Genomic DNA, 57,202 nt, shown 5'->3' with positions numbered 1-57,202 from the left:
ACACAGAGCGGGGCCCGTCGGCGCAGCGCGTGCGCGGCCGGGAGTTCGAGGCAGAGGATGACGCCGCCGTTGATGGCGATGAGCCAGCCGTACACCCGGGCATCGAGGCCGTGGTCGCCGAGGAAGACGGGCAGGGTGGAGTACTGCTGACGGTAGACGAGGTCGACACAGACGATCGCGGCGAGCAGCACGAGCACGGCCGGCCGGGCCCGCAGTTCGCGGCGGAGGCTGGGCGCGTCGGCGGCGCGCGGCCGGGGCGACTGGACGGCGCCGTGGGCGGGCAGCACCCGCGAGGCGTACGCCGCGAAGAGCAGAGTGCCGATGCCGTCGGCGACGAAGAGCCAGCCGTACGAGAACCGGGCCGCGACCAACGCGCCCAGCGGCGGCCCGACGGTGAATCCCGCGTTGCTCGCGAAGCGCATGACGGCGAAGCCCTGGCGGCGGCTGCCTTCGGGGACGCTGACCGCGACGAGCGCGGAGTTCGCGGACCTGACCACTCCGGAGGCGTACTGCGCGAGCGGCAGCGCCGCGTACAGCGCGGCGACCGGGAGCAGCGCGATGACGCACAGCACGCTGCCGCTGACGGCGGCGCCGGCGAGCAGAGCCCGGCGGTGGCCGTGGCGGTCACCGAACCAGCCACCCGTGAAGTTCCCGGCCACCAGGCCGACGCCGCCGATGCCGCTGATCACCCCGGCCTGGGCGACGGTGAGCCCACGCGGTCCGGTCAGCCATACGAAGAGATAGATGAAGGTGAAGCTGACGACCGCGTTGAAGAAGATGCCGCAGCACAGCAGTCGAACCGTCCTCGGCACCTCGCGCAGTGTCTTCACTCGGCCCCCCGAAATCAAGTGAGTTCCTTATGGGAACGGACTATGGCAGCATGGTCCCGGCAGGTCAACCGGACGGGGGTCGGTTGACCTGCCTGCATCGCGAGAGGATGGGCCCATGCCCCAACGCACCCGACTGGACGACGAACACTGCGCCATCGCCCAGGCCCTGGACGTGGTGGGCGACTGGTGGACCCTCCTGATCGTGCGCGACGCGGCCCGCGGCGTGCACCGGTTCGACGCGCTCCAGCGGGAGCTCGGCATGTCCCGCAAGGTCCTCGCCGAACGCCTGAAGCTGCTCGTGGAGTGCGGGGTCCTGGTGCGCGAGCCGTACCAGGAGCGCCCGGTGCGCCACGAGTACCGGCTCACCCCGCGCGGCCGCGCCCTGCTGCCCGTACTGATCGCACTCCAGGACTGGGGAGACACCTGGGTGCTGGGGGAAGGAGAGACCATGGCCACCTCGACTGAGACGTCAGGCGAGACCGAGCGGGTCCGCGAGCTGATCGGGACCCGCGTCCCGGATCTTCAACTGACCGATTTCGACGGCGAGTTGAGGGACCCGGTCGCCGCGTCCACGCCGTACACGGTCCTGTACTGCTTCCCCGGCGCCTACGCCCGCGCCGAGTCGTACCCGCCCGGCTGGGCCGGGATTCCCGGCGCGCGCGGCTGCACCCTGGAGTCCTGCACCTTCCGCGACCAGCTGGCCGACTTCACGGACGCGGGAGCCACCGTGCACGGCGTCTCCACCCAACGCCCGGACGAGCAGCGGGCGTTCGCCGACAAGGAGGCGCTGCGCTTCTCGCTGCTCTCGGACGCCGGGCTCGACCTGACGGCGGCGCTGCGCCTGCCGACCTTCCGCACGGCGGGGGTGAGCCGGCTCAAGCGGCTGACCCTGGTGGTCGACCGGGACCGTACGGTGATCGAGGCGCTCTATCCGATCACCGACATCGAGGCGAGCGTGCGAGCCGCGCTCGCGGCGGTGCTCCGGGCGGGCGCCTGAACCCGCGCTCACGAGCCGGTGCCTGAACCCGCGTTCAGTGCGCCGTGCCGCCGAGGTTGAGCAGCACCACTCCGCCGATGACGAGGGCGATCCCGGCGATCTTGGCGGCGGTCATCGCCTCCCCCATGAACAGCATGCCGACGGCGGCGATGACGGCCGTGCCCACGCCGGACCAGATCGCGTACGCGGTGCCCACCGACATGGACCTCAGCGTCAGCGACAGCAGGAAGAAGGCGAGCAGGTAGCCGACGCCGGTGATCAGCGAGGGCCAGAGCCTGGTGAAGCCCTCGCTGTACTTCAGCGCGGAAGTGGCGGCGATCTCCGAGCCGATGGCACAGGCGAGCAGGACGTAGGGCATGCGGACCAGGATATCCGGGGATGCGTACGCCCGTACATAACGCGGTGGCCGCGATCTGCCCCAGCCCTTACCGCAGCAGCCTGCCCAGCAGGTCCCGCGCGTACCGCTCGTCGTACGCGCCGCCGGTGAGCAGGGCCTGGAGGCAGATGCCGTCCATCGCGGCGACGAGTCCGCGCGCGGTGACCGGGTCGGTGTGCCGGGCGAGCAGTTCGGCGACCGAGTCGGTCCACTCGGCGGCGACCGGGCGAAGGGCCGGGCGGCGCAGGGCCGCGAGGTAGAGCTCGTACTCCAGCTCGGCGCGGGCCCGGTCCCCGGTCAGCCACTCGCCCATCAGCCGAGCCAGTTCGACGGCCAGATCCGCGTCGGGGTCCTCCAGCCGCACACAGTCGCGCACCGCCGTGGCGAAGCCCTCGTTGGCCTGGCGCAGGGCCGCGACGAGCAGCTCGTCGAGTGTCTTGAAGTGGTAGGTGGTCGAGCCCAGCGGCACATCGGCCTCGGCGGCGACCGTGCGGTGGCTGAGCCCCGCGATGCCGCGCTCGGCGACGACCCGGATCGCCGCGTCGATGATGCGCCGGCGCCGGTCGGGGTCGTAACGGCGGGCCATCAGCGGCTTCCGGTTGTTCCGGCCTGGTCACAGAGCATGCCCCCGACCGTACCCGTGGGCCGTGCGGGCTACGGTAAAGCTGATCGATCAGGGGACGGGACGTGCGGAAACGTACGGGAAGTGCGAGGTTGCCGTGACGCAGGACATGGGGTGGGGCCCGGGTGCCCAGGGCGGGCCTCCCGGACCGCCGCCGGGGTGGGGGCCCGGCTGGGGCGGTGGCTGGATGCCGCCGCCGCCCAAGCCGGGCGTGATTCCGCTCGGGCCGCTGACGCTCGGCGACATACTCGGCGGGGCCTTCTCGGCCCTGGGCCGCCACTGGAAGCAGCTCTTCGGCGTGGCCCTCGTCGCGTACGGGATCGCCGCGCTGGCCGTCGGCGGCACCGTCGCGATCGCGTTGGCCGCCGTGCACGACCACCTCGACCCCGTCTTCGACCAGCCCCACGGAGTGGACCCGGTCCGCGCCGACGTGCAGCCGGTGGTGATCGCCGGCTTCGTCGTGTTCGTCGTCGCGATCACCATGTGGCTCGTCGCGATGGCGATGGTGTACGCGGCCGTCCCGGCCGTGCTCCAGGACGCGGTCCTCGGCCGGCGCACCACGTTCGGCCCGGTGTGGCGCAAGGCCTGGTCCCGGTTCCCTGCCGTGCTCGGCGCGCTGGCGATCCAGTGGGCGGCCATGATCGGCGCGCTGCTCCTGTTCGTGACGCTGATGCTGGTGACGATCCTGTCGAGCTCGCACCACGAGCCGCCGCCCGCGCTGATCGCGGTCTTCGTGGTCGTCTTCCTCGCCCTTGTCCCGGTCAGCATCTGGCTGTGGATCCGCTTCGGCTTCGCGCCGGCGGCCGCGGTCCTGGAGAACCAGCGGCCCGTCGAGGCGCTGCGCCGCTCGGCCCGCCTGGTGAAGGACGCCTGGTGGCGGACCTTCGGCAGCCTGCTCCTCGTCGGCATGATCAGCGGGGTGATCGGCTACTTCGTCCAGATACCGTTCACCTACGGCGGGCTCTTCGCGGCCATGCCGCTGGCCCTGTCCAGCGACGACGCGGTCGCCCCCAAGATCACGGCCATCGTCATCATGGCGGTGCTCTACCTGATCGGCACGGTGATCAGCCAGTTCCTGTCGACCACCCTGCCCCAGCTCGCCACCGGCCTGCTCTACGTCGACCAGCGCATCCGCCGCGAGAACCTCGCCCCGGCGCTGGCCGACGCGGCCGGTGTCCCACCGGTGGGTGCCCCGCCGGTGGGCACCTGGTAGCGCCGGATCAGTTGGTGACGGTGAACCACGTGGCCCGGGACTTCTTCCACTCGGGGTGGGTGAGGTCCTTGGCCTCGGTGCCGTCGCCGTAGAGGTCGGCGGACCCGTCGTCGGTGATGAACTGGGCCCGGGCGCCCGCCTGGTTCAGGTCGGGCACATCGACGACTGCCTCCCAGCCGCCCGGGTCGCTGGTCGGCAGGTCGGCCCGCTTGACGGGGGCGTGCCCGGCGACGCCGTCCCACGAGTAGACCGCGTACGGGTCGGAGTTGTCGTCCGCGGCCCAGGATCCGGCGACGATCAGGTACTGGTCGGCCGCGTTCTTGCGGATGTCGCGGATGCTGAGCCCGCCGAGGTCGAGCTCGATGGGCGTGCCCATGACGGCCTTCGCCCCGCTGCCCACCACCTTGTCGAAGTTGGTGACGGGCACGATCAGCGCCTTGCCGCCGGTCTTCGGCGGCACGAGCGGCGCCCGGAACCCGACGTAGGCGGTGCTGGTGGAGCCGGGCGCGAACTCCAGGCCCTCCACGTTGAACCCGTCGATCTGCTTGGGCACCTGGCCCGAGGCGGTGGCGGCGGTGAACCCGTACCGGTCGCCGTTGGCGTGGTCCCAGGCGACGAGGTCGTCCCGCAGCTTCTTGTACGAGCCGCCGAGCGCGAGCTGAGTACTCGCTCCCGACCCGCTCACGGTGGTCGTGAAGACGGTGTTCCGGTCGGCCTTGTACTCGCCGTCCTTGTTGTTGCCGAGCGAGCCGGTCCAGTAGATCGTGTTGCCGACGCGGGCCGCGCCCTCGATGTCGATCTCCTTGGACACCCCGAGCTGGGAGCTGAAGTCCCAGGTCTTCACGGGCGCGCCGGAGGCCGAACGGTCGTACATCCGCAGCGTGTTGGACTCGTCGTCGGCGACGACCACGTACCCGCCGCCCACGTCCACGGCCGCCGAGGCGTCGCTGGAGCCGGTGAAGTAGCGGGTGTCGGCGGCGTTGTGCACGGCGGCCGAGGCGGCGTAGTGCAGCGTCTTGGTGGCGGTCTTCCCACCGAGCCCGGTGACCTTGATGGTGAGGTCGGTGTAGCCACGAGCGTGCGCGGCGACGCTCAGCTGCCGACTGGCCCCGCTCCCGCTCACGACAACGTCCCCGGTCCCGGCGACGGACGACTTCGTGCTGGCGGAGGCGGCCACGGTGAGCGCCGAGGCGCCGGCCCCGCTCTGCCCGACGGTGACCGTGACCACCGGATCCCCCGTGGCGCCGACGGCCCCCGACAGGTAGGAGGCCGAGAGCCCGATGGTCGGCGTCCCGTAACTCGCCGCCTGCGCCGGGCAGTTGAGTCCCATGACGGCCAGCGTGAGCACTCCGGACGCGGCGGCAAGGGTCCTGGCACGGCGGAGCGATGGGTGATGCGGCACGGGGCTGGCCTCTCGTCGGCGGGTGTCGTCGAGTAGGTTCCGGTCACCCCGCCAATGGGAGGCGTACGAAATCCGTACGACAGGCGAACGTCAGCCGATCAGAGGCACATCCCCGGATACGCCGTCCCGCCCGCTCCGATGACGCCCCCCCCGGGTCCTCGAACAAGACCTTCCAGTCGAGGAGTCGGCACCAGAAGCGGGCAAAGGCGGGGAGGTCGTGGGCGTCCACCACGAGGTGATCCATGAAAATGGGCATGCGCCCAGTGCGCCCTGACCCACGAGTGACAAGCGGTTCAGGCTGATTGTCAGTGCTGTCAGGCACCATCGCAGCATGGAGCACACTGCATTCGACGCCGACACTCGGGCGGAATTCGCCCGTGCCGTGGCGAGCGTCCTCGCCGAATCGGCGCGTGAGGGCAAGGCGAAGCCCACGCTGGCGAGCATCGCCAGGGCCTCCAAAGGGGGAAAACTTCCGACGTTGAGCACCTCGACGATCAGTGCTTGGAAGAAGGGCGGCAGGATTCCAGCCGAATGGTCCGTCCTGGAATCGTTCCTCACTGCCCTGGAAGAGGCCGCCGCCCTTCCGCGTGGGAAGTTCGATCGTCAACACTGGAAGCGCCTCTACAAAGAAGCGAAGGACACGCCACCCCCAACGCAGTCGGCACGAATCGCAACACTGTTCGTGCGCGACGCGGACCCGCTCGAACTCAAGGTGCACCGGGCGCGTACAACAGGGACCGGGAATGCCGTACCGGACTACGTCCCCCGTGACATCGACGCGCCGGTTCGGACAGCGCTCTCCCGAATCAGTGACGGCGGAGGCGTGCTACTGCTGGTGGGAGCCTCAACGGCGGGCAAGACCCGCTGCGCCTACGAGGCTATGACCTCGGTGCTTCCCGACCACTTGCTGATCGTTCCACGTCACGTGACGGAGATCCCGGACGCTGTCACAGAAGCCGTCCGTGCCGACAGGGCCGGCACCCGATGTGTTCTCTGGCTCAACGACATGGAGCAGTTCCTCGGGCTCGGCGGCCTGAGCCTCCACGACATACGGGTCTTGCGCTCGGCAGGAACCGTGATCCTCGGCACGATGCGCTCCCGGATCCGCCAGGACCTCCCGTCCAACGAACTCATCCGACTCGCTGAGGAGTTCGAGGTCCCTCGGCTGTGGTCCCCGCAGGAGCTGCAACGCGCCCGGGAACAGCTACGGTCCAACCGTGACCAACGACTCCGCCTGGCCCTCGACCAGGCCGAAGATTTCGGGGTCGCGGAAACACTGGCCACGGGCCCACAGCTGTGGCGGGAGTTGTGCGGCGCCTCGGTCGTGAACGGCAACCCGCGGGGAGCCGCCCTGGTGTGGGCCGCCATCGACCTGTCCTTGGCCGGACTGATCGAGCCCCTTCCCCTAGACCTGCTCAAGGAGTTGCACGAGGAGTACCTCCCGGGCCGCAACAAGCAGCTGATCGGCCCCGAGCCCTTTGACGAAGCACTGTCCTGGGCCAGCCGCCCCCGTGACGCCATGACGAGGCTGCTGATCCCCGAAGGCGACGGGCTTCGAGCATTCGACTATCTTCTCGACGCTCATCTTCGGGATCGAGGACCGTCGCCCGAGCTGATCCCCGAACGTATCTGGGAGAGAGCGCTGTCACTCGGCTCCCGGAGGCACCAACGCTTCAGCGTAGCCCTGGCCGCTCATGCCAACGACCGCATGGACGTGGGGCGACGAGCCCTGCTGCCACTTACGGAGGTCAGAGACGTCGACGCACTGCGCACCTTGGGCCTTCTCTGCGAACGCAGTGACAGGCAAGAGGCTGCCAGGTGGCTTCAGCTGGCGATCGATGCCGGCGATGTCCTGGCTCTGCGGCTCATGGGCAACCTCCACTTCCGCGGTCAAGACAGGGAGGCGGCGAGCGACTGGTACTGGAAGGCAGCCGAGGCCGGGGACGAAGTCTCGCAGTCCTACTACAACGAGCCAAGAGTGCACAGCAGCCCGATACCGGAGGAACTCCAACCGCCGGCAGCCCCCGTCAGCGATTTCGAGGACGAGGAAGAGGATTGGGACGGAGACCGCTACTACGGCCCGTCCGGCCGCACTCTCCATGTTCTTCAGGCCGCACTCGAAATCGCGGCAGACATGGCTTATGACCAGCTGGAGGAGATCGGGGACCGGCGGATCAACCTGAGGGAGAAGTACGCCTTCATCTTCAGCGATCTGCCGGTACTGACCTGGCGCATGGATGCCCGTTGGCGTCGTCAATTCGTACGCTGCTTCGACGATCTGGCCTCCGACATCGGGGCGGGGAAGTGGCCCACCCCCACGTGCACGGGCGAGGAGATGGCTCTGCACATCGCTGTCCAACATGCCTCGAGCATGGTGACCGACGAGCCCGAACTCGTTGCCCCATGGGTGGAGGACATCCCCGCGCACCACGACGACTGGGACTGGGACCTCTGCCTGGACGTACTCCTGGAGGACACCGACGTGCTGTTCCTGTACGAGCCGTGGTCACAGGGAATCGAAGACTCCGACAACTTCGTGAACCAGCACCTCGGCATCGCCAACCTGGAAGCGGAGGACTGGTTTGAACCCTTCCGCTCGAACAAAGCGCGCGACCCGGAACGAGGCTTTCGCCGATAGGGCTCGCGTCCCGCCGGGAAATCCCGCCCACCGATCCTGACCTGCCTGTCAGCCGACCCTCGCCGACCGGACTGTCGCAAGTGTGCCCGACAGGCGGTTGCGTAGGGCCCAAGCGATCAGCTCCCTACGGGAAGGTTCGGTTCCATGCCCCTCGCTCATGAGCTCTTGTTGCTGGCCGGCGTGCCACTGATGGTGATCATCACCTTGCTCATCGGCCACCTCGCAACGCTGCGAGGCCTGCGTGGCAGCCAGCGTGTTGCCGCCTTCCGCGTCTTCGCGGATGCCGTCAAACGGCGCCGCTAGGAACGACGAAAAGCCCCCGGCACCATCGGTGCCGGGGGCCTCAACTGGCAAGCGGGGCTCAGACGTTGAAGCCCAGCGCGCGCAGCTGTTCGCGGCCGTCGTCCGTGATCTTGTCCGGGCCCCACGGCGGCATCCAGACCCAGTTGATCTTCAGCTCGTTGGCGATGCCGTCGGTCGCGGACTTCGCCTGGTCCTCGATCACATCGGTCAGCGGGCAGGCCGCCGACGTCAGGGTCATGTCCAGCGTGACGACGTTGGAGTCGTCGATGTGGATGCCGTAAATGAGGCCGAGGTTGACGACGTCGATGCCCAGCTCGGGGTCGACGACGTCGTACAGGGCCTCGCGGATCTCTTCTTCGGTCGCCGGCTTGATCGCCGCCTGTGCGTTCTCGGTCATGCCGTCTTCCTTTCGGCGAGCTCGCCCAGAGCCTGGGCCGTCGCGTCCTTCCAGGCCATCCAGCTCAGCAGAGCACACTTCACGCGGGCGGGGTACTTGGAGACGCCGGCGAAGGCCACCGCGTCCTCCAGGACCTCCTCCATCGCGTCGTCGGGCTCCAGCTGGCCCTTGGACTGCATCAGGGTCAGGAACGTCTCCTGGATCTGACGAGCCTCTTCCAGCTCCTTGCCGACCAGCAGGTCGTTCAGGACCGAGGCGCTGGCCTGGCTGATGGAGCAGCCCTGGCCCTCGTACGAGACGTCCTCGATCCGCGAACCGTCGTACTTCACCCGGAGAGTGATCTCGTCGCCGCACGTCGGGTTCACGTGGTGCACCTCGGCGTCACCGTCCCGCAAGCCCCGGCCGTGCGGGTGCTTGTAGTGGTCCAGGATGACGTCCTGGTACATCGAATCAAGCTTCACGTCGCTTAACCCCTAGCCGAAGAAGTTTCGTACGTGCTCCAGGCCGTCCACCAGGGCGTCGACCTCGGCGGGCGTGGAGTACAGATAGAAAGACGCTCGCGTGGTCGCAGGAATTCCGTAGCGGAGGCAGACCGGGCGCGCGCAGTGGTGGCCGACGCGGACGGCGATGCCCTCCTCGTCGAGGACCTGGCCCACGTCGTGCGGGTGGATGTCGCCGAGCACGAAGGAGATCGCAGCCCCGCGGTCCTCGGCCGTGGTGGGGCCGATGATCCGCAGGTCGGGCACCTCAAGGAGGCGCTTGACCGCGTACTCGGTGATCGCGTGCTCGTGCGCGGCGATCTTGTCCATGCCGATCGCCGACAGGTAGTCCACGGCCGCGCCGAGGCCCACGGCCTGCGCGATCGGGGGCGTGCCCGCCTCGAACTTGTGCGGCGCCGGAGCGTAGGTGGAGGAGTGCATCGAGACCGTCTCGATCATCTCGCCGCCACCCAGGAAGGGCGGCAGGTCCTCCAGGAGCTCCTGGCGGCCCCACAGGACGCCGATGCCGGTCGGGCCGCACATCTTGTGGCCGGTGAAGGCCACGAAGTCGGCCTGCAGCGCCTGCACGTCCAGCGGCATGTGCGGGGCGGCCTGCGAGGCGTCGATGCAGACCAGCGCGCCGACCTGCTGCGCGCGGCGGACGATCGCCTCGACCGGGTTGTGGGTGCCGAGCAGGTTGGAGACCAGCGTGAAGGAGACGATCTTCGTCTTCTCGTTGATGATCTCGTCTATGTTCGACAGGTCGAGCCGGCCGTCGTCGGTCAGGCCGAACCACTTCAGCTTCGCGCCCGTGCGCTGCGCCAGCAGCTGCCACGGCACGATGTTGGAGTGGTGCTCCATCTCCGTGATGACGATCTCGGTGTCACTGTCCACGCGGTAGGGCTCATCGGCCCAGCCCAGCATGTTGGCGACGAGGTTGAGCGATTCCGAGGCGTTCTTGGTGAAGATGACCTCGTCGCGGCTCGGCGCGTTGATGAACGTGGCGACCTTGTCACGGGCGCCCTCGTACAGCGCCGTGGCCTCCTCGGCCACCAGGTACACGCCACGGTGGACGTTGGCGTTGTGCTGCTCGTAGTACTCGTTGAGCGCGTCGAGCACCTGGCGCGGCTTCTGCGACGTCGCCGCGGAGTCGAGGTAGACGATCTTCTTCCCGTCGTGGACCACACGGTCCAGCAAGGGGAAGTCCTTGCGGATCGCCTCGGTGTCGAGGAGGCCCGGCAGAAACGTCACTCGGAAGCGCCGCCCTTCGTGTACGACTCGTAGCCCTCGGCCTCAAGCTTGTCGGCGAGCTCGGCGCCGCCGGACTCGACGATGCGGCCGCCCGCGAAGACGTGGACGTAGTCGGGCTTGATGTAGCGCAGGATGCGCGTGTAGTGGGTCACCAGGAGGGTGCCGACCTCGCCGTTCTCACGGACGCGGTTGATGCCCTCGGAGACCTGGCGCAGCGCGTCGACGTCGAGGCCCGAGTCGGTCTCGTCGAGGATCGCGATCTTCGGCTTGAGGAGCTCCAGCTGGAGGATCTCGTGGCGCTTCTTCTCACCGCCGGAGAAGCCCTCGTTGACGTTGCGCTCGGCGAAGGCCGGGTCCATCTGGAGCTGCTCCATCGCGGACTTGACCTCCTTCACCCAGGTGCGCAGCTTGGGGGCCTCGCCGCGGATCGCCGTCGCCGACGTACGCAGGAAGTTGGAGACCGAGACGCCGGGGACCTCGACCGGGTACTGCATGGCGAGGAACACGCCGGCGCGGGCGCGCTCGTCGACGGACATCTCCAGGACGTCCTCGCCGTCGAGCGTGACGGTGCCGCTGGTGATCGTGTACTTGGGGTGACCGGCCAGCGAGTACGCCAGGGTCGACTTGCCGGAGCCGTTGGGGCCCATGATGGCGTGGGTCTCGCCCTGCTTCACGGTCAGGTCGACGCCCTTGAGGATCTCCTTCGTACCGTTCTCGGTGTCGACGGAGACGTGCAGGTCGCGGATTTCAAGCGTTGCCATGGGGAACTCAGGACTCCTGGGTGACGGAGACGAGCACATCGTCCCCTTGGATCTTTACGGGGTACACGGGGACGGGGCGCGTCGCGGGAAGGCCGGACGGCTTGCCGGTGCGGAGGTCGAAGCTGGAGCCGTGCAGCCAGCACTCGATGGAGCAGTCCTCCACCTCGCCCTCCGAGAGCGACACGTTCGCGTGCGAGCAGATGTCGTTGATCGCGAACACCCCGCCCTCGGTCTTGACGAGGGACACCGGCGTGCCGTCGATCTCCACCCGCTTGGGGGTGTCGCTCTCCAGCTCGCTCAGCGCACAGGCTTTGACGAAGGCCATCAGACGGAAGCCTCCAGCTCCGTCTCGATCTTGGCGAGCAGGCGCTCCTCGACGTCCGGCAGACCGATCTGCTGGACGAGCTCCGCGAAGAAGCCGCGCACGACCAGGCGGCGGGCCTCCATCGGCGGGATGCCGCGGGACATCAGGTAGAAGAGCTGCTCGTCGTCGAAACGGCCGGTGGCGGACGCGTGACCGGCGCCGGCGATCTCGCCGGTCTCGATCTCCAGGTTCGGCACCGAGTCGACGCGGGCGCCGTCGGTCAGAACCAGGTTGCGGTTCATCTCGTAGGTGTCCGTGCCCTCGGCCGCGGCCTGGATGAGGACGTCACCGATCCACACGGCGTGCGCGTCGTCGCCCTGGAGGGCGCCCTTGTACACGGCGTTGGACTTGCAGTGCGGGGTGTTGTGGTCGACCAGGAGGCGGTGCTCCTGGTGCTGGCCCTGGTCGGTGAAGTACAGGCCGAAGAGCTCGGCCTCGCCGCCGGTGCCCGCGTAGGCGACCCGCGGGTGCAGCCGCACGAGGTCGCCGCCGAAGGTGACCACGAAGGACTTGAAGGTGGCGTCGCGGCCGATCAGCGCGTTGTGCTGGGCGACGTGGACGGCCTTGTCGTCCCAGTCCTGTACGGAGACCACGGTCAGCTTGGCGCCGTCGCCGAGGAGGTAGTCGACGTTGGCGGCGAGCACCGCGTCGCCGGTGTGGTCGATGACCACGACGGCCTCGGCGAACGCGCCGAGCTCGATGACCTGGTGGCCGTAGGCCACGCCGCCCTCGCCGTGCACGGCGATCCGGATCGGCTCGGTGAGCACCGTCTCCTTGGGGACGGTCACGACGGAGGCCTTGGCGAAGGAGGAGTACGCCTGGGCCGCGACGCGGTCCACCGGCGTGCCGGCCTTGCCGAGCCGGGCGTCGTCGCGCCCGACGGTCTCGACGACGACACCCTCGGGGGCCTCGACGACGATCTTCACACCGTCACCGGTGGCGACGGCGGTGCCGTCGTGCAGCCCGCGCAGCCGATCGAGCGGCGTGAACCGCCACTCCTCCTCGCGGCCGTGCGGGACCGGGAAGTCCGCGACGTCGAAGGACGGGGGGGCGCTCATGCGGGTGGCGACGGTCGACTCGGCGGCCACCGCGATCGAACCGGCGGTGGTGCTGCCCACCGGGATATTCTGAGCCTCAGCCATGGCTGTCGTAGTGCTCTCTTCCTAGATCAGAATCTGCTCAACTGCCGTACGGGGGGCGGTCGTTATCCGACCGAGCCCTCCATCTGCAGCTCGATCAGCCGGTTGAGCTCCAGGGCGTACTCCATGGGGAGCTCCTTGGCGATCGGCTCGACGAAGCCGCGCACGATCATCGCCATCGCCTCGAACTCGGTCAGACCGCGGCTCATCAGGTAGAAGAGCTGGTCCTCGGAGACCTTGGAGACGGTCGCCTCGTGGCCCATGGAGACGTCGTCCTCGCGGACGTCCACGTAGGGGTACGTGTCCGAGCGCGAGATCGTGTCGACCAGGAGCGCGTCGCAGAGCACGTTCGACTTGGAGCCGTGGGCGCCCTCGCCGATCTCGACGAGGCCTCGGTAGGAGGTGCGGCCGCCGCCTCGCGCCACCGACTTGGAGACGATGTTGGAGGAGGTGTTCGGCGCCATGTGGACCATCTTGGAGCCGGCGTCCTGGTGCTGGCCCTCGCCCGCGAACGCGATGGAGAGCGTCTCGCCCTTGGCGTGCTCGCCCATCAGGTAGACGGCCGGGTACTTCATGGTGACCTTGGAACCGATGTTGCCGTCGATCCACTCCATGGTCGCGCCCTCGTACGCCACGGCGCGCTTGGTGACCAGGTTGTAGACGTTGTTCGACCAGTTCTGGATCGTCGTGTAGCGGCAGCGGCCGCCCTTCTTGACGATGATCTCGACGACGGCGCTGTGCAGCGAGTCCGAGGAGTAGATCGGGGCGGTGCAGCCCTCGACGTAGTGGACGTAGGCGTCCTCGTCGACGATGATCAGCGTCCGCTCGAACTGGCCCATGTTCTCCGTGTTGATGCGGAAGTAGGCCTGCAGCGGGATGTCGACGTGGACACCCTTGGGCACGTAGATGAACGAGCCGCCCGACCACACCGCGGTGTTCAGCGACGCGAACTTGTTGTCGCCGACCGGGATGACCGTGCCGAAGTACTCCTGGAAGAGCTCCGGGTGCTCCTTCAGCGCGGTGTCGGTGTCGAGGAAGATGACGCCCTGCTCCTCCAGGTCCTCACGGATCTGGTGGTAGACGACCTCGGACTCGTACTGGGCCGCGACGCCCGCGACGAGGCGCTGCTTCTCCGCCTCGGGGATGCCGAGCTTGTCGTACGTGTTCTTGATGTCCTCGGGCAGGTCCTCCCAGGACTCCGCCTGCTTCTCCGTCGACCGGACGAAGTACTTGATGTTGTCGAAGTCGATGCCGGAGAGGTCGGAGCCCCAGTTCGGCATGGGCTTCTTGTCGAAGAGCCGCAGTCCCTTGAGGCGCAGCTTCAGCATCCACTCGGGCTCGTTCTTCTTCTGCGAGATGTCGCGCACGACAGCCTCGGAAAGACCGCGCTTGGCAGCGGCGCCGGCCGCGTCGGAGTCGGCCCAGCCGTATTCGTACGTGCCCAGGCCTTCGAGCTCAGGGTGGGCAGTCTCCGTGGGGAGAGTCATGCGGGGTTCCTCCCGGCCGTGCTTGCAGATGCTTGCTGATGTGTGGTCTGTGGTGGCGCGCCGTGCGGGATGAACGTGGTGCAGACGCCGTCGCCGTGGGCGATGGTCGCCAGGCGCTGCACGTGCGTTCCCAAGAGGCGGGAGAAGAACTCCGTCTCCGCCTCGCACAGCTGCGGGTACCGCTCGGCGGCGTGGGCGACCGGGCAGTGGTGCTGGCACAGCTGCTCACCCCGCTGCGGAAGGGGCGCGCTGCGCGCCGTAGCAGCGTACCCGTCGGCGCTCAAGGCCTTGGCCAGGGCTTGGGTGCGCTCTTCAGGCTGTACGGCCTCGATCGCGTCCCTGTACGCCCCCGCTTGAGCCTCGATGCGGGCCCGGGCGAACGCCGCGACGGCTTCCTCGCCGGCCGCGCCGCCGCCCGCCGACTGCTCGATCCAGTGCAGGGCGTCCACGGCGAGCTTGTCGTAGGACTGCTCGAAGGCGTCCCGGCCGCAGTCGGTGAGCGCGAAGACCTTGGCCGGTCGGCCGCGGGTCCGCGCCCCGTACACGCGCTGTTCGCGCGGTGCCACGACCTCGTCGGCGACCAGCGCGTCGAGGTGGCGGCGGACGGCGGCCTGGGTGAGGCCGAGGCGGTTCGCGAGGTCCAGGGCGGTCGAGGGCCCGTGGTCCAGGATGGATCGCGCGACCCGGTTGCGGGTGGACCGCTCACCGGTCGCGAGTTCCTCCTGCGGAGCCTCGCCGATGTTTTTCACAACGCCATTGTTGCGTAATTCCTCAGAGCCTGACAACCCACGTCCCGATCACCGGCCGGTGCGGTGCATCACTTAGGCATACCTAAGCTGACCTGCGGAAACGATCTTTGATCGATCGTTTCACCGTGAATTCGGTGGCCCCTCGAACGGGGTTCCGGCAGACTCCTCTGCTATGCCCACACCCCCTGTGACCGGCCCTTTGTGTACGCGCGGCTCGCTCGCCGAGGACCTGCGCGAGCTCGGGGTACGACCCGGCGAGACCCTCCTCGTGCACTCCTCCCTGAAGTCGCTCGGCTGGGTCTGCGGAGGCGCCGTCGCGGTCGTTCAGGCATTTTTCGACACATTGGGCGAAACGGGCACGCTCGTGGTCCCCACGCACTCCGGCGACAACTCCGACCCCGCGCACTGGGGGCGCCCTCCGGTGCCCGAGGAGTGGTGGGAGGAGATCCGGGCCACGACGCCGGCCTACGACCCGCTGACCACGCCGAGCCGGGGCATCGGGGTGATCCCGGAGGCCGTCCGCACCTGGCCGGGCGCCCTGCGCAGCGCCCATCCGCAGACCTCCTTCGCGGCGGTCGGCCCGGGCGCGGCGCGGATCACCGAGGGCCACGCCCTCGACTGCCGCCTCGGCGAGCGCAGCCCACTGGCCCGCCTGGAGGACGCGGGCGCCCGAGTGCTGCTGCTCGGCGCGGGGTACGACTCGTGTACGTCCTTCCACCTGGCGGAATACCGGATACCGGGGCCGCTGGCGGAGGTCTCCTTCGCGGCGACGGCTCCCGAGGGCCGGAAGTGGCTGACCGTCCGGGACACGTCCATCACGAGCGAGCGCTTCGACGAGCTGGGCGCGGACTTCGAGCGGGACCGGGAGGTGGTGCGGGGCACGGTGGGCGCCGCCGCCGCTCGCCTGTTCCCGGTCCGGGACGCGGTCGCCTATGCCGAGCGGTGGCTGGCGATCCACCGCCCGCGCGAGGAGTGAGGCAGTAGGACCCAGGCGCTCAGGCCCGGCGCGACCCGCTGGTGAACCAGTACGTCCCCGCCACCAGGGCCCCGCCGCCGACGATGTTCCCCGGCACGGTGAACGCCAGGTTCCGCAGCAGTTCCCCGAAGCTCGCGCTAGTTCCCCGAAGCTCGCGCTCCCCTCGAAGACGCCGAGGCCGAACAGCGCCATGTTGGCCACGCAGTGCTCGAAGCCCACGGCCACGAACACAAGCACCGGCAGCCACAGCACGAAGACCTTCGCGCCGTCCCCCTTGGCCCGCGAGAACATCCAGATGCCCAGGCAGACCAGCATGTTGCAGAGCACCGCCCGCCAGAACAGCTGCCCGCCGTCCAGCGCGTTCTTCGCGGCCAGCATCTCGGCGAGCATCGCGCGGGCCGAGCCGGCCGAGGTGACCCCCGAGGCGTGCACCATCGCGCCGAAGGCCAGCGCCCCGGCGAGGTTCCCGGCAAGCGAGAGCCCCCAGCTCGCCACCAGGTCCTTCGGCCCCGTACGCCCCGACAGGGCGCCCATCAGCATCACCAACACGTTGGAGGTGAAGAGCTGCGCCCCGGCGAACATCACGATCGTCAGAGCGATCGGGAAGACCGCCCCTTCGAGCAGCCTGGTCGCCGCCGAGTGCGCGGCGACGAACGGCGAGATCGCGACGAGCAGCAGCACCTCGCCGATCCCGATGTAGGCGCCCGCCAGCATCGCGGAGACGAAGTAGCGCGGCGGATTCCCCAGGTCGTGCGCCTTGTGGGCGGCCTGTCCCGTGGTCTCTTCGACGTTCTCCGCGAGGGTTATCACCCTTCGACGCTACGGTCCGCAAACGACCGCGACCGTCCGAAAAGGTCACCGGTGTGGGGACCCGGGCCCCCGCGCCGGAGGGACCTTGTACCCCGCCTAGACTTGCCGGTCATGAAGAGCGAGCCCGTCGTCCAGGTGATCGGCCTGGTCAAGCGGTACGGCCCCAAGACGGCGGTGGACGGCCTCGACCTCACGGTCGGCGCGGGCGCCGTGACCGCCGTCCTCGGCCCCAACGGCGCCGGCAAGACCACCACCATCGAGACCTGCGAGGGCTACCGCCGACCGGACGCGGGCACCGTCCGCGTCCTCGGCCTCGACCCCGTCACCGACGCCGAGCGCCTTAAGCCGCGCATCGGCGTGATGCTCCAGTCCGGCGGCGTCTACTCCGGCGCCCGCGCCGACGAGATGCTCCGCCACATGGCCAGGCTGCACGCGCACCCGCTGGACGTGGACGCCCTCATCGAGCGCCTGGGCCTCGGCAGTTGCGGCCGTACGACCTACCGCCGGCTCTCCGGCGGCCAGCAGCAGCGCCTCGCGCTCGCGATGGCCGTCGTCGGCCGCCCCGAACTCGTCTTCCTCGACGAGCCGACCGCGGGCCTCGACCCGCAGGCCCGCCGCGCCACCTGGGACCTCGTGCACGAGCTGCGCGCCGACGGCGTCTCGGTGGTCCTGACCACGCACTTCATGGACGAGGCCGAGGCACTCGCGGACGACGTGGCCATCGTCGACGCGGGCAAGGTCGTCGCCCAGGGCTCCCCCGAGCAGCTCTGCAAGGGCGGCGCCGAGAACACGCTGCGCTTCACCGGCCGCCCCGGCCTCGACCTCGGCTCGCTCCTCAAGGCCCTGCCGGACGGCTCGGCCGCCGCCGAGCTGACCCCGGGCGCGTACCGCATCACCGGCACGATCGACCCCCAGCTGCTCGCCACCGTCACCTCCTGGTGCGCCCAGCACGGCGTGATGCCGGACGGCATCTCGGTCGAGCGCCACACGCTTGAGGACGTCTTCTTGGAACTGACCGGTAAGGAGCTGCGCGCATGAGCGCCGGTACGTACGCGCCGAAGCCGGGGGCGGCTCCGCTGGGGCGGATGATCGGGGCGCAGACCGCCCTGGAGACGCGGATGCTGCTGCGCAACGGCGAGCAGCTGCTGCTCACCGTGATCATCCCGAGTCTGCTGCTCGTGCTGTTCTCGACCGTCGACATCATCGACACCGGGAAGGGCAAGTCCGTCGACTTCCTCACGCCCGGCGTTCTCGCGCTCGCCGTGATGTCGACCGCGTTCACGGGCCAGGCCATCGCGACCGGCTTCGAGCGGCGGTACGGGGTGCTCAAGCGGCTCGGCGCCTCGCCGCTGCCGCGCTGGGCGCTGATGACGTCGAAGACGCTGGCCGTCCTCGTCACCGAGGTGCTCCAGGTCGTCCTGCTCACGGTCATCGCCTTCGCGCTCGGCTGGTCCCCGCACGGCAACCCGCTCGCGGTGCTGCTCCTCCTGGTGCTGGGCACCGCCGCGTTCTCGGGGCTCGGGCTGCTCATGGCCGGCACGCTGAAGGCCGAGGCGACGCTGGCCGCCGCCAACCTGGTGTTCCTGCTGCTGCTCGTGGCCGGCGGGGTGATCGTGCCGATGGACAAGTTCCCCGGCGGCGTGCAGTCCGCGCTGAACCTGCTCCCCATCTCGGCCCTCTCCGACGGGCTGCGCGACGTTCTCCGGGACGGCGCGTCGATGCCGTGGGGGGACCTCGGGATCCTCGCGGTGTGGGCCGTCCTCGGCCTCGGCGCGGCGGCGAAGTTCTTCCGCTGGGAGTAGGCCGGGGGCTCGGCCCGGCCGGGCGGACCCCCCTCGTGAAAACATGCACAAACGGGCGCCTACGATAGGGCGCATGCCGAAAGTGACCCGTGCCGATGTGACAGCGGCGGCCCGCAATCCGCTCCTCTACATCGCGGAGCGGTGGACCGCCTCCCCAACGATCGTGCGGCGCGCGGCCCTTGCCGCCCTCGTCATGTCCGTCGCCATCGTGGTGACCGGCGGCGCGGTCCGGCTCACCGGCTCCGGGCTCGGCTGCCCCACCTGGCCCAAGTGCACCAGCGACAGCCTGACCGCCACCAGCGAGATGGGCTTCCGCGGCGCGATCGAGTTCACCAACCGGATGCTGACGTACGTGCTGTGCGCCGCGGTCGGCTGGGCGATCATCGCCGCCCGCTCGGCGAAGCCCTGGCGACGCCCGCTGACCCGGCTCGGCTGGGTGCAGTTCTGGGTGGTCATGGGCAACGCGGTCCTGGGCGGCATCGTCGTCCTGGTCGGCCTCAACCCGTACACGGTGGCCGCCCACTTCCTGCTCTCCAGCGCGCTCATCGCGGTCGCGGTGGTCACCTGGCAGCGCGCCCAGGAGGGCGACGGCGCGCCAAGGCCCTTGGTGGGCAAGGCGGTTGTGCAGCTGACCTGGCTCCTGGTGGCAGCCTCCGCCGCGCTGATCGCGGTCGGCACGGTCGTGACCGGCACCGGGCGGCACCCCGGCGACTCCAAGGACGTGCCGCGCATCCCGCTCGACTGGACGATGATCACGCAGCTGCACGCGGACCTCGCGTGGGTCGTCGTGGCGCTGGCCGTCGCGCTCTGGTTCGTCCTGAAGGCCGTCGACGCCCCGGCCGGGCCGCGCGCCCGGGCCCGCGATCTGTTCCTGGTGCTCATGGGCCAGGGTGTGATCGGTTACGTCCAGTACTTCTTGAAGACGCCCGAGATCCTGGTCGGCCTGCACATGTTCGGCTCGTGCCTGGTGTGGATCGCGGTGCTGCGCGTCCTGCTCTCGCTGCGTGAGCGCCCGGTGATCTCGGCCGAGGTCCCGGCGCGGTCCGACTCAGCGCTCAGCCACGCCTGACAGTCCGTAGACGCGGCGGGCATTGCCCGCCGCGATCATCCCGGCGACCCGCTGCGCGTCCGTGCGTGACCACGCGCCGTCGCCGACCCAGCCGCCAAGCACCCGGCTGAGCGCCTCCGAGAACAGCCGCGCGCCCACCACGTGCAGTTCGGGCAGCCCGCGCGCCCCGCTGGAGTAGAGCAGCTTCCCGAACGGGGCCAGCTCCAGGATCTCCGCGAGCACTGCGGCCGCCCGCGCCCCCGTCCGCACCAGGGCGGGCCCGACATCCGCGTACACATGCGGGTGGACGCTGGCCAGATGGGCGGTCTGGCGGTGGTACGGATAGCCGTGCAGGAGCACCAGATCGGTGCCGAGCCCGGCCGTCGCGGAAGCGAATCCGGCGAGCAGCATCGGGTCGGCCATGCCCACCTGGAGCTGGAGCGGACGCCCGGCCGCGACCGCGCTCCACAGCAGATGGCGCAGGAGCACCGGGTCCTCCAGGCGCCCGTGTTTGCGTCTGCCCGCCAGCCACCGCCCGGCGGCCCCGCGCACCTCTCCCGGCCCTGGCGGCTCCGGGTCGAGCCCTTCGCGCACGCCCGCCACCGAGGCGAAGGCGACGGCGGAGGCGGCCGAGGTGTGCACGGCCTCGGCGAGGTTGGCGAGGAAGGACTCGACGGTGCCGGAGGTGTCGGCGACCTGCTCGGCGAGGAGTTCGAGGCGGACGATCTCGTGGGCGTCGGCCGCGCCGGCCGCGGCGATCTCGTGCGGGGCAGTGAGGTCCCCGGGCTGCCCGGTGTCCACCAGATACGTGGAGATCCCGGAGCCCCGCAGCAGGCGCCTGCCCGATTCGAGTACGCCGAGTTCACGACGGCGGGCCAGATAGCGGGCCGGGGGGCAGTGCGGTTCGAGGCCGAGGAGCGGGGGGCACCAGCGGCGTACGGCGAAGCCGGTCTGGGTGTCGAAGAACGTGGTGCCGGTCGCGGGCAGGGTTCCGGTGCGGCCGAGCGCCGTCTCGAAGGTGCCCAGGCCCAGCTCGGTGCGCAGGACCCCGTGGCAGTACTGGTCCACCAGGGTCGGGGTGTCGATCATCCGGGGCTCCCAGCGGTGGACGCGATTCCACCACTCCTAACGGGTGAGCCCCGGATCGGTGTTGCTCGGCGGGCCGCTCAGCCGTTCTTCGGGCCGCCGAGCTGAATGCCGGCCATGCGGGTCCACTCGTACGGGCCGGTCTTCACCTTGGCCGCGAACTCCCCGTCGAAGTCCTCGTGGACGGTGATCCCGGACTTCTCGACCGCGCTCCGCGCGACGGCGTGACTCGGGGCCACGAGGTCGCCCCAGCCGCCGTCCTCGCCGACGAGCACGATGCGGGCGCCGCGCTGGCCGATGTACGCGATCTGCCCCTCGGCGCCGCCGTGCTCCTTGGCGAAGGAGCCGATCTGCCGGGCCAGCTTGTCCGCCCGCCGTTCGGCCTTGGCGGCCTGCTTCTCGTCAACCTGGGTGTCTGCCATGCCGCGATGCTACTAGCGGGTAGCCCCGGGAGCGACAAGAGGGGCCAGTGGCTTGCGCCACTGGCCCCTTTGCCGCGTCAACGGTGTGGTCAGCGCAGGAACGGGTCCACCGCGACGGCCACGAACAGCAGCGACACATAGGTGATCGACCAGTGGAACAGCCGCATCTCCTTCAGCTTGGTGCCGGTCGCCTCGGACTTGGCGCGGTTCTGCAGCGCGTGCGCCTCCCACAGCCACCAGCCGCCGGAGGCCAGCGCCACGGCCGTGTAGAACCAGCCGGTGTAGCCGAGCGGGGTGAGCAGCAGCGAGACGGCGACCATCACCCAGCTGTAGAGGACGATGTGGCGGGCCACGACCTTGTTGGAGGCGACCACCGGCAGCATCGGCACGCCGACCCGCGCGTAGTCCTCCTTGACCTTCATGGACAGCGGGTAGTAGTGCGGCGGCGTCCAGAAGAACATGACGAGGAACAGGATGATCGGCGCCCACGACATCGAGTTCGTGACCGAGGACCAGCCGATCAGCACCGGCAGGCAGCCCGCGATGCCGCCCCACACGATGTTCTGCGAGGTCCGGCGCTTGAGGATCATCGTGTACACGACGACGTAGAAGAGCAGCGCGCCCAGCGACAGGGCCGCCGAGAGCCAGTTGACCAGCAGGCCGAACCACAGGGTCGAGACGACGGCCAGCGAGAGGCCGAAGACCAGGCACTCGCGCGGCGAGACCATGCCGGTCACCAGCGGACGCTGGGAGGTGCGGTCCATCAGCGCGTCGATGTCGCGGTCGATGTACATGTTCAGCGCGTTTGCGCCACCCGCGGAGAGGTAACCGCCAAGGGTGGTGGTGAACACCAGCCACAGCGGAGGAACGCCCTGCTCCGCCAGGAACATCACCGGAATGGTGGTGATGAGGAGCAGTTCGATGATCCGCGGCTTGGTCAGCATCACAAAGGCCTTGACGCGGGCCCCGAATGGCCGATGGCCCCCCGGGCTGGGAGTCAAGATGACCCCTGCGGGTCGGGACTCGACGGCCGTCACGCACACCCCTGACAGAGAAATTCCCAGCAAGTCCCCGGTGATCCGGGACGTTCCCGGACGTGAAGGCCCGGTAAAGACTTGCGCGTACCACGCCACTCTAGACGTTGCCCATACGCCGCCATCCCCGGGGGTGGGGTCGTGTTGGGGGTGGTTCGCCGGGAGGCGGATTTCACCCCTCCCCGGCACCCTGGAGGTGTCTGTCTCAACGTGCAGTCAGTCGAAAAAATGAGCGTTCCGGCGGGGGTAGGCTCGACAGCGCCCGGTGCGCCCTCAGTCACCGGGATTCGACATGTGGAGAGGAGCCCTGACTCAGGGTGAGCACCAAGCCGACCACCACAGACCTCGAGTGGACCGAGCTGGACCAGCGGGCCGTAGACACCGGCCGCGTACTGGCCGCGGATGCTGTACAGAAGGTCGGCAACGGCCATCCAGGTACGGCGATGAGCCTGTCCCCGGCCGCGTACACCCTCTTCCAGAAGGTGATGCGGCACGACCCGGCGGACGCCGCCTGGGTCGGCCGCGACCGGTTCGTCCTGTCCGCCGGCCACTCGTCCTTGACCCTCTACGTCCAGCTGTACCTGGCCGGTTTCGGCCTGGAGCTGGACGACCTCAAGGCGTTCCGTACCTGGGGTTCCAAGACCCCCGGCCACCCGGAGTACGGCCACACCACCGGCGTCGAGACGACCACCGGCCCGCTGGGCCAGGGTGTCGCCAACGCGGTGGGCATGGCGATGGCCGCCCGCTACGAGCGCGGCCTGTTCGACCCGGAGGCCGCCCCCGGCACCTCCCCGTTCGACCACTTCGTGTTCGCGATCGCCGGTGACGGCTGCCTCCAGGAGGGCATCTCCTCCGAGGCGTCCTCGCTGGCCGGTCACCAGAAGCTCGGCAACCTGGTCCTTTTGTGGGACGACAACCACATCTCGATCGAGGGTGACACCGAGACGGCCGTCTCCGAGGACACCCTCAAGCGGTACGAGGCGTACGGCTGGCACGTCCAGCGCGTGGCGCCCAAGCCGGACGGCGACCTGGACCCCGAGGCGCTGTACAACGCGATCGAGGCCGCGAAGGCGGTGACCGACAAGCCGTCGTTCATCGCGATGCGCTCGATCATCGCCTGGCCCGCGCCGCACGCCCAGAACACCGAGGCCGCGCACGGCTCGGCGCTCGGCGACGACGAGGTGGCCGCCACCAAGCGCGTCCTCGGCTTCGACCCGGAGAAGACCTTCGAGGTCGCCGACGAGGTCCTGGCGCACACCCGCGAGGCGCTCGACCGCGGCCGTGAGGCCAAGGCCGAGTGGGAGAAGTCGTTCGCCGCCTGGCGCACCGCCAACCCGGAGCGCGCCGCCGAGTTCGACCGCATCAACGCGGGCGAGCTGCCCGAGGGCTGGGAGTCGCACCTCCCGGTCTTCGAGACCGGCAAGGGTGTCGCCACCCGTGCCGCCTCGGGCAAGGTCCTCCAGGCGCTCGGCGCGGTCATGCCCGAGCTGTGGGGCGGCTCCGCCGACCTCGCCGGCTCGAACAACACGACCATCGACAAGACGTCGTCGTTCCTGCCCGTCGGCAACCCGCTGCCGGAGGCCGACCCGTACGGCCGCACCGTGCACTTCGGCATCCGCGAGCACTCCATGGCCGCGGAGATGAACGGCATCGCGCTGCACGGCCACACCCGCATCTACGGCGGCACCTTCCTGGTGTTCTCCGACTACATGCGCAACGCCGTGCGCCTGTCCGCGCTGATGCACCTGCCGGTGACGTACGTGTGGACGCACGACTCGGTCGGCCTCGGCGAGGACGGCCCGACCCACCAGCCGGTCGAGCACCTGGCCTCGCTGCGCGCGATCCCGGGCCTCAACGTGGTCCGCCCCGCGGACGCCAACGAGACGGCCATCGCCTGGCGCGAGGTCCTGGGGCGCTACACCAAGGTGTTCGGCAAGGGGGCCCCGCACGGCCTCGTGCTGACCCGCCAGGGTGTGCCGACGTACGAGGTCAACGAGGATGCCGCCAAGGGCGGTTACGTCCTGTTCGACGCGGAGGGCGGTGACGCTCAGGTCGTGCTCATCGGCACCGGATCCGAGGTCCAGCTCGCCGTCGGCGCGCGCGAGCAGCTGCAGGCGGCCGGCATCCCGACCCGCGTGGTCTCGATGCCGTGCGTCGAGTGGTTCGAGGAGCAGGACCAGGCGTACAAGGACAGCGTCCTGCTGCCCTCGGTCAAGGCGCGGGTCGCGGTCGAGGCCGGTATCGGTCTGACCTGGCACCGCTACGTCGGTGACGCGGGCCGCATCGTCTCGCTGGAGCACTTCGGCGCTTCGGCCGACGGCAAGGTCCTCTTCCAGGAGTTCGGCTTCACCGCCGAGCACGTGGCCGCCGCGGCCCGGGAATCTCTCGAAGCCGCCGCGCGCTGACGCCGGTATACGAACTAGTAGGAGATGCAATTCTCATGACAGACGCACTCAAGCGCCTCTCCGACGAAGGCGTCGCGATCTGGCTCGACGACCTGTCGCGCAAGCGGATCACGTCCGGCAACCTGGCCGAGCTGATCGACCAGTCGCACGTGGTGGGCGTCACGACCAACCCGTCGATCTTCCAGAAGGCGATCAGCAGCGGCGACGGTTACGAGCAGCAGCTCACCGACCTCGCCGCCCGCAAGGTCACCGTCGAAGAAGCCATCCGCATGATCACGACGGCTGACGTGAGGGACGCCGCCGACATCCTGCGCCCGGTCTTCGACGCGACCGAGGGCCAGGACGGCCGGGTCTCCATCGAGGTCGACCCGCGCCTGGCGCACAACACCAGGGCTACGGTGGCCGAGGCCAAGCAGCTGGCCTGGCTGGTGGACCGCCCGAACACGCTCATCAAGATCCCGGCCACCAAGGCGGGTCTGCCGGCGATCGCCGAGACCATCGGCCTTGGCATCAGCGTCAACGTCACGCTGATCTTCTCCCTTGAGCGCTACCGCGAGGTCATGGACGCCTACCTGACCGGCCTGGAGAAGGCCAAGGAGCGCGGCCTGGACCTCTCGAAGATCCACTCCGTGGCGTCCTTCTTCGTGTCCCGCGTGGACACCGAGATCGACAAGCGGATCGACGCGCTCGGCACGGACGAGGCCAAGGCCGCCCGCGGCAAGGCCGGTCTGGCCAACGCGCGGCTCGCCTACGAGGCGTACGAGGAGGTCTTCTCCTCGGACCGCTGGGCCGCGCTCGACAAGGCGCACGGCAACAAGCAGCGCCCGCTGTGGGCCTCGACGGGCGTCAAGGACAAGGCGTACAAGGACACCCTGTACGTGGACGACCTGGTCGCGCCCAACACGGTGAACACCATGCCGGAGGCCACGCTCGACGCGACCGCCGACCACGGCCAGATCACCGGCGACACGGTGACCGGCACCTACGAGCAGTCCCGCGCCGAGCTCGCCGCCGTCGAGAAGCTGGGGATCTCCTACGACGAGGTCGTGCAGCTCCTTGAGGACGAGGGCGTCGAGAAGTTCGAGGCCGCCTGGAACGACCTGCTCAAGTCCACCGAGGCGGAGCTCAAGCGCCTCGCACCCTCGGAGGCGTAAATCTTGTCAAGCAGCAATCCGCTGCGTGACGCCGCAGACCGACGGCTCCCGCGCATCGCGGGGCCGTCGGGCCTGGTGATCTTCGGCGTCACGGGCGATTTGTCCCGTAAAAAGTTGATGCCCGCCGTCTATGACCTCGCCAACCGGGGTCTGCTTCCGCCGGGCTTCTCGCTGATCGGCTTCGCCCGCCGCGAGTGGCAGGACGAGGACTTCGCGCAGGAGGTGCACGACGCGGTCAAGGCGCACGCCCGTACGCCGTTCCGCGAGGAGGTCTGGCAGCAGCTCATCCAGGGGATGCGCTTCGTCCAGGGCGACTTCGACGACGACGACGCGTTCGAGACGCTGAAGTCGACGATCCAGGAGCTCGACAAGGCGCAGGGCACGGGCGGCAACTTCGCCTTCTACCTCTCGGTGCCGCCGAAGTTCTTCCCCAAGGTCGTCCAGCAGCTCAAGAAGCACGGGCTCGCCGACCAGAAGGACGGCTCCTGGCGCCGCGCGGTCATCGAGAAGCCGTTCGGGCACGACCTGGTCTCCGCCAAGGAGCTCAACCAGGTCGTGCACGAGGTCTTCCCGCCCAACGAGGTCTTCCGGATCGACCACTACCTGGGCAAGGAGACCGTTCAGAACATCCTGGCCCTGCGGTTCGCGAACACCATGTTCGAGCCGCTGTGGAACCGCTCCTACGTCGACCACGTGCAGATCACGATGGCCGAGGACATCGGGATCGGCGGCCGGGCCGGCTACTACGACGGCATCGGCGCGGCCCGCGACGTCATCCAGAACCACCTGCTCCAGCTGCTCGCGCTGACCGCGATGGAGGAGCCCGCCTCCTTCGACGCGGACGCGCTCGCGGCCGAGAAGACCAAGGTCCTCGGCGCCGTGCGGCTGCCCAAGGACCTCGGCAAGGACACGGTGCGCGCGCAGTACGCGGCCGGGTGGCAGGGCGGCGAGAAGGCGGTCGGCTACCTCCAGGAAGACGGCATCGACCCCAAGTCGAAGACCGACACCTATGCCGCGATCAAGCTGGGGATCGACAACCGCCGCTGGGCGGGCGTCCCGTTCTACCTGCGCACCGGCAAGCGGCTCGGCCGGCGCGTCACGGAGATCGCAGTGGTCTTCCAGCGCGCCCCGCACTCCCCCTTCGACCACACCGCCACGGAGGAGCTGGGCCAGAACGCCCTGGTCATCCGGGTGCAGCCGGACGAGGGCGTGACCGTGCGCTTCGGCTCCAAGGTGCCCGGCACCTCGATGGAGGTCCGGGACGTCTCCATGGACTTCGCGTACGGCGAGTCCTTCACGGAGTCGAGCCCCGAGGCCTACGAACGCCTCATCCTGGACGTCCTGCTCGGCGACTCCAACCTCTTCCCGCGCGTGGAGGAGGTCGAGCTGTCCTGGAAGATCCTCGACCCGATCGAGCAGTACTGGGACAGTCACGGCAAGCCCGCCCAGTACCCCTCGGGGACCTGGGGTCCTCACGAGGCGGACGAAATGCTCGCACGAGACGGACGGAGCTGGCGGCGGCCATGAAGATCGACCTTACGGACACCACGGCCAGCAAGATCAACAAGGCGCTGGTCCAGGGCCGCCGGGCCATCGGCACGCCCGCCGTCGGCATGGTGCTCACCCTCGTCATCGTCACCGACGAGGAGAACGCCTACGACGCCCTGCGCGCCGCCAGCGACGCCTCGCGCGAGCACCCCTCGCGCACCCTCGTCGTCATCAAGCGGGTCTCGCGCTCGCCCCGCGACCGCACGACCTCGCGCCTGGACGCCGAGGTACGGGTCGGCGCGGACGCGGGCACCGGCGAGACGGTGGTCCTCCGGCTGTACGGCGAGGTGCTCAACCACGCCCAGTCGGTGGTCCTGCCGCTGCTCCTGCCGGACGCGCCGGTCGTCGTCTGGTGGCCGGTGAACGCGCCGGTCGACCCGGCGCAGGACCCGCTGGGCGCGCTCGCCCAGCGCCGTGTCACCGACACCTACGCGGCCGAGCACCCCATCCAGGAGCTGACCGCCCGCGCCGAGGCGTACACCCCCGGCGACACCGACCTGTCGTGGACCCGCATCACGCCGTGGCGCTCGATGCTGGCCGCGGCCCTCGACCAGATCGCCTGCAAGGTGACCAGCGTCGAGGTGGAGGGCGAGGAGTTCAACCCGAGCTGCGAACTGCTCGGCATGTGGCTCGCCGACCGGCTGCACGTGCCGGTCAAGCGCTCCCTGTCCTCGGGCCCCGGCCTCACCGCCGTACGCCTGGAGACGTCCGGCGGCCCGATCGTCCTGGACCGCGCCGACGGCTCGCTCGCCACGCTCTCCGTGCAGGGCCAGCCGGACCGTGCGGTGGCGCTGAAGCGCCGCGAGACCTCCGAGCTCATCGCGGAGGAACTGCGCCGCCTCGACCCGGACGACACCTACGCGTCGGCGCTGAAGTTCGGCGTGGACCGGCTCGACGAGGGCGTCGAGGCCACGGTCGTACCGGCCGCCAAGGAGGACGCGGAGGGTTCGGCCGCCAAGCCGGCTCCCGCGAAGAAGGCGGCTCCGGCCAAGAAGGCGGCGGCCAAGTGAGCACGCCTCAGCTCGTCGTCCACCGCGACAAGGAGCTGATGGCGCAGGCCGCCGCGGCCCGGCTGATCACTAAGGTCGTGGACGCCCAGGCCGCCCGCGGCTCGGCGTCCGTGGTCCTCACGGGCGGCCGCAACGGCAACGGGCTGCTCGCGGCGCTTGCCTCCTCGCCGGCCCGGGACGCGATCGACTGGTCGCGCCTGGACCTGTGGTGGGGCGACGAGCGCTTCGTGCCCGAGGACGACCCGGAGCGGAACTACACGCAGGCGCGAGCCGCGCTGCTCGACGCGGTGCCGCTCGACCCGAAGCGGGTGCACCCGATGCCCGCCTCGGGCGGGGCGTACGGCAAGGACGCGGACGCCGCGGCCGCCGCCTACGCGGCGGAGCTCGCAGCCGCCGCCGGCCCCGAGGACCACGGTCCGGTGCCCACGTTCGACGTGCTGATGCTGGGCGTCGGCCCGGACACCCATGTGGCGTCCCTCTTCCCGGAGTTGCCCGCGGTGCGGGAGACCGAGCGGACGGTCGTCGGGGTGCACGGCGCGCCGAAGCCGCCGGCCACCCGGATCTCGCTCACCCTCCCGGCGATCCGGGCGGCGCGCGAGGTCTGGCTGCTCGCGGCCGGCGAGGACAAGGCGCACGCCGCGGCGATAGCCCTGTCGGGCGCGGGCGAGGTGCAGGCCCCGGCGGCCGGCGCCTACGGCCGGGCCCGCACCCTGTGGCTCCTGGACTCGGCAGCCGCGTCCCAGCTGCCGCGGTCGCTGTACCCCCCGGCGTCCGCCTGACGCCTGACGCATCCGGCCCGGCCCGCCCCTTTCGGGGGTGGACCGGGCCGGAGTGTTCTATGCCCTCAGGGTCTCAACAGCTGAAGATCTCAACGGCCGCGCAGCGAGCGGTACTTGGCGACCAGCGCCTTGCTCGACCCGTCGAGGCCCGGCACGTCCGCACCCTCGGTCAGGGCGGGCTCGACGCGCTTGGCGAGCACCTTGCCGAGCTCGACGCCCCACTGGTCGAACGAGTCGATGTTCCAGATGGCGCCCTGCACGAACACCTTGTGCTCGTAAAGGGCGATCAGCTGGCCGAGGACCGAGGGGGTCAGCTCCTTGGCGAGGATCGTGGTGGTGGGGTGGTTGCCCTGGAACGTCTTGTGCGGCACGAGCTCCTCGGCCACGCCCTCGGCGCGCACCTCGTCCGGCGTCTTGCCGAAGGCCAGCGCCTGCGTCTGGGCGAAGAAGTTGGCCATCAGGAGGTCGTGCTGGGCGACCAGGCCCGGCAGCAGGTCGGCGACCGGCTCGGCGAAACCGATGAAGTCGGCCGGGATGACCTTCGTGCCCTGGTGGATCAACTGGTAGTACGCGTGCTGCCCGTTGGTGCCCGGGGTGCCCCACACGACCGGCCCGGTCTGCCACTCGACCGGGTTGCCGTCGCGGTCCACGGACTTGCCGTTGGACTCCATGTCCAGCTGCTGGAGGTACGCCGTGAACTTGGACAGGTAGTGCGAGTACGGCAGCACCGCGTGCGACTGGGCGTCGAAGAACGCCCCGTACCACACGCCCAACAGGCCCATCAACAAAGGCACGTTGGACTCGGCGGGGGCCGTGCGGAAGTGCTCGTCGACCAGGTGGAAGCCGTCCAGCATCTCGCGGAACCGGTCCGCCCCCACGGCGATCATGAGGGAGAGGCCGATGGCCGAGTCGAAGGAGTAACGGCCGCCGACCCAGTCCCAGAAGCCGAACATGTTGGCCGTGTCGATGCCGAACTCGGCGACCTTGTCTGCATTGGTGGACAGCGCCACGAAGTGCTTGGCGACGGCGTCCTGACCGGCCTTCAGCTCGGTGAGCAGCCAGTCGCGCGCCGAGGTGGCGTTGGTGATGGTCTCGATGGTGGTGAACGTCTTGGACGCGATGATGAACAGCGTCTCGGCGGCGTCCAGGTCGCGGACGGCCTCGTGGAGGTCGGCGCCATCCACGTTGGACACGAAACGGACCGTCAACTCCCGGTCGGTGAACGACCGCAGGACCTCGTACGCCATCGCCGGACCGAGGTCGGAGCCGCCGATGCCGATGTTGACGACGTTCTTGATGCGCTTGCCGGTGTGGCCGGTCCACTCGCCCGAGCGGATCTTCCCGGAGAACGCGGCCATCTTGTCGAGCACGTCGTGCACGTCCGGCACCACGTTCTCGCCGTCGACCTCGATCACCGCGTCGCGCGGGGCCCGCAGCGCGGTGTGCAGCACGGCGCGGTCCTCGGTCGTGTTGATCTTGTCTCCGCGGAACATGGCGTCCCGCAGTCCGGCGACGTCGGCGGCCGCGGCCAGCTCGCGAAGGAGCGCGAGGGTCTCGTCGGTCACCAGGTGCTTGGAGTAGTCGAGATAGAGATCGCCGACCTGCAGGGTGTATGCGGTGCCGCGGCCGGGCTCGGCGGCGAACAGCTGACGCAGATGGGTGTCGCCCAACTGCTCCCGGTGCTTGCCCAGTGCGATCCACTCGGGCATCTGGTTGAGCCTGGTACGGCTTCCTGCGTTCATCTCCGACATCAGCCCACTTCTTCTCGTACTTGCGTACCTGCCCCGCTGCCCCTCCAACCTAATTGATCAGGCGGTGCGGGCAGGAATCAGCGCGGCGACGGCGACCACGAACAAGCCGGACGCCAGCAGGGCCGGGGTGTTGAGGCCCCAGGAGGCCGCCGCAGCACCTCCCACGAGCGCGCCCAGCGGGGCGCCCGCCACGGCCAGCGTGCGGAACGCCGCGCTCACCCGTCCCAGCATCGCCTCCGGCGCGCGCTCCTGCATCAGCGTCGTCAGGTTCACGTTCCACACCATGCCCATCAGCCCGAACAGCGCCATGGCGGCGATCGTCACCCACAGCGCGCGGACCGTGCCCATGGCCGCCAGACAGCCGGTCTGGACGGCCCCGGCGACCAGCACGCTCCGTATTCGCCCGAGCCGTCGTGCGAGCCGCTGCGCGAGCAGCCCGCCGGCCACGCTCCCGGCCCCGTACGCCGTGATGGCCGCGGCATAGCCGCTGTGCCCGGCGCCCAGCCAGCCGGTGATGTGCAGGACCAGGGTCGCGATGAGGGCTCCCATGCCGATGTTGCACACGGTGGTGGCCGCGCACAGGCCGCGCAGCGCCCGGTCGGCCCAGAGCGTCCGCAGCCCCTCGGCCGTCTCCGCGCGCAGCGTGGACCCGGGCTTCCTGGCCGCCCGCCGCGGGGCGGCCGGCCGCAGCGAGGCGACGAGGGCCGCGGCGAGTACGTAACTGGCCGCGTCCGCCCCGTACGGCGCCGCCACGGAGACCGCGAGCAGCACCGGCACCAGCGGGGCCGCCAGGAAGCCGCCCGCTATCTGCTGCCCGGTCATCACCCGGGCGTTCGCGCTGCCCAGCGCGCCGCTGGGCACGAGCGAGGGCAGCAGGGCGGTGGCCGCGTTGTCGAAGAGCGTCCCCAGGGTGGTGAGCGCGAAGGCGAGCGCCATCAGCAGGGGCATGGAGGCGTGGCCCGCGCCGACGGCCACCGCGAAGGCGGCGACGAGGGCGCCCCGGACCAGGTCGACGGCCCACATGGCGCGGCGTTGGTCCACCCGGTCGGCGATCGCCCCGCCGAGGAGGCCGAACAGCAGCCACGGCAGATAGCCGCAGGCCGTGACGAGCGCGATGAGGAACGGATCGGTGGTGAGGGTGGTGGCGAGCAGGGGCAGCGCGGCGGTGCGCAGCGAATCACCGAAACGGCTGACGACGGCCGCCGTCCACAGCCTGCCGAACCCCCCGCGCCAGGCCGGTTTCGTCGGCGGCGCGCCCTCCACGGCCCCCACCACTGCCACAACTCCCCCTCGTGATCGGCTGCTTCACAAGGTAGAGGGCGCCACTGACAATCGGGGCTGACCTGCGGTTTCACCCGTTGGAGCGGACGCGGTGCGAGCCCGGATACACCGAAGGGCCCTCTGGATGAACCGAGTTCACCCTGTGGGCCCTTCAACTGTCAGATCTCGCCCCGGAGCTTGGCGAGTGCCTCGGCGAGGATCGCCTCGCCGTCCGCGTCGCTGCGCCGTTCGCGCACGTACGCGAGGTGCGTCTTGTACGGCTCGGTGCGCGGCGGGTCCGGCGGGTTGTCCCGGTCCTGTCCTGCGGGGAATCCGCAGCGCGGGCAGTCCCACGTCTCCGGAACCTGTGCGTCACTGGCGAAGCTCGGCTGCGTCTCGTGCCCGTTCGAGCACCAGAAGGAGATGCGGAGGCGTGGCGCGGACTCGCCGCGCTCTGCCTCCCCCATCGGCCCCGCTCCGACCCGGCTTCCCCGGATCGCGTTGCCACTTGCCACGGTCGTAACTCCCTGCGTGATGGTGCTCGAAGATGCCCCAGTCTACGTAAGGCCCAACGCGCGTCCAGTGATTGGAGTTACACCCCACCCCCGAAACGCCGAACGACGACGGCTTACTTGAGCTTCATCAGCAGACCAAGTACGACAATGCACGCGAACCAGCACAGACCGATCGCGACGGTGATGCGGTCGAGGTTGCGCTCGGCGACCGAGGAGCCGCCGACGGAGGACTGCATGCCACCGCCGAACATGTCGGAGAGGCCGCCACCCTTTCCCTTGTGCATCAGCACCAGCAGCATCAGCAGCAGGCTGAAGACGATCAGGGCAATCGAGAACCCGACAATCACGGCTGGACCAACTTCCTAGGACTGATATGGCGACGGGGGCCGGGGGGACATTCCACAATCCCTGTCCCGGCCCCCGCAAGGGTACGACGGATCCGCGCTACCGCATACTTACTGGTCGCGGAAGCGGACGATCTTGACGAACTCGTCGGCGTCCAGTGCGGCACCGCCGACCAGGGCGCCGTCCACGTCGGGCTGGGCCATGATCGCGGCGACGTTCCCGGACTTCACCGAGCCGCCGTACTGGATGCGCACCTTGTCGGCGAGCTCCTGCGAGTACAGCTCGGCCAGGCGGCCGCGGATCGCCCCGCACACTTCCTGGGCGTCCTCGGGAGTGGCGACCTCGCCGGTACCGATCGCCCACACGGGCTCGTACGCGATCACGATGGACTCGGCCTGCTCGGCCGGGATGTCCTTGAGGCCGCCGTCGAGCTGGGCCAGCGTGTACTGGACCTGCTGGCCGGCCTTGCGGACGTCCAGGCCCTCGCCGATGCAGAGGATCGGGGTCAGGCCGTGCTTGTAGGCGGCCTTCACCTTGGCGTTGCAGATCTCGTCGCTCTCGGCGTGGTACTGCCGGCGCTCGGAGTGGCCCACGGCGACGTAGGTGCACTTCAGCTTGGACAGCATCGGGCCCGAGATCTCGCCGGTGTAGGCACCGGAGTCGTGCGCCGAGATGTCCTGGGCGCCGTACTTGATCTTGAGCTTGTCTCCGTCGACGAGGGTCTGCACGGAGCGCAGGTCGACGAAGGGCGGCAGGACCGCGACCTCGACGGCCTCGTAGTCCTTGTCGGCGAGCGCGAAGGCGAGCTTCTGGACGTGCGCGATGGCCTCAAGGTGATTGAGGTTCATCTTCCAGTTGCCCGCCATCAGCGGGGTACGGGTGCTCACGGGTGTTCAGTCCTCCAGTGCGGCGAGGCCGGGAAGCGTCTTGCCTTCGAGGTATTCGAGGCTCGCGCCGCCACCGGTCGAGATGTGGCCGAACTTCGACTCGTCGAAGCCCAGGTTGCGGACGGCCGCGGCGGAGTCGCCGCCGCCGACCACGGTGAAGCCCTTGCTGTCCAGCAGGGCCTGCGCGACGGCGGTGGTGCCGCCGGCGTAGTCGGGGTGCTCGGCGACGCCGACCGGGCCGTTCCAGAAGACGGTCTCGGCGTCGGTGATCTTCGAGGCGAACAGCTCACGGGACTTGGGGCCGATGTCCAGGCCCTCCTTGTCCGCGGGGATCTTGTCCGCGTCGACGGTCTCGAAGTCGGCCGGGGCCTTGGTCTTCAGGTCGGGGAAGTCCTTGGAGACCAGGATGTCGACGGGCAGCACGAGCTCGACGCCGTTCTTCTCGGCGCGCTCCATGTACTCCAGGACGACCGGGATCTGGTCCTCCTGAAGGAGGGAGATGCCGACCTCGTGCCCCTTGGCCTTCAGGAAGGTGTACGCCATGCCGCCGCCGATGAGGAGGCGGTCGGCCTTGCCGAGGAGCTCGTCGATGACGGCGAGCTTGTCGGAGACCTTGGCGCCGCCGAGGACGACGGTGTAGGGGCGCTTGACGTCCTCGGTGAGCTTCTTGAGGACGCCGACCTCGGTGGCGATGAGGTAGCCGGCGTAGTGCGGCAGGCGGGCCGGGAGGTCGAAGACGGAGGCGTGCTTACGGTGCACGGCTCCGAAGCCGTCGCCGACGTACACATCCGCCAGGGCCGCGAGCTGGTCGGCGAACTCGCCGCGCTCGGTGTCGTCCTTGGCCGTCTCACCGGCGTTGAAACGCAGGTTCTCGATGACCGCGACCTGGCCGGGCTGCAGCCCGTTCACCGCGTCGTGCGCGGCGGGGCCCACGGTGTCCTGGGCGAACGCGACCGGGGCGCCCAGGAGTTCGGCGAGCCGCTCGGCCGCGGGAAGGAGCGAGAACTGCGGGTCCGGGGCGCCCTTGGGGCGGCCCAGGTGCGAGGCCACGACGACCTTGGCGTCGGCGGCGACGAGCGCCTTGACGGTCGGCAGCACGGCGCGGATGCGGCCGTCGTCGGTGATGAGGCCTTCTGCCAGCGGCACGTTGAGGTCGGCGCGGACGAATACCCGCTTGCCCGCGACCCCTTCGGCGAGAAGTTCGTCGATCGTCTTCATAAAGGGTGACTCCTTGGGAGGTACGTGACGGACGGTCTGGACAGGCGACAGGGCCCGTACAGCGCGTCATTGCGCTGCCCGAGCCCTGTAGCTCACATCAGGTGCCTACCGGACCGAGGTCAGAGCTGGCCGCCGACGAAGACGGTCAGGTCGACGAGTCGGTTGGAGTAGCCCCACTCGTTGTCGTACCAGCCCAGGATCTTCACCGACTTGCCCTCCTGGACCATGGTCAGGGAGGAGTCGAAGGTGCAGGAGGCCGGGTCGCTCACGATGTCCGAGGACACGATCGGGTCCTCGGTGTAGAACAGGATGCCCTTGAGGTCGCCGTCGTCGGCGGCCTTCTTGAACGCGGCGTTGACCTCGTCCTTGGTGACCTCCCGCTGCAGCTCCACGACGAGGTCGGTGGCCGAACCGGTCGGGACCGGCACGCGCATCGCGATGCCGTCGAGCTTGCCCTTGAGCTGCGGGAGGACCAGAGCGGTGGCCTTCGCGGCACCGGTCGTGGTCGGGATGATGTTCTCGGCGGCGGCGCGGGCGCGGCGCAGGTCCGAGTGCGGGAAGTCCAGGATGCGCTGGTCGTTGGTGTACGCGTGGACCGTCGTCATCAGGCCCTTGACGATGCCGAAGTTCTCGTCGAGCACCTTGGCCATCGGCGCCACGCAGTTGGTGGTGCAGGAGGCGTTGGAGATGACGTGGTGGTTCGCCGGCTCGTACTTGTCCTGGTTGACGCCCATCACGATGGTGATGTCCTCGTCCTTGGCCGGAGCCGAGATGAGGACCTTCTTGGCGCCGCCCGCGATGTGCTTCTCGGCGTCGGCCTTCTTGGTGAAGATGCCGGTCGACTCGATGACGATGTCGACGCCCAGCTGACCCCAGGGGATGTCGGCCGGGTTGCGCTCGGAGAGGACCTTGATGGTGTGGCCGTCGACCGTGATGGTGTCGGCGGTGTGGGTGACCTCGGCCTTCAGACGACCCAGAATGGTGTCGTACTTCAGCAGGTGCGCAGTGGTCGCGGTGTCACCGAGGTCGTTGACAGCCACGATCTCGATGTCAGCACCCTGCTCAAGGAGCGCGCGGAAGTAGTTGCGCCCGATGCGGCCAAAGCCGTTGATGCCTACGCGGATCGTCACGAACCGATCTCCTCGTTAGGTACGCCGGGTTCTCGACGCCGGCGAGTTGTATGGGATGTCCCCGACCGGTTACGACCCTACCTCCCCGGGGACGCCCGGGTGACATCGAGCGCGTCCGGATGGTTCCGAAATGCCGCCCGGGCAAGCCCGGAGGCCCGTACCTACCTGCGGGTACGGGCCACCAGGGACTTTCGGCCCCACTACGCGGCGTCAGCGGTGCAGTGCGCTGAGCGCCTTGCCCATGACCTGCTTGCGGTCGGCGGCCGCGGGCACGTTCTCCAGGCCGAAGCCGAGGAGGACGGTGTTACGGGTGGTGACGGCGGCCGAGGAGTGGAAGAGCGCCTGGGAACGGGCCCAGTCGCCGCTGGTTCCGGGGCTGCCGGCGGGCGGTCCCGGCACGCTCCAGGGGCCGAGCGAGGTCTCGAAGCCCTCGGCCCCCTGCGCGGTGCCGCCGATGACGAGGCGGGTGTCGTCGACGAACGCGCCGAGGCCTCCGGTGCCCGGGTCGGAGACGTAGGAGACGGCGACCTCGACCTGCTTGCCCGCGTACTTGCTGAGGTCGACGGCGACCTGCTGCCAGCCGTTGGAGGAGCCGGTGAAGCGGTTCCAGCTCCCGCTGCTTCCGGTCGCCGTGCAGGCGGGCGAGCCGAGTGTGAGGTAGTGCGCGAGGAAGGGGTGCTCCTGGAGCAGGAAGCCCTGTTCGCACTGGCTGGGCACGCTGGTGGTGCTGCCCCCGTTGGCGTCCGGCAGGGTCGTCCAGTCGTCCTGGCCGACGGTGTGGGCCTCGACGATCACCTGGTCGTAGCCGGGCTCGGTGTCGTAGCTGAGCTGGAAGTCCAGGCTCGGCTTCGCGGTGGCGGCCGTGCCCGTCAGGTCGACGGTGCGGGCGAGCCGCATATAGGCGTTGTCCTGGTGCTTGGCCGCGGCGAACCAGGACCCCTCGGCGGGCTCGAACGGGGAGCGGACCCCGGGGTAGTCACCGGCCGCCGCGCTCTTGAACTGCGGGAACTGCTGCGGCTTGAGGGTGTCGGAGGTGACGGTGTACGCACCGGCCGCGGTCAGCGGGCTGCCGGGGGCGGCGGCCAGGGAGGCCTTGGCTCCGGCGAGCTGTCCGGTGCCGGCGAAGGCGGGCGGGGACTTGAGGCCGGCCTTGTTGTAGGCGCCGAGGTAGTACTGCGAGAAGTCGTCGGACAGGGCGCCACCGCCCAAGTCGACGCTGCCGCCTGCCTGTTCACCCGCGTTGACCAGCTTGCCGCCCTCGTTGACGAAGTCGCGTACGGCGAACATCGTGGCGGCGGCGGGCTGGGCGGCGCCGGTGTACCAGACGACGTTCTTGAAGTGGCTGAGCACGCCGAGCGCGCTCGGGGCGCCCTGGGTGGCGACGTCCCAGACCGCGGCCTTCTTGCCGTTGTCGGCGAGCGCCTTGGTGTAGAGCGCGGCGTTCTTGGCCGGGACGGTACCGCCCTCGTCGGCGAGCACCAGGGTGTCCGCCTTCGGCCGGTCGGCCACGGTGTACGTGAACGGCGTGCTGGCCGTCTTCTTGCCCGCGGCCGTCCGCCCGGTGAACCACACCTCGACCTTGTCGCCGGCGTCGGCGTCCTCGACCTTGGCGCGGTACTGGTCGAAGCGCAGGTTGTCGTGCCCGCCGTAGACCTCGCCGCCCTTCCAGGGCTCCAGGTCCTCGGTCTGCGTACGGCCGCCGTTGATGCGGTAGTTGAGGGTCTTGTCGCGCACCGACTTGCGTACGGTGACGGCGACTTCCTGGTCGTCGTCGCGGGTGTACGAGGTGGCGAAGGTGTCCGGCGTGAAGTCGGGGGCGTCGATGCCGACCGAGGAGGAGGGCTGGTCGGGGTGGGCGGTGGTCTCGGCGACCGAGAGCGCGAAGGGGATGTTCTTCTCGAACTCGCCCTGGATCAGCTTCTCGCTGTCGGGGAAGTTGAAGTCCGAGGGGCAGTCCGCCGCGTTCCACTCGTCATTGGGGTCCACGTTCGAGGCGGTGGTGCAGGTCGACATCTCGGGGGTGAACATCATCGTGCCGTTGACGTTCGCCGCGTGGCCGTCGGCCTCGCCGTTGGTGGTGTACAGCGCGGAGGAGACCTCGGAGAGGTAGCCGGGGATGGCCGGCTTGTCGGGGGTGCCCGCGAGCGACTTGTAGATGACGTCGTCGGGGGTCGGCGTGGCGACCTGCCAGCCCACTCCGTAAAGGAGCAGTTCGGCCGCGGAGTGGTAGTTGATGGCGTAGTTGAAGTGGACCCGCTTCTCGAAGGAGTCGAGCGCCTTCGTCTCGGGCTCGCTGCCCGCGCTCGGGCCGCGGTAGGTCTCGTTCGCCGGATCGGGGGACGAACCCTCGTTGTCGTAGCCCCACTTGTAGGGGAAGTTGCGGTTGGGGTCGACGCCGTCGCCTACCGTGATCTTGCCGTCGCCGTTGTTGTCGCGGAGGTTCTTGCGCCACAGCCGGTTGCCGGGCGTGAACGTGAAGTCGTAGCCGTCCGGGTTGGCGGAGATCACGAACCACAGCTCGGTGGAGTCCACGATCTTGGTGATCCGCGGGTCCTTGCCGTAGTTGTCGAGGTAGTAGTGCATCAGCCGCCGGGTCATCTCGGGAGTGATCCACTCGCGGGCGTGCTGGTTGGACATGTAGAGCGTGGCGGGCTTGGAGCCGTCCTTGGACTTGTTGGCGCCCTTGGTGAGCTTCACGGCGAGGATGTCCTGGCCGTTGACGGTCTTGCCGATCGACTCGACCTTGGTGAGGGACGGGTTGGCCTTGCCGGTGTCGAGGATCTCCTGCTTCAGCCCGTTCGGGCCGCTGTACGGGCGGAACACGCCGTCGCCCGCGGCCTTGAGGCGGCTCTGGGCCTGGGCGGAGACCTTGTGCTCGGTGAGCTTCACGCCCTTGCCGCTCAGCGCCGCGGCCTGGGTCTTGGTGAGGTACAGCTCGACTCCGGCCGAGCCCTTGGCGGGCAGCCGGGCGCCCAGCTCCTGGGCGTCGGCACCGGCCTCCAGGAGCAGCGGCAGCTGTGCGCGGCTGACCTGGGCGTTCCAGACGACGATGCCCTCGCCGTCCGCTCCGCCCTGACTGGCCTGGGCGACGGGTGCCGCCACCAGTCCGGCCGTCAGTAGTGATGCGGCGGCGAGGATCGCTCTCGCTCTGCGTCTCATGAGCCCCCCTTGCAGTTGTCTGCCACGAAAGTGGACAGACGCCAGGCTCATGACACTTCATGATCATGTCAATACCGCGAGCCCCGCGCCGGTACGGGCCGGAAACGGAACCGGCGCCCACCAAGTGGGCGCCGGGCAAGCCGAGTTGAGGAGCGGGCGGGATCAGCCGACCAGGCCGTCCGCCATCTCCTCGCTCAGGTTGGACTCGGTCCCGGGGATCCCCAGGTCCTGGGCCCGCTTGTCGGCCATCGCGAGCAGGCGGCGGATCCGGCCCGCGACCGCGTCCTTGGTCAGCGGCGGATCGGCGAGCGCGCCCAGCTCCTCCAGGGAGGCCTGCTTGTGCTCCATGCGCAGCCGGCCGGCCGCCGCGAGGTGCTCGGGAACCTCCTCGCCGAGGATCTCCAGGGCGCGCTGGACGCGGGCCCCGGCGGCCACCGCCGCGCGGGCCGAGCGGCGCAGGTTGGCGTCGTCGAAGTTGGCCAGGCGGTTGGCGGTGGCGCGGACCTCGCGGCGCATCCGCCGCTCCTCCCAGGCCAGCACCGACTCGTGCGCGCCGAGGCGGGTGAGCAGCGCGCCGATCGCGTCGCCGTCGCGGACGACCACCCGGTCCACACCGCGCACCTCGCGGGCCTTCGCCGCGATCTGGAGCCGACGGGCGGCACCGACCAGGGCGAGGGCCGCCTCCGGGCCCGGGCAGGTCACCTCCAGGGACGAGGAGCGGCCCGGCTCGGTCAGTGATCCGTGCGCCAGGAACGCGCCGCGCCAGGCGGCCTCGGCGTCACAGGTGGCCCCCGAGACCACCTGGGGCGGCAGGCCGCGGATGGGCCGGCCCCGGCCGTCGACGAGCCCGGTCTGGCGGGCCAGCTGGTCGCCGCCCGCCACGACCCGCACGACGAAGCGAGAGCCTCTGCGCAGGCCGCCCGGAGCCATCACGATCAGCTCGGAGCTGTGCCCGAAGATCTCCAGAATGTCCCGCTTCAGCCGGCGTGCCGCCATCGCGGTGTCCAGCTCCGCCTCGATCACAATGCGGCCGCTCACCAGGTGCAGCCCGCCCGCGAACCGAAGAATCGCCGAGACCTCCGCCTTCCTGCAGCAGGTCCGGGTGACGGGCAGCCGGGAAATTTCGTCCTTCACCGCCGGCGTCATCGCCATGGGCCGATCCTTCCATGCATCCGGAAAATACGGTCGTACGCGGCGGCCAACAGCTCCGGATCGTGCTTCGGAGAACCATCGGGCCTGGCCACCGGCGCCAGCTCGACCTCGGCTCCGAGCCGTTTCGCGGCATCGGTCAGGCTCCCCCGGTCGGGCACGGCGGCCTCGTCGGCCAGCACCACGTCGAAGGCGAGTTTAGGGGCGTGTCGTCCCAAAACCTCCAAATGACGCTGCGGAGAGAAGCCATCGGTTTCACCCGGTTGTGGCGCGAGGTTCAGCGAGAGGACCTTGCGGGCCTTGGTCTCGGTGAGCGCGTCGAGCAGTTCGGGCACCATCAGATGCGGAATGACGGAGGAGAACCAGGAGCCCGGGCCGAGCACCACCCAGTCCGCGTCGAGCACCGCGGCGACCGCTTCGGGGACGGCCGGCGGGTCGTGCGGGACCAGCTGCACGGAGAGCACCTCGCCGGGCGTGAGCGCCACCGTGGCCTGGCCGCGCACGGTGTCCACGTCGTCGGGACGCTCCGGGTCGTGACCCCGTACGAGGGCCTCCAGCTCCAGCGGGACCGCCGACATCGGAAGGACCCGGCCCTGGGCGCCGAGCAGCTTGCCGACCAGGTCGAGCGCCTGCACATGGTCGCCGAGCTGCTCCCACAGGGCGACGATCAGCAGGTTGCCCACCGCGTGCTCGTGCAGGTCGCCCTTGGACTGGAAGCGGTGCTGGATGACGCGGGACCAGGTCTGGCCCCAGTCGTCGTCGCCGCACAGGGCGGCCAGCGCCTTGCGCAGGTCGCCCGGCGGCAGCACGCCCAGCTCGTCGCGGAGGCGGCCGCTGGAGCCGCCGTCGTCGGCCACGGTGACGACGGCGGTCAGGTCGCCGGTGATCCGGCGCAGCGCGGCGAGCGAGGCGGACAGGCCCATGCCGCCGCCGAGCGCGACGACCTTGGGCTGGGCGCCCCGCTTGCGGCCGGTGCGCAGCACCGGTCCGGCGGTGCGCCGGCGGTACACCTTCACTCGCGCCCCATGTCCCGGTGGACGACGACGGTCTCGATCCCCTCGGAGGCCAGGCGGGCGGCGAGCTTCTCGGACATGGCGACCGAGCGGTGCTTGCCGCCGGTGCAGCCCACCGCGATCGTCACGTACCGCTTGCCCTCGCGGCGGTAGCCCGTCGCGATCAGCTGGAGCAGCTCGCTGTACTGGTCGAGGAACTCCTTGGCGCCGGGCTGGTTGAAGACGTAGCCCGACACCTCCTCGTTGAGGCCGGTGAACGGACGCAGCTCCGGCACCCAGTGCGGGTTGGGCAGGAAGCGGCAGTCGACCACCAGGTCGGCGTCGACCGGCAGGCCGTACTTGTAGCCGAACGACATGACGGTGGCGCGCAGCTCCGGCTCCTCGTCGCCGGCGAACTGGGCGTCCATCTTGGCGCGCAGCTCGTGGACGTTGAGGCTGGAGGTGTCGATCACCAGGTCGGCGTCGCCGCGCAGCTCGCGCAGCAGGTCACGCTCTGCGGCGATGCCGTCGACGATCCGGCCGTCGCCCTGCAGCGGGTGCGGGCGGCGCACCGACTCGAAGCGGCGCACCAGGGCGTCGTCGGAGGACTCCAGGAAAACGATCCGCCGGGTGACCTCCTTGGCGTCGAGGTCGGCGAGCGACTCGCGGAGGTTGTCGAAGAACCTCCGGCCGCGCACGTCGACGACGACGGCGATGCGCGCCACGTTGCCCTGGGAGCGGGCGCCGAGCTCCACCATGGTGGGGATCAGCGCGGGCGGCAGGTTGTCGACGACGAACCAGCCGAGGTCCTCCAGGCACTTGGCTGCGGTGCTGCGCCCGGCGCCCGACATACCGGAGATGATCACCAGCTCGGGGATGGGCGCATCGGCCCCGCCGGCCTCGATCGTCGTGCCCGTACTCACGTGTACTCCCGCTTCTCGGTCTTCTTCGTGCTGCTCAGTCATGGCGTGCCCCCGTCGTCCTCTTCAATGATCTCTCCTGTCGCCGTGTTCACGGCGGGCGCGGCCGGGACCGCTTCGGCGAGGGCCGCGGCCAGAGTCTCGGCCGTCTTGCGGCCTATGCCGGGAACCTCGCAGATCTCGTCGATTGTCGCCGACCGGAGCTTCTTCACCGAGCCGAAATGCTTGATCAGAGCCTGCTTGCGGGTGTCGCCGAGGCCGGGCACGGCATCCAGCGGCCCCGCCTTGAAGCGCTTCGTCCGTTTGGCCCTCTGATAGGTGATGGCGAACCGGTGAGCCTCGTCACGCACCCGCTGGAGGAGGTAGAGCCCCTCGCTGGAGCGCGGCAGGACCACCGGGTCGTCCTCCTCGGGCACCCAGACCTCTTCGAGCCGCTTGGCGAGCCCGCACACCGCGATGTCGTCGATGCCCAGCTCGTCCAGGGCCCGCTTGGCGGCGGCGACCTGCGGCTGGCCGCCGTCGACGACCAGGAGCTGCGGCGGGTAGGCGAACCGCTTGGGGCGGCCGTCCTCCTCCTGGAGCGCGGACACCTCGCCGGACACCACGCCGGCCTCCTGGCCGGGTGCCTCGCCGCCGTCCCGGCCCTCCTCCTCGACCCACTCCCCCGTGCGCGCCTTCTCGGCCAGGTAGCGCCTGAAGCGGCGGCTGATCACCTCGTGCATGGACCGGACGTCGTCCTGGCCCTCGCCGTGCCAGATTTGCGTGTCTCCGACACGACCCTTGATCTGGAAGCGCCGGTACTCGCTCTTGCGCGCCAGGCCGTCCTCGAAGACCACCATGGACGCCACGACGTCGTCGCCCTGGAGGTGGGAGATGTCGAAGCACTCGATGCGCAGCGGCGCGCTGTCGAGCTCCAGGGCCGCGGCGATCTCCTCCAGGGCGCGCGAGCGGGTCGTCAGGTCGGAGGCGCGCTTGGTCTTGTGCAGTGCGAGGGCCTGCTGGGCGTTGCGCGCGACCGTCACCATCAGGTCCTTCTTGTCGCCGCGCTGCGGGATGCGCAGCGAGACGCCCGAGCCGCGCCGGCTCGCGAGCCAGCCGCTCACCGCCTCCGCGTCCTCGGGGAGCGCCGGGACGAGGACCTCCTTCGGCACGGAGTCGCCGGTCTCCTCGCCGTACAGCTGCTGGAGCGCGTGCTCGACCAGGCCCGCGGTGTCGACCGCCTCGACCTTGTCGGTGACCCAGCCGCGCTGGCCGCGGACCCGGCCGCCGCGCACGTGGAAGATCTGGACGGCCGCCTCCAGCTCGTCCTCGGCGACCGCGATCAGGTCGGCGTCGGTGGCGTCGTTGAAGACGATCGCGTTCTTCTCCAGGGCCTTCTTGAGCGCCTCTATGTCGTCGCGCAGGCGGGCCGCCCGCTCGTACTCCATGTCCTCGGCCGCGGCCATCATCTGCTGCTCGATGCGGCGCAGGTACGCCCCCGTGCGGCCGGCCATGAAGTCGCAGAAGTCCTCGGCCAGTTCGCGGTGTTCCTCGGGGGCGACGCGGCCGACGCAGGGGGCCGCGCACTTGCCGATGTAGCCGAGCAGACAGGGCCGGCCGATCTGGGCCGAGCGCTTGAACACGCCCGCCGAGCAGGTGCGTACCGGGAAGACGCGGAGCATCAGGTCGACGGTCTCGCGGATCGCCCAGGCGTGCCCGTACGGACCGAAGTAGCGCACGCCCTTCTTCTTGGCGCCGCGCATGACCTGGACGCGCGGGAATTCCTCGTTCATCGTCACCGCGAGGTACGGATAGCTCTTGTCGTCGCGGTACTTGACGTTGAAGCGCGGGTCGAACTCCTTGATCCAGGAGTATTCGAGCTGGAGCGCCTCCACTTCGGTGGCGACGACGGTCCACTCCACGGAGGCGGCCGTGGTGACCATCGTGGCCGTGCGCGGGTGCAGACTCGTCAACGGCTGGAAGTAGTTGGCGAGGCGCTGGCGCAGGGACTTCGCCTTCCCGACGTAGATCACCCGGCGGTGCTCGTCGCGGAATTTGTAGACCCCCGGCGAGTCGGGGATCTGTCCCGGCTTGGGGCGGTAGCTGGAGGGGTCTGCCATGTCCACCACCCTACTGGCGGGGGCTGACAACGCGGCCTCTCCCATGGGGTCGGGCGGTGAACGGACCGGTGCGGGGGGGCGCCGTCGCAGCCCCCCGCACCGGTCCCGGTGCTACGCCTGCCCGGCCGGGCGGCGGCGCCTGCGCAGCGCCGCCGTGCCGGTGAGGCCGAGCGCGAGGAGCGCGCCCGCGCCGACCACGGTGGAGACCACCGGCAACGGGCCGTCGTGGTGCCCGGCCGCGACGGCCGCGGCCTGGGCGGCCTGGGCCTTGGTCTCCGCGGCCGTCTCGCCGTAGCCGCCGGCCTTGCCCGACCTGTCGTAGGCCGAGCCCGGCAGCTTGTCGCCGTACGCCTTGGCGACGCGCTTCTGGTAGGCGGCGAGCGTGGTGCCCCTGGCGCCGATCGCCTTGACGGCGTCCTCGTCGAGCGGCAGCACCTGGCTGCCCTTCTCGACGTACCAGGCGTTGATCTGCGGCTCCTGGAACACGGTGCCGCCGGGGAGTTTCGCGGCCCCGGCCGCGGCGTAACGGGACTCGTCGTCGCCGGTGGCTATGTTCACCACCTTCCAGGAGGCGCCCTGCTGAACCGTCCACAGCGAGGCCTTCTGGCCGTCCGAGGAGACGGCCGTCGAGGCCAGGTATTCCAGCTGTGCGACGGGTGCGCCCGCCTTCCCCGCCACGAACTGCGGGGAGAGCGCGTAGACGGGCACCGCGTCGCCCTCGATGTGCGGGGCGGCGGCCTTCAGCGCCACCTTGCCGTCCCGTGCGAAGAAACGGGAGAGCGTGTCGAGGGTGGCGGGGGCGGACGCGGCCTGGCGGGCCGCGGCCTTCGACTCGGCGGAGGCGAGCGGCGCCTGGTCGGCGAAGGCGAGCGGGGCGGCGAGAGTGATCAGCGCGGCGGCGACGGCCGCGGGAGCGAGGCGGGTCAACTTCATCGTCGTCACGCCCCGATCCGGTACAGCGAGTGGGTCCAGGAGAAGGAGTTGTTGTCGACGTACCAGTCGTGCGACGCCCAGTTGTAGCGGGTGCTCGATGGCCATGGGTCGCCCCAGTACACCCAGCTGCTGGCGTCGTCGTAGCCGTACACGACGTGCATGTGACCGCCACCGCTGGACCACTGGATGCGGGTCTCGATCGGACGGTTGTTGTTGATCTCGGTCTGTACGGTCGAGTAGCGCAGCCAACCGGTCACGTACGAGCCCGAGTTGATGCCGGCCCAGTCCAGGGCGTTCTGCACATTGCCCAGGTCGGCCTGCCAGTTGGGGCAGTCGTAGCCCTGCGCCCGGCCGAAGGCCGCGTTGCAGAACTGGTTCTGGGTGTAGTTGCGGCCGAACCAGGTGGCGATGGTGTTGCCGCTGCCGGCCCAGCACCAGTTGTCCTTCTGCTGCGACTGCATCGTGATGTTGAGCCTCTTGGAGCTCGCCGCGGCGGCTGCGGCGGGCACCGGCTTGTCGCTGTGCGGGGCGGCGGTGGCCGTTGCCGTGGGGGCGGCAAACAGGGCCGCCACCACGAGGGTGAGGGCGGACAGCCGTCTCTTCTTGCTGCGCATCGCGTTCCTCCCATGGCGGGGGGGGGGGTTGGGGATGGTGGAGGATCGCGTCCGGACGCTTGTGGTTGAGCATCGGACGTTGTCGAGAACAGGTCAACGCGCTTCAATGCGGGGTGGGACGCGGGTGTGAACGAAGTGGCCGGAGTGTGAACAACTCCCCTGCCACCACCAGGTTTTCCCCGACCTGACGCCGCCTCGCGCCCACCCCCCACCGTGAACGTTCACTGAGGAGTCCCCCATGCTCCACACCGAGGCCGATCTGGCGCAGGTGCTGCACACCGGCCCGTTCCACCTGGCACTGCGCGCCGCGCTGTCCGTCCGGGGCCTGCCGCTCCAGCGGGTCCAGCACCATCTCGCCGGGCGCGGCATCAAGGTCGGCGTGACCAGCCTGAGTTACTGGCAGCAGGGGGCGCGCCGGCCCCAGCGGCCCGAGTCGCTGCGCGCGGTGCGAGGCCTCGAAGAGGTGCTCGGCCTGCCCGCGAACTCCCTGCTGCGCCTCCTCGACGACACCTCCGCCGCCGAGGTCGAGCGCCCCGCCGGACGCTCCTACCGCTCCCTCGTCGAGGCGTCGGGGGTGGTGGAGCAGCTCATCGGCGAGCTGGAGTCCCCGGTGGACGGCGGGCTGCACACCGTCGGCCACCACGAGCGGATCCGCATCGGCGCGGCCCGGGAACTGCTCGGCCGCGACTCGCAGCACGTCGTACGGGCCCACCGCGACGGCGTCGACCGCTATCTGGCCATCCACCGCGGGGACGCCGGATGCGATCCGGCCCGGGTCGAGGTGCGCGCGGGCGAGAACTGCCGCACCGGCCGCGTCCGCTGGGACGGCGCCACCGGGGTCCTGGTCGCCGAGCTGCTCTTCGACACCCGGCTGCGGGCCGGCGAGACGTACCTGTTCGGATACGGCTTCGAGGACGGTACGGGCGGTCCGAGCCGGGAGTACGTGCGCGGCTTCAGTTTCGCGGGCGGCCAGTACGTGCTTCAGGTGCGGTTCGACGAGCGGGCCCTGCCGGCCCGCTGCCGCCGCTTCGCCCAGACCTCCACGGGCGCCACCCGCTCCGGCCGCAGCGACCTCACCCTCAGCGGGCGGCACCGCTCGGTGCACCTGGTGGAGCAGGGGGTGCGGCCGGGGATCCTGGGGATCGACTGGGACTGGGAGTGAGCGCTTGAGGGGCCGGGCGTCTTACGCGTCCGGCCCGGCGACCAGCTGGCCGTCCTTGACCTTCACCGGCACCTTGGGCAGCGGCACGGTGGCCGGGCCCTGGACGGGCTTGCCGGTCATCACGTTGAAGCGGCTGCCGTGGCAGGGACAGTTCGCGTGGCCGTCCTCGATCTTCTCCAGGAGGCAGCCGGCGTGCGTGCACTGGGCGCTGAACGCCTGGTACTCGCCCTTGGCCGGGCAGGACACCATGACCCGCTGCTCGCGGTAGAGCTTGGCGCCGCCGACCGGGACCGCGTCGGGCGAGCCGAGCGGTTCGGGCGCGGTCGGGGTCGGGGTCTCGGCGTGGCCGAGCTTGGACTCGGTGGAGCAGGCCGCTACGCCGACCCCCGCGGCCCCGGCGAGGGCGGCGCCTTTCAGCACGGTGCGACGGGCGGCGGGCTGGCCGGTCATGGGTACTCCACTGATCACTGGTCTGGCCGGTCGCCTGCGCGGCCGACGCTGTCGTCGCGCGCAACCGACCCGGGTTGCGCCATCGACGATACCGGCGCAGATCGCCCGCCCTTCGCCGGGGCTGCCGGAGCGGTGGTGGGATGGGTTACGTTCTGGGCCGTGATCGTCGTCGCCGGAGAGTCCCTCATCGACCTGGTGCCGCAGCACCCCGAGGACCCGCTGGGGCCGCTGGCGCCACGGCCCGGTGGCGGCCCGTACAACACCGCGGTCGCCCTGGGCCGGCTCGGCGCGGGGGCCGCCTTCTGCTCCCGGGTGTCCACGGACGGCTTCGGCGAGGCCCTCCTGGGCGGCCTGCACGCGGCCGGGGTGGACACGTCCCTGGTGCAGCGCGGCCCGGAACCGACGACGCTGGCCGTGGCGAGCCTCACGCCGGACGGTTCCGCGCGCTACGGCTTCTACGCGGACGGCACCGCCGACCGCCTCTTCGAACTTCCCCCTCAACTCCCGCCCACGGTAAGCGCGTTGGCCCTTGGCACGTGCTCCCTGGTGCTCGAACCGGGTGCGACCGCGTACGAGGCGCTGCTCCGCAGAGAATCCGCCCGGGGCGTCCTCACCCTCCTCGACCCGAACGTCCGCCCCGGCCTGATCCCGGACCCGGACGCCTACCGGGCCCGCTTCAGAAGCTGGCTGCCGTACGTGTCCCTCCTGAAGCTCTCGGAGGAGGACGCGGCGTGGTTGGGCGGCGAGGTGGCGGAATGGCTGGCGGCGGGCCCGGAAGCGGTGGTGGTCACGCGAGGCGCGGCAGGACTGACGGCCTTCACGTCCCAGGGCGCCGAGCACTCGGTCCCCGCCGAGCGGGTGACGGTGGCGGACACGATCGGCGCGGGCGACACGGTCAACGCCGCGCTGCTGCACCGGCTCGCGGACCTGGACGCTCTCGCTTCGGCGGACTGGCCGGAGGTGCTCCGCCACGCGGCGAGGGCAGCGGGCCTGACCTGCACGAGAGAGGGCGCGCAGCCGCCCACCGCGGAGGAGCTGGAAAGGACCTGAGCATCGCGGCGGAGCTCACCCCCTTCCGGGAATTCCGGGGAGCGACGGCCGGGCAGCCCGGCAGCGAGTCCAGCCGCCGTGAAGTGAAGGTGCTCGGCCCGGCAGGAGAGGCCGGGGGCAGCCCTCGAAGAGGGGGTGCGGCGGGCAGAGCCCTCGCAAGGTTCGAGGGGCGGAGGTCCTCGTGGGGGTCTAGGGGGCGAAGCCCCCAGAAGGGTCTGGGGCGAAGCCCCAGGAGGCGAACCTCCCCCGCCCCTTCCCGACCCCCGGAGGGTCTCGGGAAGGGGCGGGGTGGGGAACTCAGGCCTTGCGAGCCCGGGTCGCCTTCTTCGCCGGGGCCGCCTTCTTCGCCGCGGAGGCCGTCCGAGCAGAGGCCGTCTTCTTCGCGGGCGCGGCCTTCGCCGCGGAAACCGCCTTCTTGGCCGCCGCCTTCTTCACCGGCTTGCGCACCGGAACGGACGCGTCACTGATCCGGTCCGCCCCCAGGATGTCCCGCAGGAACTTGCCCGTGTGGCTGGCCGGCACCGAGGCGACCTGCTCGGGCGTGCCCTCGGCGATGACGAGGCCACCCCCGTTGCCGCCCTCGGGACCCATGTCGACGACCCAGTCCGCCGTCTTGATGACGTCCAGGTTGTGCTCGATGACGATCACCGAGTTCCCCTTGTCGACCAGGCCCGAAAGCACCTTGATCAGCTTCGAGATGTCCTCGAAGTGCAGCCCGGTGGTGGGCTCGTCGAGCACGTACACCGTCCGCCCCGTGGACCGCTTCTGGAGCTCGGAGGCGAGCTTCACGCGCTGGGCCTCACCACCCGACAGGGTCGGCGCGGACTGCCCGAGCCGGACGTACCCGAGCCCAACCTCGTTCAGCGTCCTCAGATGACGGGCGATCGTCGGGACGGCCTCGAAGAACTCCAGGCCCTCCTCGATCGGCATGTCGAGGACCTCGGCGATGGACTTGCCCTTGTAGTGGACCTCCAGCGTCTCCCGGTTGTAGCGCGCCCCGTGGCAGACCTCGCACGGGACGTACACGTCCGGCAGGAAGTTCATCTCGATCTTGATGGTGCCGTCGCCCGAGCAGTTCTCGCAGCGGCCGCCCTTGACGTTGAAGGAGAACCGCCCGGGGAGGTAGCCCCGGACCTTGGCCTCCATGGTCTCCGCGAAGAGCTTGCGCACATGGTCGAAGACGCCCGTGTACGTCGCCGGGTTGGACCGCGGGGTGCGGCCGATGGGCGACTGGTCGACGTGCACGACCTTGTCGACCAGGTCGTCGCCGTCGACCCGGGTGTGCCGCCCGGGCACGCTGCGCGCCCCGTTCAGCTCGCGGGCCAGGTGCGTGTAGAGGATGTCGTTGACCAGCGTCGACTTGCCCGAGCCGGAGACGCCGGTGACGGCGGTCAGCACGCCGAGCGGGAACGAGACGTCGATGTCCTGGAGGTTGTTCTCCTTCGCGCCGTGCACGGTGAGCCGGCGCGTGGGGTCCATGGGCCGCCGGATGTCGGGCAGCGGGATCGACCTCTTGCCCGCCAGGTACTGGCCGGTCATCGACTCCTTGTTGCTGAGCAGTTGCTTCAACGGGCCGCTGTGGACGACCTTTCCGCCGTGCTCACCGGCGCCGGGGCCGATGTCGACGACCCAGTCGGCCACCTTGATGGTGTCCTCGTCGTGCTCGACGACGATCAGGGTGTTGCCCATGTCGCGAAGGCGTACGAGCGTCTCGATGAGGCGGTGGTTGTCGCGCTGGTGCAGCCCGATCGACGGCTCGTCCAGGACGTAGAGCACGCCGACCAGGCCGGAGCCGATCTGGGTGGCGAGCCGGATGCGCTGGGCCTCGCCTCCGGAGAGCGTGCCGGCCGCGCGATTGAGCGAGAGGTAGTCCAGGCCGACGTCGACCAGGAACTTCAGCCGCTCGTTGACCTCCTTCAGAACCCGCTCGGCGATCTTCTTGTCGCGGCTGTTGAGCTTCAGCTCGGCCAGGAAGTCCGCACAGTCGCTGATCGACATCGCGGAGACCTCGGCGATGGACCGCTCCATCACGGTGACCGCGAGGACCAGGGGCTTCAGGCGCGTGCCCTCACAGGTGGGGCAGGGCACCTCGCGCATGTAGCCCTCGAAGCGCTCGCGGGCGCCGTCGCTCTCCGCCTCGGAGTGGCGCCGCTTGACGAACGGCACGGCGCCCTCGAAGGAGGTGGTGTACGCCCGCTCGCGGCCGTACCGGTTGCGGTAGCGGACCTCGATCTGGGTCTTGTGGCCGTACAGCAGCGCCTTCTTGGCGCGCTGCGGAAGCCCGGCCCAGGGGATGTCGGTGCGGAAGCCGAGCTCGTCGGCGAGCGCGCCCACCAGGCGGGCGAAGTAGTCCTTGGTGTGGCCGAGCGACCACGGCGAGACCGCGCCCTCGTCGAGGGACTTGTCCTCGTCCGGGATGATCAGCTCGGGGTCGACCTCCATGCGGGTGCCGATGCCGGTGCAGTCGGGGCAGGCGCCGAACGGCGAGTTGAAGGAGAAGGAGCGCGGCTCCAGCTCCTCGAAGGACAGGTCGTCGTACGGGCAGTACAGGTGCTCCGAGTACATCCGCTCGCGCTCGGGGTCGTCGGCCGCCAGGTCGACGAAGTCGAGCACGACCATGCCGCCGGACAGGCCGAGCGCGGTCTCCACGGAGTCCGTGAGCCGACGCTTGGCGCTGTCCTTCACCGTGAGGCGGTCGATGACCACCTCGATGGTGTGCTTCTCCTGCTTCTTCAGCTTGGGCGGCTCGGCGAGCTGGATGGTCTCGCCGTCGACCCTGGCCCGGCTGTAGCCCTTGGTCTGGAGGTCGGCGAACAGGTCGACGAACTCGCCCTTGCGCTCACGCACCAGCGGCGAGAGCACCTGGAAGCGGCTGCCCTCGGGCAGTTCGAGAACCTTGTCGACGATGGCCTGCGGCGACTGGCGGGAGATCGGCCGGCCGCACTCGGGGCAGTGCGGCTTGCCGATGCGCGCGAAGAGCAGGCGCAGGTAGTCGTAGACCTCGGTGATGGTGCCGACCGTCGAGCGCGGGTTGCGCGAGGTCGACTTCTGGTCGATGGAGACCGCGGGCGAGAGACCTTCGATGAAGTCGACGTCCGGCTTGTCCATCTGGCCGAGGAACTGGCGGGCGTACGAGGAGAGCGACTCGACGTAGCGACGCTGCCCCTCGGCGAAGATCGTGTCGAACGCGAGGGAGGACTTGCCCGACCCCGAGAGCCCGGTGAAGACGATGAGGGAGTCGCGCGGCAGGTCGAGCGAGACGTTCTTGAGATTGTGCTCGCGCGCGCCACGGACGATGAGACGGTCGGCCACGCCGGTCCGCACCTTTCTAGAGAGAGCGAGGGAGCTCCAGGAGCCCCCGTCCCAGGGTATGGGGGACGCCTCGGTGATGTTGTTGATTCTTGGATGAATCCGGACACGTTCCGAACCGCATCCGGAGAAGGGAACCGACTACGAGCGTATAGCACGCGCATTCGATTTACGGACTCGTCCAGCCACCTTCACCCGGACGAGTGGCGGGGCTATCGTCGGCGCCATGATTGATCACGCGCGCGACCTGGTCTCTGTACGCGAAGCCACCGAGCGGCTGCTCACCGCAGCCTCCGCACTGGACAACGCCTCCGTCGCCGAGCCGTCACGGCTGCCCGGCTGGAGCCGCGGCCACGTACTGGCCCATATCGCACGGAACGCGGATGCGCTCGTCAACGTGCTGGCCGGGCGGCCCATGTATCCGAGCGCCGAGGCCCGGGACGCGGACATCGACCGCGACGCGCCCCGCCCGCTGGACGCCCAGCTCACGGACGTGCGCGAGAGCGCGGCCGGCTTCCAGGCGCAGGGCGAGCTGCCCGCCGACTGGTCGCGCACGGTCGAACTGCGCAACGGCGTCACCGACGCCGCCGCCCGCGTGCCCTTCCGCCGCCTCGTCGAGGTCGAGCTGCACCACGTGGACCTCGGGATCGGCTATGAGCTGGAGGATCTCTCCGACGACTTCGTCCGCCGCGAGATCGACTTCCTCACCGAGCGCTTCGCCGGCCACAAGGGCCTCCCCTCGATCGGCCTCAGCGACGACGCCGGCCGGACCTGGACCACCGGCGGCGGCGCCGAAGGCGAGCCCCTCGGCGTGAGCGGCCCCGCCGCGGACCTCGTCGGCTGGCTCGCGGGCCGGCGCGACGGCGCCGCCCTGAAGACGACCGGCGGCGCACTGCCCGCCCTGCCCCCGCTGTGATCCCGGCGATAGGCTGAGCCCATGACGTACAGCGGAGCGGTGAAGGCCGGCGGTCCGGCCGATGTGCACGAGCTGACGGACCTGATGATCTCCAAGGTCGAGGTCGGGCCGATGAGCAACAACGCGTATCTGCTGCGCTGCCGGACCACCGGCGAGCAGCTGCTCATCGACGCGGCGGCCGACCCCGCGACGCTGCTCACGCTGATCGGTGACGACGGCATCGCGTCCGTCGTCACCACCCACCGGCACGGCGACCACTGGCAGGCGCTCGCCGAGGTCGTCGCCGCGACGGGCGCCCGCACCTACGCGGGCCGCTACGACGCCGAGGGCATCCCGGTCCCGACCGACGTCCCCGTCGAGGACGGAGACACGATCAAGGTCGGCCGCGTCGAGCTCACCGCGCGCCACCTCGTCGGGCACACCCCGGGCTCGATCGCCCTGGTCTACGACGACCCGCACGGCCACCCCCACGTGTTCACCGGCGACTGCCTGTTCCCGGGCGGCGTGGGCAACACCTGGAAGGACCCCGAGGCGTTCGCCAGCCTCATCCGCGACGTCGAGACCAAGCTCTTCGACACCCTGCCGGACGAGACCTGGGTCTATCCCGGCCACGGCAACGACACCACCCTGGGCGACGAGCGCCCGCACCTGCCGGAGTGGCACGCACGGGGCTGGTAGCCGCCGCCCGGCGGCCCACTGGGCCGCCGGTCCCGTCGAGAGAACCGGTCCGTTCGGTGCGCCGTGGAAGTCCATGCCTCGATCGTGGCACCCGGCACTGACAATCGACGGTCCACGCGTGCGCCCGCCCGCCGTCCGGTGAGCTTCCGCGCGCCCCCGTAACGGATGATCACCGCGGGTAGTTGGCGCGACATGAGCACCACAACTGCCCCAGTCCCTCCCGCTCCCCCCTCGATGATCCGTCTCGCGGCCGCCTCGCTCGCGGGCACCGCCATCGAGTTCTACGACTTCTTCGTGTACGGGACGGCGGCCGCCCTGGTCCTCGGCCCGCTGTTCTTCCCGACATTTTCCGCGCTCGCGGGAACTCTGGCCGCCTTCGGCACCTTTGGTATCGGCTTCCTGGCCCGCCCCCTGGGCTCGGTCCTCTTCGGGCACATCGGCGACCGCTACGGACGCCGCCCCGTCATGTTCGCCTCGCTCACACTGACCGGGCTCGCGACGGTGGCCGTCGGCTGTGTGCCCTCGTACGCCTCGATCGGCATCGCGGCGCCCTCGCTGCTCCTGGCGCTGCGTTTCCTCCAGGGGCTCGGGCTCGGCGGCGAATGGGGCGGCGCGGTGCTGCTCACCGCCGAGCACGCGCCTGCCCACCGGCGCGGGCTGTGGACGAGCTTTCCGCAGATCGGGCCCTCCATCGGGTTCCTGCTGGCCAACGGGATCGTCCTCGCCCTGTCCGCCGGGCTGAGCGACGCCCAGTTCCGCGACTGGGGGTGGCGGGTGCCGTTCTGGGGCGCCGGGCTGCTCGCCCTTGGCGGGCTGCTGCTGCGGACCTCGCTCGCCGAGACGCCGCAGTTCCGCGAGATGGGCGAGCCGGCCAGGCTGCCGCTGCTCGAAGTGGCGCGCGGCCATTGGCGGTTGGTGCTCCTGACCGCGGGCGCCCTCTCGATCGGGTACGCCGTCTTCTACACGGTGTCCACCTGGTCGCTCGCGTACGCCACGGAACGGCTCGGGGTCCACCGCACGGTGATGCTCGTCGTCATCATGGCGGTCGTCGCGATCATGGGTGCGCTGACGCCGTTCGCGGCGCTGCTCGGCGACCGCTATGGACGGCGGCCGCTGTGCCTGGTGGGCTGTGCGGCGACGGTGGTGTGGATGTTCCCGATGGTGGCGCTGCTCTCGACCGCCGAGCCGCTGTGGATGTTCGCCGGGTTCCTCGGCACGATGCTGGCGTTCATCTCGATGTTCGCGGTGATCGCGGCGTATCTGTCGGAGCTGTACGAGCCGAGGGTGCGCTGCACGGGCGCCGCGGTCGGCTACAACCTGGGCGGGGTGTTCGGCGGCGCGCTGACCCCGATCGTGGCGACGGCGCTGGCCCGTAGCGACGGACCGCCCTGGGGGGTCGCCGCGTATCTGACCGGGATCGGGCTGCTGAGCCTGGGCTGTTTCGTGCTGCTCCCCGAGACCCGGCCCGCGCCGGTGGCGCAGCCGGGTCCCGGGGCGGAGCCGGAGGCGGCCCCGGTGTAAGGGGCCTCCTCCGCGCTGGTCAGGCGCCGATGCTGTCCTTCTGGGGCTCCTCGGCCGCCGTCTGCTTCTTGGCGGCGATGAGGCTGGTGATCGTGGTGATGACCAGCACGCCGCAGATCACGCCGAGCGAGACCGGGATGGAGATCTCGGGAACGTTCACCCCGTTCTCGTGCAGGGCGTGCAGCACCAGCTTCACGCCGATGAAGCCGAGGATCACCGACAGGCCGTAGCTGAGGTGGACCAGCTTCTTGAGCAGTCCGCCGATCAGGAAGTACAGCTGGCGCAGACCCATCAGCGCGAAGGCGTTGGCGGTGAACACGATGTACGGGTCCTGGGTGAGGCCGAAGATCGCGGGGATCGAGTCCATCGCGAAGAGCACGTCGGTGGTGCCGATGGCGAGCATGACGACCATGAGCGGCGTCAGGATCTTCTTGCCGTTCTTCTCCACGAACAGCTTGGTGCCGTGGTACTTGTCGGCGACGCCGAACTTCTTCTCGACGGACTTCAGGAGGCGGTTCTCCTCGAATTCCTCTTCCTCCTCGCCGGAGCGCGCCTCCTGGATGAGCTTCCAGGCGGTGTAGATCAGGAACGCGCCGAAGATGTAGAAGACCCAGGAGAAGTTGGCGATCACCGCTGCGCCGGCCGCGATGAAGATCGCGCGCAGTACGAGGGCGATCAACACGCCGAACAGCAGCACCCGTTGCTGGAGGTGCGAGGGCACCGAGAACTTCGCCATGATCAGGATGAAGACGAAGAGGTTGTCGACGGAGAGCGACTTCTCGGTGATGAAGCCCGCGAAGAACTCGCCCGACGCCTGGCTGTTGCCGAAGAACAGCAGGCCGAGGCCGAAGAGCGCGGCCAGCACGATCCAGACCACGGTCCAGATGCCGGCTTCCTTGACCGACACGTCATGGGGCTTGCGCCCGATGAAGAAGTCGGCCGCGATCAGGGCACACAGACCAAGAATGGTCAGCACCCACAGGGTCATTGAAACGTCCACTGCGCCTCCGGCGTCGTACGGCTACTGATCAGCGTCGTCGCTGCCGGAGGTCTCTTCCACCCGGGCGCCTTCCCTCGCGCCGCGGGCCGACGCCCCGGGACCCGTCCCGTGGATCCGTATTGACGGGAACGCCGCAGTCGGGAGTACTCCCCTCCGCTGGAGGCAGCCTACCCGAATAGCCAAGAGAAGGTAAAGAGATTGGTAAAGATCGACCAAAAGACCAGGTCGGTGGTGTTTGGTCTGGTCCCTATGGCGGAGCCGCCCGGACCGTTTCCGATCGGGCGGGGGACGCTAACGGGGCCAGGCGGCGCGGGCCTCGCCGACCTGGCCGAGGACCTGCTCCAGGACGCGACTGCCGGGCGGCGCGAGCGGCGGCTCGTACGTCCAGGCGTGGCCCACCCAGGGGTCGGCCAGGTGGTCGTCGGGCACCGGGGTCAGCCGAAGGAGCGAGCGCCACAGCGGCTGGAGGACCGGTCCGTACTCGCTGGCCTCCTCGCGGTCGGCGACCATCAGGAGGTGCACGCCGACCGAGGGCCCCTCGTCGGCGAGGTAGCGCAGCTGGTTCAGGGCGCGGTCGTCGAAGCCGTGCGGGAAGTCGTTGACGATCAGGAGCTGCTCGGCGGTGTCCATGCCGGGCGGCAGCGCGTCGGCGCCCGCCCCTGCCCGTACCGCCATCTGTACGAGGTCCACGCGCTCGGTGAGCCGGGCCAGCACCTCGGCCACCCCGGCCGCGCCCGCCGCCGGGGGCGCGGCGAGCACTCCGGCCCGGGTGAGCGGGGCGAGCCGGGCCGCGGCCGAGCCCGCCGGGTCGATGACGTGGACGGCGAACTCATGGGCCGGGTAGACCGCGAGCAGCCGGGCCGCGACCGCCACCGCGGTGTCCACCGCCAGGCCCTTGACCTGGCCGGAGTCCATGAACGCGGCCGCCTCGGAGCCGCCGCGGCCCGCGTCGATCCACAGGCCGCGCTCCAGGGGCAGCCGGACCAGCATCGGAATGCGCAGCTCCGGCTGCTCGGGCAGCTGCAGATCACCGATGCGCACGGCCATGGGGAGCTCCATCGG

The 57,202-nt window shown here is 70.0% G+C and carries 51 protein-coding genes and 1 pseudogene (2 of these 52 only partly in view); 18 read left to right on the top strand and 34 right to left on the bottom strand.

Features of this window, described 5'->3' with window-relative positions:
* Nucleotides 1–830 carry the 5' portion of an MFS transporter gene (locus ADK54_RS32510; protein WP_053729365.1) on the bottom strand. Its footprint begins 403 nt before the window's first position, so only the first 830 of its 1,233 coding nucleotides appear in the window; its start codon is at nt 828–830; the stop codon falls past the left edge of the window.
* A gap of 115 nt (nt 831–945) precedes the next feature.
* On the opposite strand from ADK54_RS32510, the gene ADK54_RS32505 reads away from it, so the two are divergent.
* Nucleotides 946–1,827, top strand: a complete 882-nt coding sequence (locus ADK54_RS32505; RefSeq protein ID WP_053729364.1) for a winged helix-turn-helix transcriptional regulator — start codon at nt 946–948, stop codon at nt 1,825–1,827.
* Between the two features lie 34 nt (nt 1,828–1,861).
* On the opposite strand, the gene ADK54_RS32500 is transcribed toward ADK54_RS32505, so the two are convergent.
* A complete protein-coding gene (locus ADK54_RS32500; RefSeq protein WP_053729363.1) occupies nt 1,862–2,185 on the bottom strand; it encodes a DMT family transporter in 324 nt (107 codons plus the stop codon).
* A 67-nt stretch (nt 2,186–2,252) separates the two neighbouring features.
* Entirely contained in the window at nt 2,253–2,789 is a 537-nt protein-coding gene (locus ADK54_RS32495) for a TetR/AcrR family transcriptional regulator (protein WP_053729362.1), read from the bottom strand.
* 223 nt (nt 2,790–3,012) lie between these two features.
* Between ADK54_RS32495 and ADK54_RS32490 the strand changes: the two genes are divergently transcribed.
* The gene (locus tag ADK54_RS32490) at nt 3,013–4,038 is read left to right on the top strand and encodes a glycerophosphoryl diester phosphodiesterase membrane domain-containing protein (protein WP_063802101.1); all 1,026 of its coding nucleotides are present in this window, start codon (nt 3,013–3,015) and stop codon (nt 4,036–4,038) included.
* A gap of 7 nt (nt 4,039–4,045) precedes the next feature.
* On the opposite strand, the gene ADK54_RS32485 is transcribed toward ADK54_RS32490, so the two are convergent.
* Entirely contained in the window at nt 4,046–5,368 is a 1,323-nt protein-coding gene (locus ADK54_RS32485) for a DUF3616 domain-containing protein (RefSeq protein WP_234392288.1), read from the bottom strand.
* A gap of 403 nt (nt 5,369–5,771) precedes the next feature.
* Here ADK54_RS32485 and ADK54_RS32480 point away from each other — a divergent pair, with 403 nt between their 5' ends.
* Nucleotides 5,772–8,078: a hypothetical protein gene (locus ADK54_RS32480; RefSeq protein ID WP_159047962.1), complete on the top strand. Its 2,307-nt coding sequence runs from the start codon at nt 5,772–5,774 to the stop codon at nt 8,076–8,078.
* Between the two features lie 144 nt (nt 8,079–8,222).
* Nucleotides 8,223–8,381: a hypothetical protein gene (locus tag ADK54_RS46395; RefSeq protein WP_159047961.1), complete on the top strand. Its 159-nt coding sequence runs from the start codon at nt 8,223–8,225 to the stop codon at nt 8,379–8,381.
* Between the two features lie 58 nt (nt 8,382–8,439).
* On the opposite strand, the gene ADK54_RS32475 is transcribed toward ADK54_RS46395, so the two are convergent.
* The 8 genes from ADK54_RS32475 to ADK54_RS32440 form a co-directional block, all read right to left on the bottom strand.
* Nucleotides 8,440–8,778, bottom strand: a complete 339-nt coding sequence (locus ADK54_RS32475; protein WP_053729358.1) for a metal-sulfur cluster assembly factor — start codon at nt 8,776–8,778, stop codon at nt 8,440–8,442.
* Nucleotides 8,775–9,239 carry a Fe-S cluster assembly sulfur transfer protein SufU gene (gene sufU, locus ADK54_RS32470; RefSeq protein WP_053729357.1) on the bottom strand — a complete coding sequence of 155 codons (465 nt, stop codon included), beginning with the start codon at nt 9,237–9,239 and terminating at the stop codon, nt 8,775–8,777. The genes ADK54_RS32475 and sufU overlap by 4 nt, the downstream gene beginning before the upstream one ends.
* Nucleotides 9,240–9,251: 12 nt before the next feature.
* Nucleotides 9,252–10,508 carry a cysteine desulfurase gene (locus ADK54_RS32465; RefSeq protein ID WP_053729356.1) on the bottom strand — a complete coding sequence of 419 codons (1,257 nt, stop codon included), beginning with the start codon at nt 10,506–10,508 and terminating at the stop codon, nt 9,252–9,254.
* Nucleotides 10,505–11,269, bottom strand: a complete 765-nt coding sequence (sufC, locus tag ADK54_RS32460) for a Fe-S cluster assembly ATPase SufC (RefSeq protein WP_053729355.1) — start codon at nt 11,267–11,269, stop codon at nt 10,505–10,507. The genes ADK54_RS32465 and sufC overlap by 4 nt, the downstream gene beginning before the upstream one ends.
* A gap of 7 nt (nt 11,270–11,276) precedes the next feature.
* Entirely contained in the window at nt 11,277–11,594 is a 318-nt protein-coding gene (locus tag ADK54_RS32455) for a non-heme iron oxygenase ferredoxin subunit (protein WP_053729354.1), read from the bottom strand.
* Nucleotides 11,594–12,775: a Fe-S cluster assembly protein SufD gene (gene sufD, locus ADK54_RS32450; protein WP_053729353.1), complete on the bottom strand. Its 1,182-nt coding sequence runs from the start codon at nt 12,773–12,775 to the stop codon at nt 11,594–11,596. Before sufD ends, ADK54_RS32455 begins: the two co-directional genes overlap by 1 nt.
* 62 nt (nt 12,776–12,837) lie before the next feature.
* The gene (sufB, locus tag ADK54_RS32445; RefSeq protein ID WP_053729352.1) at nt 12,838–14,259 is read right to left on the bottom strand and encodes a Fe-S cluster assembly protein SufB; all 1,422 of its coding nucleotides are present in this window, start codon (nt 14,257–14,259) and stop codon (nt 12,838–12,840) included.
* On the bottom strand, nt 14,256–15,008 hold the full coding sequence (locus ADK54_RS32440) for a helix-turn-helix transcriptional regulator (protein WP_053729351.1): 753 nt from the start codon (nt 15,006–15,008) through the stop codon (nt 14,256–14,258). The genes sufB and ADK54_RS32440 overlap by 4 nt, the downstream gene beginning before the upstream one ends.
* A 172-nt stretch (nt 15,009–15,180) precedes the next feature.
* On the opposite strand from ADK54_RS32440, the gene ADK54_RS32435 reads away from it, so the two are divergent.
* Nucleotides 15,181–15,984 (top strand): aminoglycoside N(3)-acetyltransferase, encoded by an 804-nt coding sequence (locus tag ADK54_RS32435; protein ID WP_053729350.1) that lies wholly within the window; start codon nt 15,181–15,183, stop codon nt 15,982–15,984.
* 222 nt (nt 15,985–16,206) lie between these two features.
* Here the strand turns inward: ADK54_RS32435 and ADK54_RS48940 are convergent.
* Nucleotides 16,207–16,794, bottom strand: a pseudogene (locus tag ADK54_RS48940) (formate/nitrite transporter family protein); the annotation flags it as partial.
* A gap of 111 nt (nt 16,795–16,905) precedes the next feature.
* On the opposite strand from ADK54_RS48940, the gene ADK54_RS32425 reads away from it, so the two are divergent.
* From ADK54_RS32425 to ADK54_RS32415, 3 genes are all read left to right on the top strand, one after another.
* Nucleotides 16,906–17,832 (top strand): ABC transporter ATP-binding protein, encoded by a 927-nt coding sequence (locus tag ADK54_RS32425; RefSeq protein WP_053729348.1) that lies wholly within the window; start codon nt 16,906–16,908, stop codon nt 17,830–17,832.
* Nucleotides 17,829–18,596, top strand: coding sequence for an ABC transporter permease (locus ADK54_RS32420; RefSeq protein WP_053729347.1), 768 nt, complete (start codon nt 17,829–17,831; stop codon nt 18,594–18,596). Before ADK54_RS32425 ends, ADK54_RS32420 begins: the two co-directional genes overlap by 4 nt.
* Before the next feature lie 73 nt (nt 18,597–18,669).
* Nucleotides 18,670–19,665 (top strand): COX15/CtaA family protein, encoded by a 996-nt coding sequence (locus ADK54_RS32415; RefSeq protein WP_420717434.1) that lies wholly within the window; start codon nt 18,670–18,672, stop codon nt 19,663–19,665.
* Here ADK54_RS32415 and ADK54_RS32410 read toward each other — a convergent pair.
* The 3 genes from ADK54_RS32410 to ADK54_RS32400 form a co-directional block, all read right to left on the bottom strand.
* Nucleotides 19,645–20,733 (bottom strand): amidohydrolase family protein, encoded by a 1,089-nt coding sequence (locus tag ADK54_RS32410; RefSeq protein WP_053729346.1) that lies wholly within the window; start codon nt 20,731–20,733, stop codon nt 19,645–19,647. The two genes, ADK54_RS32415 and ADK54_RS32410, sit on opposite strands and share 21 nt — an antisense overlap.
* Before the next feature lie 77 nt (nt 20,734–20,810).
* Nucleotides 20,811–21,152 (bottom strand): hypothetical protein, encoded by a 342-nt coding sequence (locus ADK54_RS32405; RefSeq protein ID WP_053729345.1) that lies wholly within the window; start codon nt 21,150–21,152, stop codon nt 20,811–20,813.
* Between the two features lie 89 nt (nt 21,153–21,241).
* A complete protein-coding gene (locus ADK54_RS32400) occupies nt 21,242–22,195 on the bottom strand; it encodes a heme o synthase (RefSeq protein WP_053729344.1) in 954 nt (317 codons plus the stop codon).
* Nucleotides 22,196–22,503: 308 nt separating this feature from the next.
* Here ADK54_RS32400 and tkt point away from each other — a divergent pair, with 308 nt between their 5' ends.
* From tkt to pgl, 5 genes are read left to right on the top strand one after another with little or no spacing between them, the layout of a single operon-like run.
* The gene (tkt, locus tag ADK54_RS32395) at nt 22,504–24,591 is read left to right on the top strand and encodes a transketolase (RefSeq protein WP_053729343.1); all 2,088 of its coding nucleotides are present in this window, start codon (nt 22,504–22,506) and stop codon (nt 24,589–24,591) included.
* Between the two features lie 35 nt (nt 24,592–24,626).
* On the top strand, nt 24,627–25,745 hold the full coding sequence (tal, locus tag ADK54_RS32390) for a transaldolase (RefSeq protein WP_053729342.1): 1,119 nt from the start codon (nt 24,627–24,629) through the stop codon (nt 25,743–25,745).
* Nucleotides 25,746–25,748: 3 nt separating this feature from the next.
* On the top strand, nt 25,749–27,272 hold the full coding sequence (gene zwf / locus ADK54_RS32385) for a glucose-6-phosphate dehydrogenase (protein WP_053729341.1): 1,524 nt from the start codon (nt 25,749–25,751) through the stop codon (nt 27,270–27,272).
* Nucleotides 27,269–28,303: a glucose-6-phosphate dehydrogenase assembly protein OpcA gene (gene opcA / locus ADK54_RS32380; RefSeq protein WP_053729340.1), complete on the top strand. Its 1,035-nt coding sequence runs from the start codon at nt 27,269–27,271 to the stop codon at nt 28,301–28,303. The genes zwf and opcA overlap by 4 nt, the downstream gene beginning before the upstream one ends.
* On the top strand, nt 28,300–29,082 hold the full coding sequence (gene pgl, locus ADK54_RS32375) for a 6-phosphogluconolactonase (RefSeq protein WP_053729339.1): 783 nt from the start codon (nt 28,300–28,302) through the stop codon (nt 29,080–29,082). The genes opcA and pgl overlap by 4 nt, the downstream gene beginning before the upstream one ends.
* An 89-nt stretch (nt 29,083–29,171) precedes the next feature.
* Here the strand turns inward: pgl and pgi are convergent, their stop codons facing one another.
* The 14 genes from pgi to ADK54_RS32305 all read right to left on the bottom strand — a co-directional run bounded on the left by pgi (nt 29,172) and on the right by ADK54_RS32305 (nt 46,054).
* Nucleotides 29,172–30,824, bottom strand: a complete 1,653-nt coding sequence (gene pgi / locus ADK54_RS32370) for a glucose-6-phosphate isomerase (RefSeq protein ID WP_053729407.1) — start codon at nt 30,822–30,824, stop codon at nt 29,172–29,174.
* Nucleotides 30,825–30,890: 66 nt separating this feature from the next.
* Entirely contained in the window at nt 30,891–32,114 is a 1,224-nt protein-coding gene (locus ADK54_RS32365) for an MFS transporter (RefSeq protein ID WP_053729338.1), read from the bottom strand.
* A 158-nt stretch (nt 32,115–32,272) separates the two neighbouring features.
* Nucleotides 32,273–32,608 carry an RNA polymerase-binding protein RbpA gene (locus ADK54_RS32360; RefSeq protein ID WP_003976875.1) on the bottom strand — a complete coding sequence of 112 codons (336 nt, stop codon included), beginning with the start codon at nt 32,606–32,608 and terminating at the stop codon, nt 32,273–32,275.
* Nucleotides 32,609–32,721: 113 nt separating this feature from the next.
* Complete coding sequence (gene secG, locus ADK54_RS32355) at nt 32,722–32,955, bottom strand: preprotein translocase subunit SecG (protein WP_053729337.1); 234 nt, start codon at nt 32,953–32,955, stop codon at nt 32,722–32,724.
* Nucleotides 32,956–33,063: 108 nt separating this feature from the next.
* Nucleotides 33,064–33,840 (bottom strand): triose-phosphate isomerase, encoded by a 777-nt coding sequence (gene tpiA / locus ADK54_RS32350; RefSeq protein WP_053729336.1) that lies wholly within the window; start codon nt 33,838–33,840, stop codon nt 33,064–33,066.
* Nucleotides 33,841–33,846: 6 nt separating this feature from the next.
* Nucleotides 33,847–35,058, bottom strand: a complete 1,212-nt coding sequence (locus ADK54_RS32345; protein ID WP_053729335.1) for a phosphoglycerate kinase — start codon at nt 35,056–35,058, stop codon at nt 33,847–33,849.
* A gap of 119 nt (nt 35,059–35,177) precedes the next feature.
* Nucleotides 35,178–36,188 (bottom strand): type I glyceraldehyde-3-phosphate dehydrogenase, encoded by a 1,011-nt coding sequence (gap, locus tag ADK54_RS32340; RefSeq protein WP_053729334.1) that lies wholly within the window; start codon nt 36,186–36,188, stop codon nt 35,178–35,180.
* Nucleotides 36,189–36,398: 210 nt separating this feature from the next.
* Entirely contained in the window at nt 36,399–39,347 is a 2,949-nt protein-coding gene (locus ADK54_RS32335) for a M14 family metallopeptidase (protein ID WP_053729333.1), read from the bottom strand.
* A gap of 162 nt (nt 39,348–39,509) precedes the next feature.
* Nucleotides 39,510–40,499 carry a DNA-binding protein WhiA gene (gene whiA, locus ADK54_RS32330; RefSeq protein ID WP_053729332.1) on the bottom strand — a complete coding sequence of 330 codons (990 nt, stop codon included), beginning with the start codon at nt 40,497–40,499 and terminating at the stop codon, nt 39,510–39,512.
* Nucleotides 40,490–41,512 carry a gluconeogenesis factor YvcK family protein gene (locus ADK54_RS32325; protein WP_053729331.1) on the bottom strand — a complete coding sequence of 341 codons (1,023 nt, stop codon included), beginning with the start codon at nt 41,510–41,512 and terminating at the stop codon, nt 40,490–40,492. Before ADK54_RS32325 ends, whiA begins: the two co-directional genes overlap by 10 nt.
* Complete coding sequence (gene rapZ / locus ADK54_RS32320; protein ID WP_053729330.1) at nt 41,509–42,453, bottom strand: RNase adapter RapZ; 945 nt, start codon at nt 42,451–42,453, stop codon at nt 41,509–41,511. Before rapZ ends, ADK54_RS32325 begins: the two co-directional genes overlap by 4 nt.
* Nucleotides 42,450–44,507, bottom strand: a complete 2,058-nt coding sequence (gene uvrC, locus ADK54_RS32315) for an excinuclease ABC subunit UvrC (RefSeq protein WP_053729406.1) — start codon at nt 44,505–44,507, stop codon at nt 42,450–42,452. Before uvrC ends, rapZ begins: the two co-directional genes overlap by 4 nt.
* Before the next feature lie 111 nt (nt 44,508–44,618).
* Entirely contained in the window at nt 44,619–45,440 is an 822-nt protein-coding gene (locus ADK54_RS32310) for a hypothetical protein (protein ID WP_053729405.1), read from the bottom strand.
* Between the two features lie 5 nt (nt 45,441–45,445).
* Entirely contained in the window at nt 45,446–46,054 is a 609-nt protein-coding gene (locus ADK54_RS32305) for a papain-like cysteine protease family protein (protein WP_053729329.1), read from the bottom strand.
* Nucleotides 46,055–46,292: 238 nt separating this feature from the next.
* Between ADK54_RS32305 and ADK54_RS32300 the strand changes: the two genes are divergently transcribed.
* Nucleotides 46,293–47,216, top strand: a complete 924-nt coding sequence (locus tag ADK54_RS32300; protein WP_053729328.1) for a hypothetical protein — start codon at nt 46,293–46,295, stop codon at nt 47,214–47,216.
* 21 nt (nt 47,217–47,237) lie between these two features.
* Here the strand turns inward: ADK54_RS32300 and ADK54_RS32295 are convergent, their stop codons facing one another.
* A complete protein-coding gene (locus ADK54_RS32295; protein WP_053729327.1) occupies nt 47,238–47,666 on the bottom strand; it encodes a Rieske (2Fe-2S) protein in 429 nt (142 codons plus the stop codon).
* A 159-nt stretch (nt 47,667–47,825) separates the two neighbouring features.
* On the opposite strand from ADK54_RS32295, the gene ADK54_RS32290 reads away from it, so the two are divergent.
* Complete coding sequence (locus ADK54_RS32290; protein WP_053729326.1) at nt 47,826–48,716, top strand: carbohydrate kinase family protein; 891 nt, start codon at nt 47,826–47,828, stop codon at nt 48,714–48,716.
* A 297-nt stretch (nt 48,717–49,013) separates the two neighbouring features.
* On the opposite strand, the gene uvrA is transcribed toward ADK54_RS32290, so the two are convergent.
* On the bottom strand, nt 49,014–52,028 hold the full coding sequence (gene uvrA / locus ADK54_RS32285) for an excinuclease ABC subunit UvrA (protein WP_053729325.1): 3,015 nt from the start codon (nt 52,026–52,028) through the stop codon (nt 49,014–49,016).
* 223 nt (nt 52,029–52,251) lie between these two features.
* On the opposite strand from uvrA, the gene ADK54_RS32280 reads away from it, so the two are divergent.
* The 3 genes from ADK54_RS32280 (at nt 52,252) to ADK54_RS32270 (ending at nt 55,140) form a co-directional block, all read left to right on the top strand.
* Entirely contained in the window at nt 52,252–52,941 is a 690-nt protein-coding gene (locus tag ADK54_RS32280) for a maleylpyruvate isomerase family mycothiol-dependent enzyme (RefSeq protein ID WP_053729324.1), read from the top strand.
* A 21-nt stretch (nt 52,942–52,962) separates the two neighbouring features.
* The gene (locus tag ADK54_RS32275; protein ID WP_053729323.1) at nt 52,963–53,619 is read left to right on the top strand and encodes an MBL fold metallo-hydrolase; all 657 of its coding nucleotides are present in this window, start codon (nt 52,963–52,965) and stop codon (nt 53,617–53,619) included.
* A 234-nt stretch (nt 53,620–53,853) separates the two neighbouring features.
* The gene (locus ADK54_RS32270; protein WP_053729322.1) at nt 53,854–55,140 is read left to right on the top strand and encodes an MFS transporter; all 1,287 of its coding nucleotides are present in this window, start codon (nt 53,854–53,856) and stop codon (nt 55,138–55,140) included.
* Nucleotides 55,141–55,159: 19 nt separating this feature from the next.
* On the opposite strand, the gene ADK54_RS32265 is transcribed toward ADK54_RS32270, so the two are convergent.
* Both ADK54_RS32265 and ADK54_RS32260 read right to left on the bottom strand, forming a co-directional pair.
* Nucleotides 55,160–56,140: a TerC family protein gene (locus ADK54_RS32265; protein ID WP_053729321.1), complete on the bottom strand. Its 981-nt coding sequence runs from the start codon at nt 56,138–56,140 to the stop codon at nt 55,160–55,162.
* Nucleotides 56,141–56,431: 291 nt separating this feature from the next.
* On the bottom strand, nt 56,432–57,202 hold the 3' end of the coding sequence (locus ADK54_RS32260; protein WP_053729320.1) for a TerD family protein. 1,149 nt of this gene lie beyond the right edge of the window; only the last 771 of its 1,920 coding nucleotides appear in the window; its start codon lies off the right edge, out of view; it ends in the stop codon at nt 56,432–56,434.

The sequence above is a fragment of the Streptomyces sp. WM6378 genome, assembly GCF_001279695.1.
Classification (GTDB): Bacteria; Actinomycetota; Actinomycetes; order Streptomycetales; family Streptomycetaceae; genus Streptomyces.
This window is presented reverse-complemented; position numbering and strand designations above follow the sequence as displayed.

Coding starts and splice junctions, on each gene's coding strand:
- ADK54_RS32505 (WP_053729364.1), top strand. CDS start 946: ATGCCCCAACGCACCCGACTGGACGACGAACACTGCGCCATCGCCCAG.
- ADK54_RS32500 (WP_053729363.1), bottom strand. CDS start 2,185: ATGCCCTACGTCCTGCTCGCCTGTGCCATCGGCTCGGAGATCGCCGCC.
- ADK54_RS32495 (WP_053729362.1), bottom strand. CDS start 2,789: ATGGCCCGCCGTTACGACCCCGACCGGCGCCGGCGCATCATCGACGCG.
- ADK54_RS32490 (WP_063802101.1), top strand. CDS start 3,013: ATGCCGCCGCCGCCCAAGCCGGGCGTGATTCCGCTCGGGCCGCTGACG.
- ADK54_RS32485 (WP_234392288.1), bottom strand. CDS start 5,368: ATGGGACTCAACTGCCCGGCGCAGGCGGCGAGTTACGGGACGCCGACC.
- ADK54_RS32480 (WP_159047962.1), top strand. CDS start 5,772: ATGGAGCACACTGCATTCGACGCCGACACTCGGGCGGAATTCGCCCGT.
- ADK54_RS46395 (WP_159047961.1), top strand. CDS start 8,223: ATGCCCCTCGCTCATGAGCTCTTGTTGCTGGCCGGCGTGCCACTGATG.
- ADK54_RS32475 (WP_053729358.1), bottom strand. CDS start 8,778: ATGACCGAGAACGCACAGGCGGCGATCAAGCCGGCGACCGAAGAAGAG.
- sufC (WP_053729355.1), bottom strand. CDS start 11,269: ATGGCAACGCTTGAAATCCGCGACCTGCACGTCTCCGTCGACACCGAG.
- ADK54_RS32455 (WP_053729354.1), bottom strand. CDS start 11,594: ATGGCCTTCGTCAAAGCCTGTGCGCTGAGCGAGCTGGAGAGCGACACC.
- sufD (WP_053729353.1), bottom strand. CDS start 12,775: ATGGCTGAGGCTCAGAATATCCCGGTGGGCAGCACCACCGCCGGTTCG.
- sufB (WP_053729352.1), bottom strand. CDS start 14,259: ATGACTCTCCCCACGGAGACTGCCCACCCTGAGCTCGAAGGCCTGGGC.
- ADK54_RS32435 (WP_053729350.1), top strand. CDS start 15,181: ATGCCCACACCCCCTGTGACCGGCCCTTTGTGTACGCGCGGCTCGCTC.
- ADK54_RS32425 (WP_053729348.1), top strand. CDS start 16,906: ATGAAGAGCGAGCCCGTCGTCCAGGTGATCGGCCTGGTCAAGCGGTAC.
- ADK54_RS32420 (WP_053729347.1), top strand. CDS start 17,829: ATGAGCGCCGGTACGTACGCGCCGAAGCCGGGGGCGGCTCCGCTGGGG.
- ADK54_RS32415 (WP_420717434.1), top strand. CDS start 18,670: ATGCCGAAAGTGACCCGTGCCGATGTGACAGCGGCGGCCCGCAATCCG.
- ADK54_RS32410 (WP_053729346.1), bottom strand. CDS start 20,733: ATGATCGACACCCCGACCCTGGTGGACCAGTACTGCCACGGGGTCCTG.
- ADK54_RS32405 (WP_053729345.1), bottom strand. CDS start 21,152: ATGGCAGACACCCAGGTTGACGAGAAGCAGGCCGCCAAGGCCGAACGG.
- tal (WP_053729342.1), top strand. CDS start 24,627: ATGACAGACGCACTCAAGCGCCTCTCCGACGAAGGCGTCGCGATCTGG.
- opcA (WP_053729340.1), top strand. CDS start 27,269: ATGAAGATCGACCTTACGGACACCACGGCCAGCAAGATCAACAAGGCG.
- pgi (WP_053729407.1), bottom strand. CDS start 30,824: ATGAACGCAGGAAGCCGTACCAGGCTCAACCAGATGCCCGAGTGGATC.
- ADK54_RS32345 (WP_053729335.1), bottom strand. CDS start 35,058: ATGAAGACGATCGACGAACTTCTCGCCGAAGGGGTCGCGGGCAAGCGG.
- ADK54_RS32335 (WP_053729333.1), bottom strand. CDS start 39,347: ATGAGACGCAGAGCGAGAGCGATCCTCGCCGCCGCATCACTACTGACG.
- whiA (WP_053729332.1), bottom strand. CDS start 40,499: ATGGCGATGACGCCGGCGGTGAAGGACGAAATTTCCCGGCTGCCCGTC.
- rapZ (WP_053729330.1), bottom strand. CDS start 42,453: ATGACTGAGCAGCACGAAGAAGACCGAGAAGCGGGAGTACACGTGAGT.
- uvrC (WP_053729406.1), bottom strand. CDS start 44,507: ATGGCAGACCCCTCCAGCTACCGCCCCAAGCCGGGACAGATCCCCGAC.
- ADK54_RS32310 (WP_053729405.1), bottom strand. CDS start 45,440: ATGAAGTTGACCCGCCTCGCTCCCGCGGCCGTCGCCGCCGCGCTGATC.
- ADK54_RS32305 (WP_053729329.1), bottom strand. CDS start 46,054: ATGCGCAGCAAGAAGAGACGGCTGTCCGCCCTCACCCTCGTGGTGGCG.
- ADK54_RS32300 (WP_053729328.1), top strand. CDS start 46,293: ATGCTCCACACCGAGGCCGATCTGGCGCAGGTGCTGCACACCGGCCCG.
- ADK54_RS32295 (WP_053729327.1), bottom strand. CDS start 47,666: ATGACCGGCCAGCCCGCCGCCCGTCGCACCGTGCTGAAAGGCGCCGCC.
- ADK54_RS32280 (WP_053729324.1), top strand. CDS start 52,252: ATGATTGATCACGCGCGCGACCTGGTCTCTGTACGCGAAGCCACCGAG.
- ADK54_RS32275 (WP_053729323.1), top strand. CDS start 52,963: ATGACGTACAGCGGAGCGGTGAAGGCCGGCGGTCCGGCCGATGTGCAC.
- ADK54_RS32270 (WP_053729322.1), top strand. CDS start 53,854: ATGATCCGTCTCGCGGCCGCCTCGCTCGCGGGCACCGCCATCGAGTTC.